Source organism: Klebsiella variicola, from assembly GCF_000828055.2.
Classification (GTDB): domain Bacteria; phylum Pseudomonadota; class Gammaproteobacteria; order Enterobacterales; family Enterobacteriaceae; genus Klebsiella; species Klebsiella variicola.
On the sequence record NZ_CP010523.2, the window covers coordinates 2618189 to 2674118 of the forward strand.

General features: G+C 57.7%; 55 protein-coding genes, 1 pseudogene and 1 riboswitch (2 of these 57 cut by a window edge). Of the genes and pseudogenes, 30 read left to right on the forward strand and 26 right to left on the reverse strand.

The features are described 5' to 3' along the window. The 3 genes in view from SP68_RS12315 to SP68_RS12325 are tightly spaced (at most 23 nt apart) and all read left to right on the forward strand, a layout consistent with a single transcriptional unit that may run on beyond the window. Positions 1–216 carry the 3' portion of a beta-glucoside-specific PTS transporter subunit IIABC gene (locus tag SP68_RS12315; protein WP_040975925.1) on the forward strand. 1653 nt of this gene lie to the left of the window's left edge, so 216 of the gene's 1869 nt are visible here — the last part of the coding sequence; its start codon lies off the left edge, out of view; it ends in the stop codon at positions 214–216. 4 nt (positions 217–220) lie between these two features. Beyond that, positions 221–1681, forward strand: coding sequence for a glycoside hydrolase family 1 protein (locus SP68_RS12320; protein WP_040968532.1), 1461 nt, complete (start codon positions 221–223; stop codon positions 1679–1681). A gap of 23 nt (positions 1682–1704) precedes the next feature. Beyond that, positions 1705–2538: a PRD domain-containing protein gene (locus tag SP68_RS12325; RefSeq protein WP_012541670.1), complete on the forward strand. Its 834-nt coding sequence runs from the start codon at positions 1705–1707 to the stop codon at positions 2536–2538. A 72-nt stretch (positions 2539–2610) separates the two neighbouring features. Here SP68_RS12325 and SP68_RS12330 read toward each other — a convergent pair whose 3' ends face one another. After that, on the reverse strand, positions 2611–3486 hold the full coding sequence (locus SP68_RS12330) for a LysR family transcriptional regulator (RefSeq protein WP_040968531.1): 876 nt from the start codon (positions 3484–3486) through the stop codon (positions 2611–2613). A gap of 129 nt (positions 3487–3615) precedes the next feature. Here SP68_RS12330 and gstA point away from each other — a divergent pair, with 129 nt between their 5' ends. Then, positions 3616–4230, forward strand: a complete 615-nt coding sequence (gene gstA / locus SP68_RS12335) for a glutathione transferase GstA (protein ID WP_040968530.1) — start codon at positions 3616–3618, stop codon at positions 4228–4230. Between the two features lie 48 nt (positions 4231–4278). Here the strand turns inward: gstA and SP68_RS12340 are convergent, their stop codons facing one another. The 6 genes and pseudogenes from SP68_RS12340 to SP68_RS28330 all read right to left on the reverse strand — a co-directional run. Next, the gene (locus SP68_RS12340; protein WP_040968529.1) at positions 4279–4593 is read right to left on the reverse strand and encodes a PTS sugar transporter subunit IIB; all 315 of its coding nucleotides are present in this window, start codon (positions 4591–4593) and stop codon (positions 4279–4281) included. A gap of 265 nt (positions 4594–4858) precedes the next feature. Then, entirely contained in the window at positions 4859–6133 is a 1275-nt protein-coding gene (gene fabF, locus SP68_RS12345; RefSeq protein WP_040968528.1) for a beta-ketoacyl-ACP synthase II, read from the reverse strand. A 19-nt stretch (positions 6134–6152) separates the two neighbouring features. Beyond that, positions 6153–7715, reverse strand: a complete 1563-nt coding sequence (locus tag SP68_RS12350; RefSeq protein ID WP_015958439.1) for a DHA2 family efflux MFS transporter permease subunit — start codon at positions 7713–7715, stop codon at positions 6153–6155. Next, positions 7712–8755 (reverse strand): HlyD family secretion protein, encoded by a 1044-nt coding sequence (locus SP68_RS12355; protein WP_004179962.1) that lies wholly within the window; start codon positions 8753–8755, stop codon positions 7712–7714. Before SP68_RS12355 ends, SP68_RS12350 begins: the two co-directional genes overlap by 4 nt. Continuing rightward, complete coding sequence (locus SP68_RS12360; protein WP_012541677.1) at positions 8739–9296, reverse strand: winged helix-turn-helix transcriptional regulator; 558 nt, start codon at positions 9294–9296, stop codon at positions 8739–8741. The genes SP68_RS12355 and SP68_RS12360 overlap by 17 nt, the downstream gene beginning before the upstream one ends. Next, a pseudogene (locus tag SP68_RS28330) lies at positions 9293–9412 on the reverse strand (hypothetical protein); the annotation flags it as partial. The pseudogene SP68_RS28330 and the gene SP68_RS12360, both read right to left, overlap by 4 nt. Positions 9413–9617: 205 nt before the next feature. Here SP68_RS28330 and asd point away from each other — a divergent pair. Further along, complete coding sequence (gene asd / locus SP68_RS12365) at positions 9618–10736, forward strand: aspartate-semialdehyde dehydrogenase (RefSeq protein ID WP_022064960.1); 1119 nt, start codon at positions 9618–9620, stop codon at positions 10734–10736. Positions 10737–10773: 37 nt separating this feature from the next. Here asd and SP68_RS12370 read toward each other — a convergent pair whose 3' ends face one another. The 5 genes from SP68_RS12370 to hpxW all read right to left on the reverse strand — a co-directional run bounded on the left by SP68_RS12370 (position 10774) and on the right by hpxW (position 14841). Beyond that, the gene (locus tag SP68_RS12370) at positions 10774–11196 is read right to left on the reverse strand and encodes a GNAT family N-acetyltransferase (protein ID WP_012541679.1); all 423 of its coding nucleotides are present in this window, start codon (positions 11194–11196) and stop codon (positions 10774–10776) included. A gap of 85 nt (positions 11197–11281) precedes the next feature. Next, positions 11282–11668, reverse strand: a complete 387-nt coding sequence (gene hpxZ / locus SP68_RS12375) for an oxalurate catabolism protein HpxZ (protein WP_002905421.1) — start codon at positions 11666–11668, stop codon at positions 11282–11284. Continuing rightward, the gene (locus tag SP68_RS12380) at positions 11665–13062 is read right to left on the reverse strand and encodes an AtzE family amidohydrolase (RefSeq protein ID WP_008804827.1); all 1398 of its coding nucleotides are present in this window, start codon (positions 13060–13062) and stop codon (positions 11665–11667) included. The genes hpxZ and SP68_RS12380 overlap by 4 nt, the downstream gene beginning before the upstream one ends. After that, positions 13059–13244 carry an oxalurate catabolism protein HpxX gene (gene hpxX, locus SP68_RS12385; RefSeq protein WP_040968527.1) on the reverse strand — a complete coding sequence of 62 codons (186 nt, stop codon included), beginning with the start codon at positions 13242–13244 and terminating at the stop codon, positions 13059–13061. The genes SP68_RS12380 and hpxX overlap by 4 nt, the downstream gene beginning before the upstream one ends. Positions 13245–13254: 10 nt before the next feature. Further along, on the reverse strand, positions 13255–14841 hold the full coding sequence (gene hpxW / locus SP68_RS12390; RefSeq protein ID WP_012541682.1) for an oxamate amidohydrolase: 1587 nt from the start codon (positions 14839–14841) through the stop codon (positions 13255–13257). A 179-nt stretch (positions 14842–15020) separates the two neighbouring features. Between hpxW and hpxU the strand changes: the two genes are divergently transcribed. The 7 genes from hpxU to hpxK all read left to right on the forward strand — a co-directional run bounded on the left by hpxU (position 15021) and on the right by hpxK (position 21422). Next, entirely contained in the window at positions 15021–15860 is an 840-nt protein-coding gene (hpxU, locus tag SP68_RS12395) for a MurR/RpiR family transcriptional regulator HpxU (protein ID WP_008804829.1), read from the forward strand. Positions 15861–16074: 214 nt separating this feature from the next. Further along, a complete protein-coding gene (locus SP68_RS12400) occupies positions 16075–16860 on the forward strand; it encodes a transporter substrate-binding domain-containing protein (RefSeq protein WP_004143665.1) in 786 nt (261 codons plus the stop codon). Between the two features lie 9 nt (positions 16861–16869). After that, positions 16870–17535: an amino acid ABC transporter permease gene (locus SP68_RS12405; RefSeq protein WP_004176117.1), complete on the forward strand. Its 666-nt coding sequence runs from the start codon at positions 16870–16872 to the stop codon at positions 17533–17535. Beyond that, positions 17535–18191, forward strand: a complete 657-nt coding sequence (locus tag SP68_RS12410) for an amino acid ABC transporter permease (RefSeq protein WP_040968526.1) — start codon at positions 17535–17537, stop codon at positions 18189–18191. The genes SP68_RS12405 and SP68_RS12410 overlap by 1 nt, the downstream gene beginning before the upstream one ends. Next, positions 18172–18909 carry an amino acid ABC transporter ATP-binding protein gene (locus SP68_RS12415; RefSeq protein WP_004179947.1) on the forward strand — a complete coding sequence of 246 codons (738 nt, stop codon included), beginning with the start codon at positions 18172–18174 and terminating at the stop codon, positions 18907–18909. The genes SP68_RS12410 and SP68_RS12415 overlap by 20 nt, the downstream gene beginning before the upstream one ends. A gap of 15 nt (positions 18910–18924) precedes the next feature. Beyond that, complete coding sequence (locus tag SP68_RS12420) at positions 18925–20166, forward strand: pyridoxal-phosphate-dependent aminotransferase family protein (RefSeq protein ID WP_008804831.1); 1242 nt, start codon at positions 18925–18927, stop codon at positions 20164–20166. Continuing rightward, positions 20163–21422, forward strand: coding sequence for an allantoate amidohydrolase (hpxK, locus tag SP68_RS12425; protein ID WP_040968525.1), 1260 nt, complete (start codon positions 20163–20165; stop codon positions 21420–21422). Before SP68_RS12420 ends, hpxK begins: the two co-directional genes overlap by 4 nt. A 32-nt stretch (positions 21423–21454) precedes the next feature. Here the strand turns inward: hpxK and SP68_RS12430 are convergent, their stop codons facing one another. Continuing rightward, complete coding sequence (locus tag SP68_RS12430; protein ID WP_040968524.1) at positions 21455–22432, reverse strand: NAD(P)H-dependent flavin oxidoreductase; 978 nt, start codon at positions 22430–22432, stop codon at positions 21455–21457. Between the two features lie 174 nt (positions 22433–22606). Between SP68_RS12430 and SP68_RS12435 the strand changes: the two genes are divergently transcribed. Both SP68_RS12435 and SP68_RS12440 read left to right on the forward strand, forming a co-directional pair. Next, positions 22607–23512, forward strand: coding sequence for a LysR family transcriptional regulator (locus tag SP68_RS12435; RefSeq protein ID WP_162493318.1), 906 nt, complete (start codon positions 22607–22609; stop codon positions 23510–23512). An 87-nt stretch (positions 23513–23599) separates the two neighbouring features. After that, entirely contained in the window at positions 23600–24088 is a 489-nt protein-coding gene (locus SP68_RS12440; RefSeq protein WP_025712450.1) for a hypothetical protein, read from the forward strand. A gap of 232 nt (positions 24089–24320) precedes the next feature. Here the strand turns inward: SP68_RS12440 and SP68_RS12445 are convergent, their stop codons facing one another. Beyond that, positions 24321–25421, reverse strand: coding sequence for an NADH:flavin oxidoreductase/NADH oxidase (locus SP68_RS12445; protein WP_012541688.1), 1101 nt, complete (start codon positions 25419–25421; stop codon positions 24321–24323). A 107-nt stretch (positions 25422–25528) separates the two neighbouring features. Beyond that, positions 25529–27136: an FAD-NAD(P)-binding protein gene (locus SP68_RS12450; protein WP_040968523.1), complete on the reverse strand. Its 1608-nt coding sequence runs from the start codon at positions 27134–27136 to the stop codon at positions 25529–25531. Between the two features lie 276 nt (positions 27137–27412). Between SP68_RS12450 and SP68_RS12455 the strand changes: the two genes are divergently transcribed. Beyond that, on the forward strand, positions 27413–28645 hold the full coding sequence (locus tag SP68_RS12455; protein WP_012541690.1) for an MFS transporter: 1233 nt from the start codon (positions 27413–27415) through the stop codon (positions 28643–28645). A 40-nt stretch (positions 28646–28685) separates the two neighbouring features. Here SP68_RS12455 and SP68_RS12460 read toward each other — a convergent pair whose 3' ends face one another. After that, positions 28686–29600 carry a DMT family transporter gene (locus SP68_RS12460; RefSeq protein ID WP_040968522.1) on the reverse strand — a complete coding sequence of 305 codons (915 nt, stop codon included), beginning with the start codon at positions 29598–29600 and terminating at the stop codon, positions 28686–28688. Between the two features lie 203 nt (positions 29601–29803). On the opposite strand from SP68_RS12460, the gene SP68_RS12465 reads away from it, so the two are divergent. Continuing rightward, a complete protein-coding gene (locus SP68_RS12465) occupies positions 29804–30904 on the forward strand; it encodes an iron-containing redox enzyme family protein (RefSeq protein WP_008804840.1) in 1101 nt (366 codons plus the stop codon). Here SP68_RS12465 and SP68_RS12470 read toward each other — a convergent pair. Next, a complete protein-coding gene (locus SP68_RS12470) occupies positions 30880–31458 on the reverse strand; it encodes a TetR/AcrR family transcriptional regulator (RefSeq protein ID WP_023340166.1) in 579 nt (192 codons plus the stop codon). The genes SP68_RS12465 and SP68_RS12470 overlap by 25 nt on opposite strands. A 337-nt stretch (positions 31459–31795) precedes the next feature. On the opposite strand from SP68_RS12470, the gene SP68_RS12475 reads away from it, so the two are divergent. Together SP68_RS12475 and SP68_RS12480 are read left to right on the forward strand one after the other, a co-directional pair. Continuing rightward, complete coding sequence (locus SP68_RS12475; protein ID WP_004891873.1) at positions 31796–31984, forward strand: hypothetical protein; 189 nt, start codon at positions 31796–31798, stop codon at positions 31982–31984. A 69-nt stretch (positions 31985–32053) separates the two neighbouring features. Beyond that, complete coding sequence (locus tag SP68_RS12480; RefSeq protein WP_162499966.1) at positions 32054–32632, forward strand: GNAT family N-acetyltransferase; 579 nt, start codon at positions 32054–32056, stop codon at positions 32630–32632. Positions 32633–32669: 37 nt separating this feature from the next. Here SP68_RS12480 and oxlT read toward each other — a convergent pair whose 3' ends face one another. Further along, the gene (gene oxlT / locus SP68_RS12485; RefSeq protein WP_023297642.1) at positions 32670–33968 is read right to left on the reverse strand and encodes an oxalate/formate MFS antiporter; all 1299 of its coding nucleotides are present in this window, start codon (positions 33966–33968) and stop codon (positions 32670–32672) included. A gap of 446 nt (positions 33969–34414) precedes the next feature. Beyond that, positions 34415–34513, forward strand: a riboswitch (guanidine-I (ykkC/yxkD leader). Positions 34514–34569: 56 nt separating this feature from the next. On the opposite strand from oxlT, the gene SP68_RS12490 reads away from it, so the two are divergent. The 7 genes from SP68_RS12490 (at position 34570) to atzF (ending at position 44185) form a co-directional block, all read left to right on the forward strand. After that, positions 34570–35628 (forward strand): putative urea ABC transporter substrate-binding protein, encoded by a 1059-nt coding sequence (locus SP68_RS12490; RefSeq protein ID WP_008804844.1) that lies wholly within the window; start codon positions 34570–34572, stop codon positions 35626–35628. 24 nt (positions 35629–35652) lie between these two features. Continuing rightward, on the forward strand, positions 35653–36468 hold the full coding sequence (locus tag SP68_RS12495) for an ABC transporter permease (protein ID WP_008804845.1): 816 nt from the start codon (positions 35653–35655) through the stop codon (positions 36466–36468). Beyond that, a complete protein-coding gene (locus SP68_RS12500; protein ID WP_040968521.1) occupies positions 36465–37241 on the forward strand; it encodes an ABC transporter ATP-binding protein in 777 nt (258 codons plus the stop codon). Before SP68_RS12495 ends, SP68_RS12500 begins: the two co-directional genes overlap by 4 nt. Before the next feature lie 4 nt (positions 37242–37245). After that, positions 37246–37974, forward strand: coding sequence for an urea amidolyase associated protein UAAP1 (locus SP68_RS12505; RefSeq protein WP_008804847.1), 729 nt, complete (start codon positions 37246–37248; stop codon positions 37972–37974). A 10-nt stretch (positions 37975–37984) separates the two neighbouring features. Then, positions 37985–38620 carry an urea amidolyase associated protein UAAP2 gene (locus tag SP68_RS12510; protein ID WP_008804848.1) on the forward strand — a complete coding sequence of 212 codons (636 nt, stop codon included), beginning with the start codon at positions 37985–37987 and terminating at the stop codon, positions 38618–38620. Positions 38621–38786: 166 nt separating this feature from the next. Next, positions 38787–42392: an urea carboxylase gene (uca, locus tag SP68_RS12515; RefSeq protein WP_040968520.1), complete on the forward strand. Its 3606-nt coding sequence runs from the start codon at positions 38787–38789 to the stop codon at positions 42390–42392. Beyond that, a complete protein-coding gene (gene atzF, locus SP68_RS12520) occupies positions 42389–44185 on the forward strand; it encodes an allophanate hydrolase (protein WP_040968519.1) in 1797 nt (598 codons plus the stop codon). The genes uca and atzF overlap by 4 nt, the downstream gene beginning before the upstream one ends. 42 nt (positions 44186–44227) lie before the next feature. On the opposite strand, the gene SP68_RS12525 is transcribed toward atzF, so the two are convergent. Together SP68_RS12525 and SP68_RS12530 are read right to left on the reverse strand one after the other, a co-directional pair. Next, the gene (locus tag SP68_RS12525) at positions 44228–44866 is read right to left on the reverse strand and encodes a hypothetical protein (RefSeq protein ID WP_032730404.1); all 639 of its coding nucleotides are present in this window, start codon (positions 44864–44866) and stop codon (positions 44228–44230) included. A 124-nt stretch (positions 44867–44990) separates the two neighbouring features. Continuing rightward, the gene (locus SP68_RS12530; RefSeq protein ID WP_040968518.1) at positions 44991–45656 is read right to left on the reverse strand and encodes an SDR family NAD(P)-dependent oxidoreductase; all 666 of its coding nucleotides are present in this window, start codon (positions 45654–45656) and stop codon (positions 44991–44993) included. Positions 45657–45760: 104 nt separating this feature from the next. On the opposite strand from SP68_RS12530, the gene SP68_RS12535 reads away from it, so the two are divergent. The 3 genes from SP68_RS12535 (at position 45761) to SP68_RS12545 (ending at position 48491) form a co-directional block, all read left to right on the forward strand. Continuing rightward, positions 45761–46681 carry a LysR family transcriptional regulator gene (locus tag SP68_RS12535; protein WP_040968517.1) on the forward strand — a complete coding sequence of 307 codons (921 nt, stop codon included), beginning with the start codon at positions 45761–45763 and terminating at the stop codon, positions 46679–46681. 202 nt (positions 46682–46883) lie between these two features. Continuing rightward, a complete protein-coding gene (locus SP68_RS12540; protein WP_022065807.1) occupies positions 46884–47675 on the forward strand; it encodes an HAD-IIB family hydrolase in 792 nt (263 codons plus the stop codon). A gap of 195 nt (positions 47676–47870) precedes the next feature. Beyond that, positions 47871–48491: a LysE family translocator gene (locus tag SP68_RS12545; protein ID WP_040968516.1), complete on the forward strand. Its 621-nt coding sequence runs from the start codon at positions 47871–47873 to the stop codon at positions 48489–48491. Positions 48492–48549: 58 nt separating this feature from the next. Here SP68_RS12545 and SP68_RS12550 read toward each other — a convergent pair whose 3' ends face one another. The 6 genes from SP68_RS12550 to SP68_RS12575 all read right to left on the reverse strand — a co-directional run bounded on the left by SP68_RS12550 (position 48550) and on the right by SP68_RS12575 (position 54691). Next, entirely contained in the window at positions 48550–49170 is a 621-nt protein-coding gene (locus SP68_RS12550; RefSeq protein WP_040968515.1) for a helix-turn-helix transcriptional regulator, read from the reverse strand. Positions 49171–49297: 127 nt separating this feature from the next. Next, on the reverse strand, positions 49298–49810 hold the full coding sequence (locus SP68_RS12555) for a fimbrial protein (protein WP_040968514.1): 513 nt from the start codon (positions 49808–49810) through the stop codon (positions 49298–49300). A gap of 10 nt (positions 49811–49820) precedes the next feature. Then, the gene (locus SP68_RS12560; RefSeq protein ID WP_040968513.1) at positions 49821–50828 is read right to left on the reverse strand and encodes a fimbrial protein; all 1008 of its coding nucleotides are present in this window, start codon (positions 50826–50828) and stop codon (positions 49821–49823) included. Positions 50829–50862: 34 nt separating this feature from the next. Then, on the reverse strand, positions 50863–53397 hold the full coding sequence (locus SP68_RS12565; protein WP_077269398.1) for a fimbria/pilus outer membrane usher protein: 2535 nt from the start codon (positions 53395–53397) through the stop codon (positions 50863–50865). Positions 53398–53425: 28 nt separating this feature from the next. Further along, positions 53426–54103 carry a fimbrial biogenesis chaperone gene (locus tag SP68_RS12570; RefSeq protein WP_012968212.1) on the reverse strand — a complete coding sequence of 226 codons (678 nt, stop codon included), beginning with the start codon at positions 54101–54103 and terminating at the stop codon, positions 53426–53428. A 57-nt stretch (positions 54104–54160) separates the two neighbouring features. Beyond that, positions 54161–54691 (reverse strand): fimbrial protein, encoded by a 531-nt coding sequence (locus SP68_RS12575; RefSeq protein ID WP_008804859.1) that lies wholly within the window; start codon positions 54689–54691, stop codon positions 54161–54163. A 442-nt stretch (positions 54692–55133) separates the two neighbouring features. Between SP68_RS12575 and SP68_RS12580 the strand changes: the two genes are divergently transcribed. Together SP68_RS12580 and SP68_RS12585 are read left to right on the forward strand one after the other, a co-directional pair. After that, complete coding sequence (locus SP68_RS12580; RefSeq protein WP_022065813.1) at positions 55134–55793, forward strand: winged helix-turn-helix transcriptional regulator; 660 nt, start codon at positions 55134–55136, stop codon at positions 55791–55793. 66 nt (positions 55794–55859) lie between these two features. Then, positions 55860–55930 carry the beginning of a helix-turn-helix domain-containing protein gene (locus SP68_RS12585; protein ID WP_022065814.1) on the forward strand. Its footprint extends 559 nt past the window's final position, so the window shows 71 of its 630 coding nt (coding positions 1–71); it begins with the start codon at positions 55860–55862; the stop codon falls past the right edge of the window.

Below are 55930 nucleotides of genomic sequence, written 5' to 3' on the forward strand. Positions count from 1 at the left end.
AACGGTCAAGGCTTTCACCCGAAAATTACAGATGGCCAACACGTTAAAGCGGGTGAACTATTAATCGAATTTGATATTGATGAAATAACTAAAGCGGGTTATGACCCAGTTGTAATAATGGTTATTACCAATAGCGATCGTTTTATGATGAAGCCGTCGAACGATCATACCAATACACTCCAGCAGTTTAATATTTTTTCATTAAAAGAGGCTTAATATTATGTCGAAATCTATTCTTCCCAAGAATTTTTTATGGGGTGCAGCCATTGCAGCCAATCAGGCAGAGGGTGCATGGAACATTGACGGCAAAGGGCCTTCTGTTGCAGATGCAGTTGCCTATAAGGCGCATCTGAGCACGAGCGATTATGCCGGCCATATGGCCGTATCTGATCAAAACGTGAGTGATGCGCTTGAGGGGAAGAATGATCAAAATTACCCTAAACGCAGAGGCATCGATTTTTATCATCGTTACAAAGAAGACTTAGCGCTTTTTGCCGAAATGGGTATAAAAGTCCTGCGCGTATCAATCGCGTGGTCACGAATCTTCCCAACAGGTGAAGATGAGCAACCGAATGAAAAAGGATTACAGTTCTATGAAAATATGTTCACTGAAATGCGCAGACTTGGCATTGAACCATTGGTTACGCTCTCACATTATGAAATGCCATTAGCATTGAGTGAGAAATATAATGGCTGGGTCCACCGAAATGTTGTTGATGCGTTTGTACGCTATTCAAATGTGTGCTTTGACCGTTACAAGAATTTGGTACGTTACTGGTTGACATTCAACGAAATTGATAGCATTCATCGGCATCCTTTTACGACAGCGGGTGTCCGCGAAGAGAAAAGTCTACCGGGAGAAAGCACGCAGGATATTTATCAGGCGTTGCATCATCAGTTTGTTGCTTCGGCCTTAGCGACAAGAGACTGCCACGAAAAGATACCTGGCAGCCAGGTCGGATGTATGCTTACTAAGTTAACAACGTACCCACTGACCTGTCATCCTGCTGACGTGGAAGCCACTCTGAAAAAAAATCTCGAAAACTATTTTTATTCAGATGTTCAGATTAAAGGCGAATATCCACCATTAATTAAGCGGGACCTGGAGCTGCGGAATATCAAGATAAAAATGCAGCCGGATGATTTGGAAACGTTACGTCGCTATACTGTAGATTTCCTTTCATTCAGTTATTATATGTCCATCACGGAATCTGTTCAGTCCGATGCAGAGCGCACGGCAGGAAATACTATCATGGGTGTAAAAAACCCTCATCTACCGGCTTCTGAATGGGGATGGCAAATAGATCCTGTAGGGCTTAAAATTTCGCTACTGGAGCTTTACGATCGATATCAAATCCCTTTATTTATTGTTGAAAACGGGTTTGGGGCAAAAGATACAGTGGTTGATGGGAAGATTCATGACGATTACCGTATTAATTATTTCCGTGCGCATTTTGAGCAGATGATTGAAGCTGTCAAAGAAGGTGTCGATTTAATAGGGTATACGAGTTGGGGAACAATTGATATTATTAGTGCTGGCACGTCGCAAATGACCAAACGCTATGGTTTTATTTATGTAGATCAAGATGACGAGGGGAACGGTTCTTTGAATCGGTTACGCAAAGACTCCTTCTATTGGTATCGCAAGGTTATAGCGACGAACGGGACTGATTTAAGTTAATCATTGCTACCGCGGGAACTGAGATGAAAGTTAAAAAGTCCTTAAATAACAGCATGCTGCTTGCTGAGAATGACGGAAAAGAGATGATACTCTTTGGCAAAGGTATCGGTTTTAACACCAAGCCAGGGACAATTATCGACTTGCAAAGTGTCGAACAGGTCTTTATGCCTTTGGATACCCTCAAGTCGCGACATTATCTGTCACTAACGGACACAATTCCCGCGGATTTCTTTGAGATCACTCATGAAATTGTTAAGATGGCTCAAGCTCATTACAGCGAAAAGCTTAATTCAGTTTTACTATTCACCCTCGCGGAACACTTGCATTTTGCTGTTGAACGCTGTAAGACAAATACGAACATTGCGAATAAACTGACCTGGGAAATAAAGCGTTACTATCAGAAAGAGTATAGCATTGGCGAGCTGGCAAGAGATTTGGTATCAGCTAAGTTTGCGGTGAGTCTTCCTGATGACGAGGCTGTACACATTGCTTTTCATATTATCAATGCAACTTTTCAATTTGATGAGACTAACGCACATAAGCAAGTAGAGTTAGTTAACAGAATTGCTGAAATTGTTCGTTATAAACTCAATCAAAATATTGATGTGAATTCAATTCACTATGCCAGATTTATTACGCATTTAAGATATTTCGCTGAAAGGGTATTAAATAATAGCCTTGCAACAGAAGAAACTGACGACTTCTATAATGAGTTAATTCGTTTCCATCCAAAAGCGATGGTGGTTGCTGAGGTGATTCGTGACTTTATAAAAAGCAATTACGCCATTGCTATTCCTAATGATGAACTTACCTGGTTAGGTATACATATCAGTAAACTCAGTAAATATTCAAAGTGAAATTTTAGTTTGGGAACAGGAGATAGGTCAGAGATTGATGCCATGGCGATAAGATGATTCACGCTTGAGCGCTCATCTTCGTTTACGTAGCGCATTAAGCAGCGCCTGTGTGGCATCAGAAGACGTTCCGGATGGCGAACAAACCAGTCCAAACTCACGATGAATAGCCGGCGTCACTGGCACCACGCACAGGTTGCGTAAGGTCTCCGGCAGGGCGGATTCCGGTACCAGCGCGACGCCCATCTCTTCGCCGACCAGTTTACAGGCGCTTATCCAGTCGCGAACCGTCACGCGGATATCAGAGAGTTGCAACCCGGCCTTTTCCATCAGGCTTTTGCCATTCACGACACAGCCGCCCGTCGCCAGAATAAAGGGCTGGTCCGCCAGCGCCTTTAGCGTTATGCCATCAGCTTTCGCATGCTGTGCCAACCGATGGCTGGCGGGCAGGACCGCGACCCATGCATCCTGTCCTAGTACCACCTCTGCACGTCCGGGAACGGGATTCATGACCACCCCAAGTTCAACGGTGTCTGCGGCAAGCCACGCTTCGACTTCTTCGTCAGAGCCTTCCAGCACAACAACGTCAATACCCGGATGCAGGCGCTTAACGTCGCGCAGCAGGCCGGGCAACAAGGTAGACGTTACGGAGGGAAAACTGGCCAGCCGAATGCGCCCGCGGGTGACGTTCCGGCCCCGATCAGCCAGTTCGCGGATGGCGTTCAGCTGCGAAAGCATGTTTCTGGCATGTTCCACCACCTGCTCACCCAGGGCGGTAATCCCGATGTATCGTCGCTCACGGGTAAATACCGGAAAGCCCAGAGAAGCCTCCAGCTGGGCAATGGCCTGGCTGGCGCCGGACTGGGTCATGCCTATCTCCTCGGCAGCACGTGAGATATTGCCGGCATCCGCCACGGCTACCAGCAGGCGCCAGTGTAAAAGATTCATCATGATTATCAGTAGCTCAGCTAATAGTTCTTTTCTATATCATTAATTTTACAGTGCGATCGGCGTTAAATACAGTGTGCTGAGGATCGTGCAGGACGTTGTCCGACGGCTTTACACATTAACGGAGACGAGATGAAACTTTATTACGCGCCAGATACCTGTTCATTATCACCGCACATCGTGCTGCGCGAGCTGAACCTTGAATTTGAACTGGTGAGAGTCAACAACAGAAGCAAGATCACCGCTGATGGTCGCGACTTCCTCACCATTAACCCGAAAGGGTATGTTGCTGCGCTTGAGCTGGATGATGGGCAGATCCTCACCGAAGGGCCGGCGATGGTGCAGTACCTCGCCGATCGTAAACCCGAATACGGCCTGGCGCCACGCGCGGGCAGTTGGGAAAGGGTGCGCCTGCAGGAATGGCTTAACTTTATCACCAGTGAAATACACGCGGGTTCGGCGCCGATGTTTAACTCCGCGCTGGCGGAAGATGTCAAAACGATTTTTCGAGACAAGCTATTCCGACGCTTCGATTTTCTGCAGACGACGCTCAGCGAAAAAACCTATCTGACTGGCCCGTCCTTTAGCGTGGCGGATGCCTACCTCTTCACGGTGCTGGGATGGTGCAAATTCTTCGCGATCCCACTGGATCGCTGGCCAGCGCTATCGTCGTATATGGAAATAATAAATGCCCGTCCTGCTGTACAGGCGGCATTACGGGCTGAAGCGTCTCAACAGGGCAGGTAGAAGGCGACATGAGTAGAGAAGGCCGCACAAGAGAGGCGGCCTTTGGCGTCAGATTGCCAGTTCAGGCATCTGCGCCATCACAAACGCGAAAACTTTTTCCGCGTCGAGTGAGGCATAGGGCAGACTTTCAATCACCGCAATAGAAAGAGCGTCGCCAACAATCCCTCTTATCTCCGCGACCTTATACTGAATATGCGGCGCAATGAGAAATCCGTCGAAAGCGGGCGCCACGCTGGCAAAATTTTCCAGGCCCACTGCGCTGACAATGAGAGGATGGCCCTTTTTTTCCGCCAGTAACTGTATCTTTTTGGCGAGAGAATTGGCAGTGTTGCCAAACAAACAACATATCAGAAGCTTTTTCATGGTTTTACCTCCTGAGAATTAGTCACAGGATATGACTCGCCATGCGCATAAAATGAGCGCCACCTCATAATTGCGTGAAGAATTCATCATGATGATGCTGACCTTTCTGGCAAAGATGACCGATAGCGAAGATCTTGATAAAGGTCACTGCCACGCCGTGGCGGCGCTTCGTCGTCTGCTGTGGCAGAAGAGGGAGATCAGTGACTGAGTAGGGTGTCCGGGTGGAAATTCCCCGCCGGCCAGTGCCGGCGGGGGGAGTTGACGATTATTCCCAGCGTTTCAGCAGCAGGCTGGCGTTAACGCCGCCAAAGCCAAAACCGTTCGACAGCGCATAACGCATTTTCTGCGGGCGGGCCTGCAGCGCCACCAGATTGAGACCTGCCGCCTCTTCATCGGGGTGATGCAGGTTCAGCGTCGGCGGCACCACCTGATCGCGCAGGGCCTGAATGGTGAAGATGGCCTCGATCCCGCCGGCCGCGCCTAACAGATGGCCGGTGGCGGATTTCGTCGAGGTAATGGCGACCGGATGGGCGCCAAACAGCGTTTTAATCGCCGCCAGCTCACCTTTATCACCTACCTGCGTTGAGGTGGCGTGGGCGTTGATATGGTCAATCTCGTCGACGGTCACCCCGGCCTGGCGAATAGCGGTCTCCATGGCCCGACGTGCGCCGTTCCCGTCTTCCGGGCCAGCGGTCAGGTGATAAGCATCTGCGCTGGTGCCGTAGCCCACCAGCTCGGCCAGCGGCGTGGCGCCGCGCGCCAGCGCGTGCTCCAGAGATTCGATCACGATAAGCCCCGCGCCTTCTCCCATCACAAAACCATCGCGGTCACGGTCAAAGGGGCGGGAAGCGGCTTCCGGCTGGTCGCTGGAGGCGCTGGACAGCGCCCTTGCTGCGGCAAACCCGGCAAGGCTAACGCGATGAATCGCCGCTTCCGCGCCGCCGCAGAGGGCGATATCCGCCTCGCCGCTGCGGATCATCCGCGCCGCATCGCCAATGGCCTGGGCGCCAGCCGCACAGGCGGTGACCGGCGCGCCGATGGGCCCCCGGAAACCGTGGGCGATAGACACATGCCCGGCGGCCAGGTTGGCCAGAAAAGAGGGGATGGTGAACGGCGAGAGGCGACGCGGCCCGCGTTCATCGGTGGTATGTACCGCATTGGCGATCTCGCTGAACCCGCCGATCCCGGTGGCGATCACCGTGGCGGTGCGTTCCTGTTCGGCCTCGGATGCTGGCGACCAACCGGCCTGGGTCAGCGCTTCGCGGGCGGCGACCAGCGCAAACTCAATAAAGCGATCCATCTTTTTGCGCTCTTTCGCCGGGATGGTCGCCAGCGGGTCGAAGCCGTGCAGCGGATCGCTGTCAATGGACGGCACCTGGCCGGCCACTTTGCAGGGAATATCCGCGACCAGCTGCTCGCTGAGCCGGGTGATCCCTGACTTTCCTGCCAGCAGCGACTGCCAGACGTGCTGTACACCGCAGCCCAGCGGGCTGACAATCCCCATCCCGGTGACGACAATGCGTTTAACGGAAACGCCCATAATTAACTCTCCTGTAGTATCAGTGTGCCGGCGGCTTTTTCATCAAGGGAACCAGCAGCGCGGCAAGCAAAAAACCCATCATGATGAGGTAGAAAGCATCGGAAAATGCCTGGGTTCGCGCCTCCCGCAGCGCCAGCGCGGAAAGATTTTTCAGCGCCGCCGTCTGCGCGGCATCCGGCGAGATCCCCTGGACGGTGAAGTTTGCCGCGCTGCGCTGAACAAAATCGCTCATTGCCAGGTTGGCGTTATTCAGATGGTCCGCCAGGCGGCTGTAGTGCAAATTGGTTCTGTCGTTAAGCACCGTGCCGCACAGGGCGATGCCGATGGCGCCCCCGAGGTTGCGCATCAGATTAAACAGCCCGGAGGCCAGCTTGAGGCGCGCGGGCGGCAGGCTGCCCAGCGTCAGGGTCACCGTTGGCGCGACGGCAAACTGCTGCGCCAGTCCACGAAAGGCCTGCGGGAGCAGCAGCTGATCCGCCCCCCAGTCGTGGGTGATCGGAACAAAGCTGTACATCGACACCGCAAAGCCGATCAGCCCGGCCATCAGCAGCCAGCGCAGGTCGACGCGGTTGGCGAGCCACGAATAAAACGGAATAGACATGACCTGGAACAGACCGGTGGAAAATACCGCCAGGCCGATCTCCAGCGCACTGAAACCGCGCACGCTCCCCAGATACAGCGGGGTTAAATAGATGGTGGCGAAGATGCCGACGCCGGCCATAAACGAGAAATAGCAGCCGAGGCTGAAGGTTCGATCCTGCAGGGCGCGGAGATCCATCACCGGCTGCGGATGGCGCAGGGTGCGGATAACAAAGGCCACGCCGCAGAGCAGGGCGACCCAGGCGGTGGTCGTCAGGGTCGCGTCATCAAACCAGCCCCAGCGCGGACCTTCTTCGAGGGTATATTCCAGGCAGCCGAGGGACAAGGCCAGCAGCAGAATACTGAGATAGTCGGCGCCGCGCAGCAGAGTGGGGTCGGCGCTGTCTACTTTTACCAGCAGCGGCACTGCCACCGCGATGTAAATCCCCGGAACCACGTTGATAAAGAACAGCCAGTGCCAGTTGTAGTTTTCGGTGATCCAGCCGCCCACCGTTGGACCCAGCGTAGGGGCGAGGGAGGCCAGGCCGCCGATCGTCGCCGCGGCAATAACCCGCTGTTTGCCCTGGAAAAAGGCGAAAGCGGTGGTGAACACCAGGGGGATCATCGACCCGCCCGCCAGTCCCTGCAGGGCGCGGAAGGCGATCATACTCTGGATGTTCCACGCCCAGCCGCACAGCAGGCTCATCAGCGTGAAGCCCGCCGCGGAAGCGGCAAACAGCCAGCGGGTCGACATGACCCGGGCCAGCCAGCCGGAAAGCGGGATAATAATGATCTCGGCGATCAGGTAGCTGGTTTGTACCCAGACGGTTTCATCGTCGCCCGCCGACAGGCCGCCGCCAATATCCCGCAGCGAGGCGGAGACGATCTGGATGTCGATAAGGGCAATAAACATCCCCACGCACATGCTGGCGAAGGCGAAGATCTTCTTCGCCGTCGGCATCGACAGACCCTGCGGGGCGGACAGCGCCTGAACGGTGCTCATCGAGGGCTCTTTTCGTTCACGGTGACGATCACCGACAGTCCCGGGCGCAGGACGTCAAGCTTTGCCCCGTCACCTTCCAGCGCAATGCGGACCGGCACCCGCTGCACGATTTTAGTGAAATTCCCGGTCGCGTTCTCCGCCGGCAGAATGCTGAAGCGTGAGCCGGTCGCCGGCGCCAGGCTGGCGACATGACCCTTAAAGGTATGGTTCGGCAGCACATCGGCGACGATGGTCACCGGCTGACCGGCACGCATATGCGCCAGCTGGTTTTCCTTGAAGTTGGCGTCAATCCACAGGCCGTGCGCGGGTACCAGGGAGAGCAGCTGCGTACCGCTGCTGACGAAGGAGCCGGACCACGCGCGGCGGTTGCCAATCACCCCATCGAACGGTGCGCGAATGTCGGTATAGCTGAGGTTCAGCCTGGCCATCTCGAGGTTAGCCTGGGCCTGCGCCAGGGCAGCCAGGATTTGCTGCTGGCGAGCATCCAGCACCGCCAGCTGACGTTCGGCCACGGTTTTATCCGCTTTGGCCTTCTCCTGCTCGGCGTGCGCCCGGCGATAATCGGCGGAGGCGTTATCGCGGATCTGTGCGGAAATCGCGCTCGACGCGGCCAGGGCGTTATAGCGTCGGTTGTCGTTAGCCAGTTTTTCGGTTGCCGCCGTGGCGGCGAGTAACGAGGCCGCAGAGCCGGCAATGGTCGCCTGCTGAAGCTGGCGGGTAGCCTGAATATCGGCCAGCGCGGCCTGCTGCGCCGCCACTTCTCCGGCGGCTTTCGCGAGGGCGGCGCGATAATCGCGGTCGTCAATGCGGATCAACAGGTCACCTTTTTTCACCGCCATATTGTCCTGCACCGCCAGCTGCTGGATATAGCCGGAGACTTTGCTGGAGATGGCGCTAATGTCGCCGCCGACATAGGCATCATCGGTGGTCTGCATAAAGCGCCCGGTATGCCACCAGTAAGCGCCGTAGCTCGCTGCCGCCAGGGCGGCAGCGCCCAGGGCCGCCAGGACAAGAATATTTTTCTTACTGGTCGGATTCATTGCTGGCATCTCTGTAAGGTTCAGGCTGGAATTTTTGCCCGCTATCGCCTTCGCGTTTGCGCAGCAGATATTCATGACGATATTTCATCAGCGGCGAGGCGGCGGGGCCCGGCACCATGGCGTATTTACCCGGAATAATCTCTTCCCCGGTCGCTTTATCCACCATGACTGGCTCCACCCGTCGCTGGGTGGCGGTTTCCACCAGCTGCATCTGACGGCCTTCGGGGGCGAAGTGGCGGTTACCCCATTCCGCCAGCGCCAGCAGCACCATGCGAAAATCGCGGCCGCGTTGCGTAAGGTGGTATTCGTAGCGCGGCGGGGTGCTGCTGTAGCACACCTTCTCCAGCAGCCCGTCGTCGACCAGCGCCTTCAGGCGGCGCGACAGAATATTGGGCGCGACGTTGCTGCTTTTCTGGAACTCGTCAAAGCGGGTAAAGCCCGCGAAGGCGTCACGCAGGATCATGATGCTCCAGCTGTCGCCGATGCGGCCAAGGCTGCGGGCGATGGGGCAGGGAGCGTGGCAAAGCGGTTCATTTTTCATGGGCTGTCCAGTAACCAGGTGGCTTTTGCCAGCAAATTGACATAGTCACTATCAAAATGCAAGTTACTCTTCACGGTACCCAGGGGAGAAGCCGCTCCCGTTTCGCTACGTCGTTTCTCCTTTGAATGCCGAAAAGAGGGACAGTCGCCGCCACCTTATTCCTGCTTTGCCGTAATAAGAGATAAAAATCGCTGATGGCGGATGAAACATTTTAATAATGATAGAAATCGATGTGGTGGGTAATGACCTTTATTAAGGGATGCGATATAAAGTACGGCGAAATGCAAATTAACATTCTCATAACTTATAAAGGTTAAATAAATGAAGCAGGTGGGTATTGTTGGCTGGCGGGGAATGGTAGGCTCTGTATTACTGCAAAGAATGATCGAAGAAAATGATTTCGACGATATTTCAGCGCATTTTTTTAGTACCTCAAGTGCGGGCGGTGTGGGCCCGGTTATTAATGGTAAAAGCGACATCCTTAAAGATGCGAATTCCCTTAGCGCCCTCGCCGAAATGGATATCATCATCACCTGTCAGGGCGGGGAATATACCAAAGCCATCTATCCAGCGTTAATTAACCATGGCTGGCAAGGTTACTGGATTGACGCCGCTTCGGCGCTGCGGATGGATGAAAAAGCCTGCATTATTCTCGACCCGGTCAACCGCGATAATATCGATCGTGCCGTGAAAGCAGGAGTGAAACTGTTTGTTGGCGGCAACTGCTCCATTACGCTGAGCCTGATGGGGCTGGCCGGGCTGATCAAGGCTGACCTGATCGAATGGATGAGCGTGATGACCTATCAGTCTGCCTCCGGAGCGGGCGCCAAACAGGTGCGGGAATTAATCGCGCAAAGCGCTTATATCAGTCAGCATTTATCTGCAGATGAACTGACGGCATCAGGTTCCGTGCTGCCTTTAGTCAATAAAGTGAGTGAGTTGATTAATAGCGCGGGTATGCCGGTGGAGAATTTTGGCGTCCCGTTGATGGGCAGCATCATTCCCTGGATCGACAGCGATTTAGGCGATGGAAATAGCCGCGAAGAATGGAAGGGCGAGGCGGAAACCAATAAAATTCTTGGCCTTGCGCCCGGCACCATTCCGGTCAATGGCTTATGCATTCGGGTCGGCGTGATCCGCTGCCACAGCGCTGCCATTACCCTTAAACTTAAACGTGAGGTCAGCGAAGCGGAATTCGCTGAGTTAGTCACCCATTCCCATCCATGGGTAAACTATGTCCGCAATAATAAGCAAGAGAGTGTCAGTCAATTGACCCCGGCTGCTACTAGTGGTTCGCTGCAGGTAGGAATTGGCCGCTACAAGAAAATGTCGTTAAATAATGAACCCGTCTACTCGGTGTTAACGGTTGGCGATCAGCTACTGTGGGGTGCGGCGGAACCCCTGCGCCGCATGTTAAATATCCTGCTGGGCAAAATATAGTTACGGTCATCCGGGGAAAGCCCTCGCGCGCAGGCGGTTAAGACAAATGTTTAACGAAGCGTTTGCGGACCTCCTTGTAGCCGTTATTTTCATAAAATTGATGCGCTCTGATTCTTTTTTCACTGCTTGAAAGTTCGATCTGAGCGCATTGTTTATCGCGGGCGAGGCGCTCTGCGGCATGGAGAAGTTGCTGGCCTATCCCTGATCCACGTGACGATTCCTCGATGACCAGCGCGGAAATTAATGCCCATAAACGGTTCTCATGTACCGGTAAAATAAAATTGATAACGATTACGCCACACACGGCGTTTTCTGTTTCCGCCACCAGCGCACTCATCATACTCTGCGGGGCAGTGATGCGTTGTTCTATGATCGCCGTCTCCGTCTGATAGCCCAGTTGCAGAAATAGCGTTTTCAGCGAGGGGATATCTTTTGATTCAGCCGCTCTGATGAACACCATGATCTTCGACTCCAAATAGCGTGTTACCGGACCGGAAGCGGGCCGGTGGATACCTTATTCTCCGGTCCGCTCCCGTATACGCCACTCAGTCCATCAGACTGACCTGGGCGGCGACAATGCGCCAGCCGTAGGGGAAGCGTACCCAGGTCTGCTGCTGGCGGCCCAGGCGGGCGCTGCCTTCGCGGGTGAACTCGGTGCTGCACACCGCCATATCCGCGCCAAAGGTAGTAATGGTGGTATGGCGCAGATCGCGGGCCAGACCGGCGGCGGGGCGGGCGGCGCGAAAGGCGCGGATCGCCTCGATGCCATACAGATTTTCGCCGGCTCCCAGCCGTACGGTGCGCGGGTCGTGCCAGAACAGCGCATCCAGCGCCTCGATGTTATTGCTGACCAGCGCCTCTTCATACTGATAAAACGCCGCCGTCACCTCGGCGAGGATCGCCGGGCGGTCTACATTATCCAGATTGATCATGCTGCACTCTCCGCCACTCGGGCATCGGTAATGCCCATCGCTTCCAGCGCCCGCGCGGCGCGAAGACAGGCTTGTTCGTTAAACGGCGCGGCAATCAGCTGCAGGCCAATCGGCTTACCGCTGGCGGTACGCAGGGGCACGGTCACCACCGGCAGACCGAGGAAGGAGATCGGCTGCGTTAGCATTCCCATGCTGGCGCGCACCGGCAGCGGCTGGCCGTTAATTACCATCTCCTCCGCGCCTATCGGCGTGGCGCTGCATGGGGTGGCGGGGGCGATCAGCACGTCGGCCTGGCTGAACAGGGATTTCATTGCCTGGCGAGCATGACGGCGAAAACGCTGAGCCTGCAGATACCATGCGGAGGGGATCATCGCTCCGGCAAGCAGCCGCTCGCGGGAGTGAGGTTCAAAACGCTCTGGCGAGTGGCGAAGATCCGTCAGGTACTGATTGCCGCCTTCGCTGGCGCTGATGATAAAGGCCGCCGAGCGGGCCAGCGCGGCATCCGCGAACTGCAGCTCGCTGTCGGCGCCCAGCGCGTGGGCGACCCGATCCACGGCCGCCCGGGCGTCGTCATCGCACCAGGTGGTGAAATAGCCGCCCAGCCGCGCGCAGCGCAGCCCCTCCAGTCCGCGCTCCAGCAGATTGCCGGTGCGCTCGCTGGCTTTATCAGCCTGAAAGTCATCGGCCGGGTCGCGCCCCTGCAGAGCGTCATACACCGCGGCGAGGTCGGCCACCCGGCGGGCAAAAGGACCAATATGATCCAGACTGGCGACAAACGGATGGCTGCCAGAGCGCGAAAGGCGACCGAAAGTGGGTTTCAGGCCAAAGATCCCGCACAGCGACGCGGGGACGCGGATCGAGCCGTTGGTGTCGCTGCCGAGGCTGAAATGGACCAGCCCGGCCGCCACCGCCGCGGCCGAACCGCCGGACGATCCGCCGGCGATCCGCGACAGATCGTGCGGATTGCGCGTCGCGCCATAGTGGCTGTTTTCAGTGGTAAAGCCGTAGGCGTAGGCGTCCATATTGAGCATCCCGCTGAGCAGGGCGCCGGCGCTGTGCAGCTGGCGCACCGCCCAGCTGTCGCTGGTCGCCGGCGGCCGGTCGCTCAGCAGTTCCGCCCCGGCGAGGGTGGTATGCCCGGCGACATCAAACAGATTTTTCACTGCGTAAGGAATCCCTGCCAGCGGCGGCAGGGGGCGCTTTTCCCGGCGCAGGGCGTCAATGCTGTCGGCCTCCGCCAGCATGCGCTGGGCGGTGACCTCGGTCCAGGCGTTGATCTGCGGATTCGCGCGGGCGATGTCGTCCAACGTCTGGCGGGCGATCTCCCGGGCGCTCAGTTCGCCCTCGTGCAGCGCACGCTGGATCTCGGCGATGGTGAAGTGATGAAGAGTCATGCTTTATACACCCCCGCAATCTCCTCGCGCGGCCCGAGGGGATACTCCATCAGCGGCTGCGCCATGGCGGCGATGCGGGCAAACTGGCGCTCCAGCTCTTCACGACGGGGTGCATCCAGCTCCAGGTGCAACAGGTGAGTCATCTGCGTCAGATACTCGCTCCAGTCTGGCTGTGTGGTCATGGTCTGCTCCTTAGTATCCGGCGGCGGCGCCGTTGCTGCGTGGATCGGTCGCCCCTTCAAGCAGGCCGTTGGGATGGCGGACAATGGCGCCGGCGTGGCCCATCGCTTCGCTGAAATCAGCCAGCACTTCCACTTCGTGCCCCAGCTCGCGCAGTCGCGCGATACAGGCGGGGGCAAAGCGTCCCTCCAGCTTCAGTGAATCGGAGGACTGGCCCCAGGTGCGGCCCAGCAGCCAGCGCGGACGGGAGATGCTCTCCTGCAGCGGCACCCCCTGCAGGATATAGCGGGTAAACAGCGCCGCCTGAGTTTGCGGCTGACCGTCGCCGCCCATCGAGCCATAGACCATCACCCGGCCATCGTTCAGGCGGGCGGCGGCAGGGTTGAGGGTATGGAATGGCTGTTTGCCAGGGGCCAGCGCCAGGAGATGCTGCGGATCGAGGCTGAAGGCCGCCCCGCGGTTTTGCCAGACGATCCCGGTGTCCGGGAGCACCACGCCGCTGCCGAACTCGTGATAGATACTCTGAATAAATGACACTGCCAGTCCGCTGTTATCCACGACGCCCATCCAGACGGTATCGCCCGGGCCTTTGCCGCGGCCCCAGGGGGAAGCGCTGGCGTCGTCGATGCTGTCGGCCAGCGGCTGCAGGGCTTCCGGGGTGAGCAACTGCTGTACATCCACATCCAGATGGCGTGGATCGGTGATATGCGCATCGCGCAGGGCAAATGCCCGCTTGGTGGCTTCGACAATACGGTGCACTGTTTGCGCGTCGTCGGCATCGGCCATGTTCAGGCGGTCGGTGATGCCAAGGATCGCCAGCGACACCAGTCCCTGCGTCGGCGGCGCAAGATTCCACAGCGTGCCCTGCTGGTGCTGGAGCGTCAGCGGCGCCGGACGCCGGGCGCGGTGGGCCTGCAGGTCGCCGAGGGTGATCGGCATCCCCAGCGCGGCCATACCCTGCGCGAGACGCTCGGCCAGCGGCCCGCGATAGAAACTGTCGAGACCGTCGCTGGCCAGCATGCGCAGGGTACCGGCGAGGGCGGGCTGGCGAAAGCGGCTGCCGGGCCGCGGGGCCTCGCCCGATACCAGCCAGGTTTCGCTGAAGCCCGGCTGATGGCGCAACTCTTCCAGTTTGCTGGCGGTGGCGTGGGCTTGCGAGGCGGTGACCGGAATACCGTCTTCGGCATAGCCGATCGCATCGGCCAGCAGGCGGGCCACCGGCAGCGCGCGGCCGGTTAAGTCCCGTGAAATACGCAGCGCCTCGTCCCAGCCGCTGACGGTGCCGGCGACGGTCAGCGCGGCCTGCGGTCCCCGGTGGGGAATATGCTGCTGTCCGGCGTAGGCCTCGAGGGTCGCCAGCGATCCGGCCGCCCCGCTGGCGTCAATGGCGATGGGGTCTCCCTCAGGCGGTACGATCAGCCAGAAGCCATCGCCGCCGAGGCCATTCATATGGGGATAGACGACGGCGATGGCCGCCGCGGCAGCCACCATCGCTTCAATGGCGCTGCCACCCTCGCGCAGGATCGCCAGCGCGCTCTGACTGGCGAGGTGATGGGGGGCCACCGCCATGCCGTGGGTCGAAACGTTGCTACTGTGCATAAATTATCCTTTCTGAACGAATCACCCGCAGAACACTGCAAAAGCTGTTCCATCTCTGAACGTTTCGTTTCATTGATAAAAACAATGACCAGAATTTTCCCACTGGCACGCTATGTGTAAGGCATAGCAGATACAGTATGATGAGGGATGGATGATGAAACGAAAGTTACAGGGGCGCTATGCAACAACTCGATGAACGACTGAAAGGGCAATACGCCTCGCTGTCGCCGCAGGAGCAGCGGGTGGCGGATTTCATCTTTGACCACTTTGATGACCTGATAAGCTACAACAGCGCCGAGCTGGCGCAGCTGAGCGGCGTGTCGAAAGCCACCGTCAGCCGGCTGTTCAAGCGCCTCGGTTACGACAAATATAAGGATATGCGCGATGAACTGCGCACCCTGCGCCAGAGCGGGATGCCGCTCACCGACCAGCGCGACGCGGTGCAGGGTAACACGCTGCTGGCGCGCCATTATAAGCAGGAGATGGCGAATCTCACCCAGTGGGTCAACGCCCTCGACGCCCGCCAGTTCGCCGAGGCGCTGACGGCGATGGTGGCCGCGCGCCGCATTGTGGTGGTGGGCATGCGTAACGCCTATCCGGCGGCGCTGCACTTGCGCCAGCAGCTGCTGCAGGCCCGCGGCCAGGTGCTGGTGCTGCCCCAGCCGGGTCAGAGTCTCAGCGAAGAGCTGGTCGATCTGACCGCCGATGATCTGGTGGTAATGATGGCGTTTCGCCGTCGGCCGCGAATAGTACGCCCGCTGCTGCAGCAGCTGCAGCGCGACGGGGTGCCGGTCCTGTTAATGTGCGAGCCGCAGGCCCACAGCCTGTTTCCGCTCTCCCGCTGGCAGCTCTGCGCGCCGCTGGACAGCGTCTCCGCCTACGACAGCTATGCCTCGGTCAACAGCCTGATTAATCTGCTGGCCAATGCCTTTCTCCATGAAACGCTCGACAGCGGTCGTCCGCGCATCCACGATATCGCCACGCTTTATCAGCAACTGGACGAGCTGGAACAACGCTAATGGGGCGCCAGCGTGGTGCTGTGCATTATTATGGTGCAAGAAAAACCACGTGATGGCGCCGCCGCTCGCTGAACACTTTCCCGTTAACGCTTGTCCTTTCTCACTTTTTGTTTTAATTCCTCGCCAACTCTCGCCTCGTCTGTATCTGGCACATTAGTTGCAAAAACAGATTCAAAGAATCTTTTGTTTCATGCTAACGTAACGGGTAAACATCATGAAGAAACTGTTGATCGCACTGGCCGGGGCCGCTTGTCTCCTTTCGTCTGTTTCTGCCGCGCAGGCTGACCAGCTCCAGGATATTGAAAAACGCGGCGTCATTCGTATTGCCGTGCCTCAGGATTTTCCGCCGTTCGGCTCGGTGGGCACCGACCTGCAGCCGCAGGGGTATGACATCGATATGGCGCGCTATCTGGCGAAATCGATGAAGCTCAAGCTGCAGCTGGTCCCGGTGACCAGCGCCAACCGCGTGCCGTATCTGCAGACCGATAAGGTGGACCTGGTGATCTCCAGCCTCGGCAAGAACGCCGAGCGCGAGAAGGTGATCGACTTCAGCCGCGCCTACGCGCCGTTCTTCCTCGGCGTGTTTGGCCCGAAAGGGGCGGAACTGAAGGACGCGGCCGCGCTGAGCGGCAAAAGCATCGGTGTGACCCGCGGGGCAGTGGAAGATATGGTACTGACCAGCGTGGCGCCGCAGGCAGCGCAGATTAAGCGCTACGAGGATAATAACACTACGCTGTCGGCTTACCTGTCCGGTCAGGTGCAGTATGTCGCGACCGGCAATCTGGTGGTGGCGGCCATCTCCCGGCAGAACGCCGACAAAGCGCCGGTGCCGAGCTTTATGCTGAAGGACTCGCCGTGCTTTATCGGTCTGAAAAAGAACGAACCGGCGCTGAAGGCGAAAGTGGATACCCTCATCGAGCAGGGCATTAAGGACGGCACCCTCAACGGTCTGTCTGAGAAGTGGCTGAAAGCGCCACTGCCTGCCAGCCTCGGCGCGTAAGGTCTGGGGATGACGGAGCAACTTCATTTCTCTGAGCTCTGGCCGCACTGGCCGGAGCTGCTGGCCGGCCTGTGGGTGACGGTGCAGTTGACGGTGCTGGCGACGATCGGCGGACTGGCGATCGGCATCCTCGGGGCGGCGATCCGCAGCGGGCGCCCGGGAATGCTCAGCCGGGTATGGGGCGGATATGTGGAAATCATCCGCAACACGCCGTTTGTGGTGCAACTCTTTTTTATCGTCTTTGGTTTACCGAACCTTGGACTGAAGATGACCGCCGGTGAAGCGGCGCTGCTGGCGATGGTGGTTAACCTCGGCGCCTATAGCACCGAGATCGTCCGCGCCGGTATTCAGGTGACGCCGAAGGGCCAGTGGGAAGCCGGTCGCGTGCTCGGGCTTAGCAGGACGCAAACCTTCGTTCGCGTCGTATTGCCCCCGGCGCTGCAGCGGATTTACCCGGCGCTGGTCAGCCAGTGCATCATCGTGATGCTCGGCTCGTCAGTGGTGTCGCAGGTCTCCTATGAGGAGCTGACCTTCGCCGCCAACCTGATCCAGTCGCGGACATTTTTGAGCTTTGAGGTCTATCTGGTGACCACCGGGATCTACTTAGCGTTATCGATAGCGATGCGCCAGCTGCTGATGGCGGCGGGGCGTAAATGGCTGGGGGTACAGGCCTGATGACCACTTTTACTGACTGGGACATTATCCGCAACCTGCTGCTGGCCGGTCGCTGGACGGTGCTGCTGTCGCTGGTCGCGTTCACCGGCGGGGCGCTGGTGACCTTACCGTTACTGCTGCTGCGTCTCACCGGCGGACGCCAGGTGAAACGGCTCATCCGCGGCTACATCGAGCTGTTTCAGGGGACGCCGCTGCTGATGCAGCTGTTTCTGGCATTCTTTGGCGTGGCGCTGTTCGGCATTGACGTCTCGGCGTGGACCGCCGCCTCGGTCGCTCTGACGCTCTACACCAGCGCCTTTTTGCTGGATATCTGGTTCGGCAGCATTCGCGCGCTGCCGAAAGGCCAGTGGGAGGCCTCGCGGTGTCTCGGGCTGAGCTTCGGCCAGACCTTGTACCGCGTGGTGGCGCCGCAGGCGCTGCGCATTGCCATCGCGCCGACGGTGGGCTTTTCCGTACAGGTGATCAAAGGCACGGCGCTGGCATCGATTATCGGCTTTGTGGAGCTGACCAAGGCCGGGACGATGCTGACCAACGTCACTTATCAGCCGTTTAAAGTGTTTGCCCTGGTGGCGCTGGGCTATTTCATTCTGTGCTATCCGCTGTCCCGCTACAGCCGCTATCTGGAGAACAAATTCAATGCCTCTCATCACCATTAATCAGATGCAGAAGTACTACGGCGACAACCATGTGTTGAAGGGCGTCGATCTGGATATCGACATGGGGGAAGTGATCTCGATCATCGGCCGCAGCGGCTCGGGTAAAAGCACCCTGCTGCGCTGTATCAATGGTCTGGAGGGCTACCAGGAGGGCAGTATCAAGCTCGGGGGCATGACCATCACCGACCGCGATTCACAGGCCCGGGAGATCAGCCGCTCTATCGGCATGGTGTTCCAGAATTTTAACCTGTTCCCGCACATGACGGCGCTGGAGAACGTCATGCTGGCCCCGCGGCGGGTGCTGAAGAAGTCCCAGGCCGAATGCCGGGAGCTGGCGCAGCGGATGCTGGAGAAGGTCGGTCTTGGCGACCGTCTGGATTACTATCCGGCCAATCTCTCCGGCGGCCAACAGCAGCGCGTGGCCATTGCCCGGGCGCTGGCCATGTCGCCGAAAGTTTTACTCTGTGACGAAATCACCTCGGCACTCGACCCGGAACTGGTGGGTGAAGTGCTGAAGGTGCTGGAGCAACTGGCGGCGGAAGGTATGACGCTGATCCTCGTCACCCATGAAATGAATTTTGCCCGCGAAGTGGGCGACCGCGTGGTGTTTATGCATCAGGGACGCGTCTGGGAGCAGGGCGACAGCAAAACGCTGTTCGCCAGCCCGCAGACCAGCGAACTGAAACAGTTTATCTCCTCGGTGCGCGGTCTTAACTAACGTAAGGAATGGCAGATGGATATCACTCAGTTTTCGCAAATTAACCCGCCGCAGCGCCTGCTGATGGGGCCGGGGCCGATCAATGCCGACCCGCGCGTGCTGCGCGCCATGTCGAGCCAGCTGGTTGGCCAGTACGATCCGGCGATGACCCACTACATGAATGAAGTCATGGCGCTCTACCGCGGTGTGTTTCGCACCGAAAATCGCTGGACGATGCTGGTCGACGGCACCTCGCGCGCCGGGATCGAAGCGATTCTGGTGTCGGCGATCCGTCCGGGTGACAAAGTGTTGGTGCCGGTGTTCGGCCGGTTTGGACATCTGCTGTGCGAGATCGCGCGTCGTTGCCGGGCAGAGGTGCACACCATCGAGGTGCCGTGGGGCGAGGTCTTTACGCCGGATCAGGTTGAGGACGCGATCAAGCGCGTGCGCCCGCGCCTGCTGCTCACCGTGCAGGGCGATACTTCCACCACCATGCTGCAGCCGCTGGCGGAGCTGGGGGAGATTTGCCGTCGTCACGAAGTGCTGTTCTATACCGACGCCACCGCGTCGCTCGGCGGTAACCCGCTGGAAACCGACGCCTGGCAGCTGGACGCCGTGTCCGCCGGGATGCAGAAGTGCCTGGGCGGTCCTTCCGGCACCTCGCCCATCACCCTCAGCCCGCGGATGGAAGAGGTCATCCGCCGCCGTCGTTGCATTGAGCAGGGGATCCGCACCGACGCCCACCACGATGGCGTCGACGAGATGATCTACTCCAACTATTTCGATCTCGGCATGGTAATGGATTACTGGGGGCCGGAGCGCCTTAACCACCATACCGAAGCGACCTCGGCGCTGTTCGCCGCCCGGGAGTGCGCGCGCCTGATCCTCCAGGAGGGACTCGACAACGGCATCGCCCGCCACAAACTGCACGGCGATGCGCTGCTGAAGGGCATCCAGGCGATGGGGCTCGAGACCTTTGGCGACCTGCGGCACAAAATGAATAACGTGCTAGGGGTGGTGATCCCCAACGGGGTCAACGGCGATCAGGTACGCAAACTGATGCTGGAAGATTTCGGCATTGAAATTGGCACCTCGTTTGGTCCGCTGCACGGTAAAGTCTGGCGCATTGGCACCATGGGCTATAACGCGCGTAAAGACTGCGTGATGCAGACGCTCAGCGCGCTGGAAGCGGTCCTGAACTACCTCAAGTTCACCACCACTCAGGGCGCGGCGATGCAGGCGGCCTGGGATCACTACCGCACCGAGGCCACCCTATGAGTGATACCGCCCGCCAGCAGGCGGAGAGAGAAGCGGCTGCCAGCCGGGTGATGGCGCGTGCCGATCGGCTGGCCACCCTTAGCGAAACCGCCGATGCCCTGACCCGGGTCTATCTGTCGCCCGAGCATCAGCAGGCCAACCAGTTGGTGGGCCAGTGGATGCAGGCTGCCGGCATGATGGTGTGGCAGGACAGCGTCGGCAACATCTGCGGACGCTATGAAGGACAACAGGAGGGGGCGCCGGCGGTGCTGCTGGGCTCTCATCTTGACACCGTGCGCAACGCCGGGCGCTACGACGGCATGCTCGGCGTGCTGGCGGCGATTGAGGTGGTCCAGCGTCTGCACCAGCAGGGGCGACGGCTGGCAAAGGCAATCGAGATCGTCGGCTTTGGCGATGAAGAGGGCACCCGCTTTGGCATCACCCTGCTCGGCAGCCGCGGCGTCACCGGCACCTGGCCTGAAAGCTGGCTGTCACAGTGCGATACCGACGGCGTGAGCGTCGCCCAGGCGCTGGTGAATGCCGGACTCGATCCGGCGCGGATCGGCCACGCGGCCCGTCACCCGCGGGATATCGCCGCCTATCTGGAACTGCATATCGAGCAGGGGCCGTGCCTGGAGCAGGCGGGGCTGGCGCTCGGCGTGGTGGAGGCGATTAACGGCGCCAGACGGCTGAACTGCCGCTTTACCGGCGAAGCTGGCCATGCCGGCACGGTGCCGATGCTCCACCGCAAGGATGCCCTCGCCGCGGCGGCGGAATGGATGGTGCAGGTGGAAAACCTGACCCGGCAGCGCGGCGGTAACCTGGTGGCGACGGTCGGCACCCTGCGCTGTGCGCCGGGCGCGGTGAACGTGATACCGGGCGAGGTGCAGTTGACGCTGGATATTCGCGGCCCGCAGGATGCGCCGCTGACGGCGCTGCTGGATGAGCTGCTGGGCGAGGCGCAGGCCATTGCCGGGCGTCGCCAGCTGCGTTTCGCCGCCGAGGAGTATTATCGCATCGCCGCCACCGCCTGCGACAGTCACCTGCAGGCGGTGCTGAGCGAGGCGGTGATGGCGGTGCAGGGGCGTTCGCTGACGCTGCCGAGCGGCGCAGGGCATGACGCCATCGCCATCGCCGAGCGCTGGCCATCGGCCATGCTGTTTGTGCGTTGCCTGGGGGGCGTCAGCCATCACCCGGCGGAGTCGGTCACTGCCGCCGACGTCGGGCTGGCTATCGACGCTTTCTCCCGGGCGGTAGAGAAGGTGGCCGACGCCTGATCGCGCCGGTTGCCGTGCCCCGGCTGGCGGCTTCACACCGCCAGCTGGTTGACCACCTCGGCGACGGAGGTGATGGCATGGATGTTGCCGATCCCCACGCCCACCGAGATATACCCCTCATCAGTATTCCCCTCCAGCATGCCCAGCCGCATCCCGCGCAGACCGCCCATCGCCTGGGCCAGCTCGGCTTTTGAGGCGCCGGCACGATCCATGGCCACCAGTGTGTCGCTCAGTTTGCCGGGCAGCGCGCGGTAGTAGTCCGGCAGGGTACGGAACAGGCGCAGATCCAGACCGTTGGCGGCCACAATTTTCGCTTTCACCGAGTCGGGAACCCGGCTTTCGATGGTGCTGATAAATACCGAGCCGGCGAAAACCCCTTCCGCACCGAGGGCGTGGACGGCGCGCGCGCCCCGGGCGTCGGTGATCCCCCCGGCGGCCATCACCGGAACCCGCTGTACCGCGTCAACGATCAGCGGGACGATGGTGAAGGTCCCGAGGGCGGTACCCGGCAGCGTGCCGCCTTCGTCAAAGCCGGTGGCGACAATAATATCCGCGCCGGCCTGCTCCGCGCGGCGGCTGTTCTCCGGGGTCGGGTTGATGTCACGATAGATAATGGTGATCCCGGCGGCTTTCAGTTCGTCGAACAGCGCCGGTTTTAACGAACCATCGCCGTAGCCGGTGTAGACCACCACCTTGACGCCTTCCTCTTTGATCACCGGCAGGATCGCCGGCGTCCAGATATCGTTTTCCGCCGTCGGGATCAGGTTGACGCCAAAGGGTTTCTCGGTCAGCTGTTTGGTTTTGCGGATCTCTTCGCGCATTTTCTTGGCGGTGGCCTCCGGGGTGGAGACGGCGGTTGCCGCCGTCAGTCCAGCGTTCGGGCCCAGCACGCCAAGCCCACCGGCGTTACCGACGGCCGCCACCAGACGCGCATCGGTCAGCCAGGAGAGCGGTCCCTGGACCACCGGTTTTTCAATACCCAGAATACGGGCGACGCGGTTAGGTTGCATGATATTTTTCCTTGTATGTTAATAAGTTATAAATTTTTTCGCCCCAGCGATGCGGCAATGAGGGCAGTGTAGGCGTCTTTATTGTTTTAAAAAATGAGCAAAAACTTTCATCACTATTATTAAATTAGTAATAATGTGAACTAATGAAGAGGTGGGAGGCGGGCCATCATGCAAATGAATCTGTTTGAAAATATTAAAATTTTTATTGAAATCGTCGATGCCGGTAGCTTTGCCCAGGCGGCGGAAAATTTGCAGATCCACCGACCGGCGGTGACCAAAGCGCTGCAGCAGCTGGAGCAGGAGAGCGGGGTCCGGCTGCTGCAGCGCACCACCCGGCGTCTGTATCTTACGCCGGAGGGGGAAGAGTTTTATCGCCGCAGCAAACCGTTGCTCTCCCAGGCCGACGATCTGCTGGAGTCGTTCGCGCCGGACCGACCGATCCGCGGTCAGCTGCGCGTTGATATGCCGATCGCCTTTGCCCGGCTGCTGGTGATCCCGCATCTGCCGGATTTTTATCAGGCTCATCCGGAGGTGGAGATTGTCCTCAGCAGCTCCGACGTACGCCGGGATATGCTGCGCGATGGTCTGGATTGCCTGCTGCGGGTGGGGGATCTTGAGGATGGCGACTATGTGGCGCGTTCGCTGGGGGAGGTGGCGTTAACCACCTGCGCCAGTCCGGGCTATCTGGCGCGCTATGGGGCGCCCGCGACGCTGGAGGACCTGCAGTCGCATCTGGCGGTGAACTGGGTGAACAGCAGCAGCCGGCAGATTATGCCCTGGCGATTCCAGACCCCGGAGGGCATCAGGCAGATCGCCATTCCCGGTAAACTGGTGCTGGACAACTCTGAAGTCTTTACTGCCGCCGGGCTGGCGGGGCTGGGGATGCTGCAGGGGATGCGTTTCTTTTTGCAACCTTATATCGACAGCGGGCAACTGGTGGAAATTTTGCCGGACTTTCCGGCGCCGCGTCGACCGTTGTCGCTACTCTATCCGCACCGGCATCTGTCGCATAAGGTGCGGGTCTTTGCCGACTGGCTGCAGGGGCTGGTAGCGACCCTGGATCGATCGGTGTCGGCTTGACTCTGCCGACTGAGCGATTATATATAAAATGTGAATGCTATTAAGCAATGAATCACAAAGCTGGATAACGACTTAACCTGTAAGGGAATGCTGATGAAACTCTGGAATAAAACACTACTTGCTTCCGCTCTGTGTCTGACCCTGTTTGGCTGCGACGATGCGTCGAAAGTGGATAACAAACTGGATAAGGCCAAAGATAATGCGGAGCAGATGAAGGATGCCGCGGCGGACAAAGCGCAGGCGATTAAACAGGATGCGGATAAGCAAATCGATACGCTGAAAAGCCAGGCTGACGCCGAGGCCGACCGCCTGAAGGATCAGGCCAGCGCCATCAAGGCGGAGGCGGACAAGAAAGCGGATGCCATCGCCCAGCAGGCGAAAGCCCAGGCCGATGCCGTGAAGCAGAACGCAAAGCAGGAAAGTGACCGCATAGTCAAAGAGGCGGGTCAAATCAAAGACAATGCCATCGGCGACGCCAATCAGCTCTCGGCGGAGGCGGCGAGCAAAACCAAGGCCATCCAGGACAGTATCGCGGCGGACAAACAGAACACCACGCCACCGCCCGCCCAGCAGTAACCTGCGCTGTTTGCCTGACCCGCGCCAGGAAATATAGGGAGCGGAGCCTGATAGATTGCCCGGCGGCGCTGCGCTTGCGCGGGCCTACGCAGGGAGCGGGTTGGCTGCGCAATGACCGGGTATCATCCTTTTGTAGGCCGGGCAAGGCGCCGCCGCCGCCCGGCACGTGGACCGCCATAACATCCTGCTCAGGGGTATCTTACGATACCCCTTTTTTATGCGCGCTGCGGGTTCAACGGTTTGGCAGCAGGGTGCCTTTCAGGCCGTGTGGCTCGGAGCGCAGGTACTGCGAAGGGACGCGAACCTGGGCGCCGAGGCTGGCCGCAGCGTGCCACGGCCAGTGCGGATCGTAGAGTACCGCGCGGGCGAGGGCGATCAGGTCGGCATCGCCATCCTCCAGCGCCGCTTCCGCCTGCTGCGGATCGGTGATCAGCCCCACGCCAATCACCGGGATGGCAACCTGCTGGCGAATGTCGTGGGCGAATGGCAACTGATAACCCGGTCCGACGGTGATCGACTGCTGCGGCGACAATCCGCCGCTGGAGACGTGAATATAGTCGCTGCCCAGCGCTTCCAGTTGCTGGCTAAACTGAATGGACTGCTCGCAGTCCCAGCCGCCTTCGACCCAGTCGGTAGCCGACAGCCTGACGCCCACCGCCATGGTGTTGCCCACCGCCTCGCGGATCGCGTTAAACACTTCCAGCGGATAGCGCAGACGGTTTTCCAGAGAACCGCCGTACTCATCACGGCGCTGATTGCTGAGCGGCGAGAGAAACTGGTGCAGCAGATAGCCGTGGGCGGCGTGCAGTTCAATCAGCTCAAAGCCCAGACGCTGGGCGCGCAACGCGCTGGCGACAAACGCCGCTTTGATGCGCGCCATATCGGCAAGGCTCAGCTCGGCGGGGGCGCGGTCGCCATCGTGAAACGCCACGGCGGAGGGGGCAACGGTTTGCCAGCCACCCTCATTAAGGGCCAGCTGATGACCACCCTGCCACGGGGCCGCGCAGGAGGCTTTGCGTCCGGCGTGCCCCAGCTGGATCCCCAGGCGGATCGGCGACCAGGCCCGAATATCCTCTACCACCGCGCGCAGCGCGTTTTCGGTTTCATCATCCCACAAACCCAGATCCCCCGGCGAGATACGTCCCGCTGGCTCTACCGCCGTGGCTTCCAGAATTAACAGGCCAGCGCCGGAGAAAGCCAGCTGACCAAGATGGATCCGGTGCCAGGAGGTGGCTTTACCCTCGTCGGCAGAGTACTGACACATGGGGGCAATAACGATGCGGTTATCCAGCGCCAGCTGACCAATACGCGTCGCGCTAAAAAGATGGCTCATGAGTACCTCGTAAAAGTTAGACAGGATCTTGCATGGGGGCAAACAGTCACTGTTTATAGCACGCCTGTTTGCCCTCCTTTATTCGGATATTGCGTTTAAGCAGCCCGCTATTCGATAAACCACAGGCGGCGCCGGCGGCCCGTTGCCTGCTGCGACACGGCACGGGCCATCGCGCTGCCAATTTCGGCGCTGGCCGTCAGCCCCTGCACAAAGGGACGATCGTGCATCAGCCAGGGAAGGGCGCCGAAAGCGACCCGGCCGCGCAGCGTCTCGGGCGCCTGCAGCGTGTAGTCATCGCCGACGTCCGGAATGTCGTCGCCGCAGGCCAGCAGCTGCTGGCGCAGCGATGGGAAGGGCAGATCCCGGGTTTTCAATGCTTGTTGCCCGCGGGCATCGATAAACACATCGAATTCACAGCGCTGCTGATGATGGACAATCAGCGTTCGGTGAGACTCGCGCTGCAGGTCATAATCCTCGCCGAGCGCCACAATACGCAGAATACCGGCCTGGTGCAGGGCCAGCAGCCGGCGAATGGATTCCGGCGGGATGGCGGCATAGTTATCGATAAACACCCGGGCGAGCCCGCGCCGGAAGCGGCGGCTGTCCTCGTCGTTGAGTTCCGGCACCACGCTTTCAATCGCCTCGTGCAGGCGGAGAATGGCATAGCGCCAGGGCACCGTGTGGTGTTCGCGCTTATTGCGCTCCACCTCCTGCAGATTGCGTTGCGCCCACTGGAACGGGTCATGGGTGAGACGGTCGGCAAACCAGGCCTCGGCGATGCTGTCAGGCGTTAGCTGGCGCAGCCCCGTCGCCTCGCACCAGGCTGGGGCGGCATATTCCAGCTCCTGCACGACCAGCTCGAATACCCGATCCAGTAGCCCGTCACTGCCCTGCGCGACGGCAGCCTCAAGGGCGGCAGGGGTGGCAATCTCCAGCGGCTCCCATGGGATCGGACAGTAAAAATCGGCTTCCGGGAGCACCCCATTGCGCGACAGCAGGGTGATCTCCAGCGCCTCGCTGCCAGGATGGAGGGTAAAATGGGTCGTTTTGTCGTTCTCAGTATGGAAAACACCATGCTGGGCCACCACGGCGATGGCGGCATCAATGGCGCTTAAAGAGGTCCCGAGGATCCCGACCCGACAGGGCGCGATCCGGGCGTCCATCAGTCCGGTCCACGGACTGGGGAAATACTGTCGACTGGCGCGCTCTTCCTCAGGCCACAGATGGCCGGTGGCAATCGCCACCAGGTCGACGATAACCGGCGCTGCCGCGCTATCAGTGTGGATAGCGATCCCGGTGGGCTGGACGGCAATATCCGTCACTTCACAGGATTCACAAACGCTAACGATGAAGCCGGCGTCCCGGGCCCGCTCTGTGAGATACAGAAAACGGTCGCGATAGTACTCGCCGAGGATCACTCGCGGCAGGAACTGGCGCTCATGCAGCGTGTGCCGCTCGAGGCCGCGCGCCGCCAGCCAGGCGTCGCTGTGCTGCTGCAGCCATTGCAGATAGGTCAGGTCGATAGGGGGGATCTCAATGCTGGCGATGTTGGCCAGCATTTGCGCCGCCGTATTATCGTCACTGTAGGGCATACCCACCCCGGCCTGCGCCTCTTTTTCAAACAGGGTGATCGCCAGCGGCTCACCACGCTTCACCAGTTCATAGAACGTGTAAATCCCCGTCGGCCCCACGCCGACGATGGCAACTCTCTTCATGATTCTCTCCCTTCCTGTGGGCGGATGCGGCATGGACAGCGGTTCATTGACGCCAGCCTGTCTTTAATTCTGGTCGAAAATTGCCGATCCGGTGGGCCGTTACACGCAATTTGAAACAAATTAGCAGGCTAATAAACTTGCCGACGGCCGGAAAAAGGGTGTAATTAACAAAAGAGCAACTTTCTATACAAACAATTTACATAAGCGGTGACACCAGCTTGCTCTGCCGGGCGCCGCGCAAGCTCCCGGCAACCCCGTCGGGATAGGGATGACAAGATGCATGGCTGGACTTCACGACAGCGCAACGCGGCGATTGCCAGTTTTTTAAGCTGGACGCTCGATGCTTTCGATTTCTTTCTGTTGGTCTTTTTACTGAGCGATATCGCCCACTCGTTTCACGTCGACCTTGAAGAGGTCACTCTGGCGATTCTGCTTACCCTGGCCGTGCGGCCGATAGGCGCGCTGATTTTCGGCAGGGCAGCGGAAAAGTATGGCCGCAAACCCATTCTGATGCTGAATATCGTCTTCTTCTCCGCCTTTGAGCTGCTCTCCGCCGCCGCGCCGTCGTTGCTGCTGTTTTTTCTGCTGCGGGTGCTGTATGGCGTGGCGATGGGCGGGATCTGGGGCGTGGCCTCGTCGCTGGCGATGGAGACGATCCCCGACCGCTCGCGCGGTCTGATGTCCGGTCTGTTCCAGGCGGGATATCCCTTCGGCTATTTGCTGGCGGCCGTCGCCTACGGCCTGCTGTTTGAACAACTCGGCTGGCGCGGGATGTTTGTGATTGGCGCCGCGCCGGTGCTGCTGCTGCCGTTTATCTATTTCTGCGTCGAGGAGTCTCCGGTTTGGCTGGCGGCCCGGCAAAGTAAAGCGAGCACGGCGCTGCTACCGGTACTGCGTAGTCACTGGAAACTGTGCCTGTACCTGGTGGTGCTGATGGCGGCCTTTAACTTTTTCTCCCACGGGACGCAGGATCTCTACCCGGTCTTTTTGAAAGTCCAGCACGGCTTCGAGCCTAAAACGGTCAGCATCATCGCGGTCTGCTACAACATCGCCTCGATTATGGGTGGAGTGTTCTTCGGTTCGCTGTCGGAGAAGATTGGCCGACGCAAAGCGATTATGATCGCCGCCCTGCTGGCGCTGCCGGTCATTCCACTGTGGGCTTTCGCCAGCGGCTCGCTGGCACTGGGGGCGGGGGCGTTTCTGATGCAGTTTATGGTGCAGGGGGCCTGGGGAGTGATCCCCACCTGGCTCAATGAACTGGTCCCGGCCAACACCCGGGCGGTGCTGCCTGGCTTCGTCTATCAGCTGGGTAATCTGCTGGCTTCGGTGAATGCCACTCTCCAGGCGTCAATCGCCCAGCATCATGGGCATAACTACGGTCTGGCGATGGCCCTGGTGGCCGGTACGGTGGCGATTGTCATTACCGTCCTGACCTTCTTTGGTCGCGAGGGACGGGTGATCCAGCCCGCAGGAGCGGGACATCGCCAGCCGCTCTCCACCAGCCGTTAACTTCTGCTGCCGGGCGTCGTCAGGCGCCCGGCAGCGTACGTTAGCCGCGCAGACGAATTGCCGCCGCCTGGCGTTTCTCCAGCGAGCAGATCCCAATCCCCACAATGATAAACAGGGCGCTGAACAGATGCCAGGCATGCGGCTGGGTATGCAGGAAGAGGATGCTCAACACCCCGCCGGAGAGCGGGATGATATGGGTGTAAATTTCTCCCCGGGTGGCGCCAATCGCGGCGATACCTTTGTTCCAGAACAGATAGGCCAGCCACGACGGGAAAATCACCAGATACGCCAGGCCGCTGAGGAAAAACGGCTCGCGCCAGGCGGCCCAGTCCTGCGCCGGGTGGCGCATCAGCCAGAAGATGACGATGGGCAGCAGGATCAGGGCGCCGAGCAGCGAGCTGACGGCGACAAAGCCATTCGCCGGGATCCGGCGGTCCTTCAGACGTAATAGCGAGCAGTAGAGCGCCCAGCTCAGCGCCGACCCCATGGCCCACAGATCGCCGACGGAAAAGGTATGCAGCGAGGTGGCATGCAGTGGGTTCCCCTGGAATAACAGGATCATCACGCCAAGGGTGCTGAAGATGACCCCCAGCCAGTTGCGGGCCGATACCGGGTCACGAAAAATCAGCCGGTTAATCAGCAGCACCATGCTTGGCGTGGCGGACATATAGATGGCGGCGTTGAGGGCGGAGGTGGTTTGCAGGCCAATATAGAGCGTGAGCGGGAAGCTGACCTGGCCACAGAGCGTTAGCACCAGCACCGCCGGCGCGTTTTCCCGCAGCAGGTGGCGGCTGGCGGCGATCTGCCGGCGGTAGAGCAGGCCCAGCAGCAGCGCCGTCAACGCCCATCGCGCTTCGGTCATCAGGATCGGATCCACGCCCTGAACCAGCACGTGACCGACCACGTAATTTCCCCCCCAGAACAGGGCGGCCAGCGTCAGTAACAGATAGGGCATGCTGATTCCTTGCGTCGCTTATCACTGTACTAGATGGTAACTTTAATAATTTTATAATATCAATATTTTTATAGTGGTCTTTTCTGTTATTTATTAAAAGTATTTATTTTACAATATGATATTTGTTATTCCTAAATTTTCGTTGCCGCGTTGCGAACGGTACTATACCGTATATTTGCCATGCATTTAACAGGGACAAATCCATGCGTAACACAGAAAATGGGGTCATTGGTAGTGACCAGACCGCGGTGATGGCCAGGCTGACACTGGATGAGTTAATTGACCAGCTTCTGCACAGCAACGCGCTGTCGCTGAAGCTGACGGCCAACCCGCTGGTGGCCGACAGAGCCTGGCATCTGACTGAGAATACCTGCATCCGCGCCTTCTCCGCTGATGATCCACAGGCCAAAAAGCGGGCTCACCATGCGCTGTTCATCCTCTATCAGTCCTGGCTTGCCGACCCGCTCTCGCCAGCGGCAGCCAATCAGTTTCATCCGCTACTCTCCGGGATCAGAAACTACATTGAGTCTGAGTGGCTGCGGGCGGAAAGCAAACGTTTCCACCGCCAGAGACCGGTGCTTAACGCCGGCAATATCGTCGACGAACTGCGCGCCTTATGCCAGCAGCACCCGGCGTCTCATCATCCGCTGTTCGATTTCCTTGCCAGCGAGGCCTCCGCGGCGCAGATCGACTATTTCTTCAAAAGCGACAGCGCGCTGAATCTGCTGTTCTTCGATCTTGTGGCGATGGGGCTGGTCGGTTCGCTGCCGGAAACCCGCGCCGAGATTGCGCAAAATCTGTGGGATGAGATAGGTCAGGGCAGCACTGAGATCACCCACGTCAATCTGTATAAGGATTTACTGAAGCGGCGGAATATCGCGTTGCCGGACAATCATTTTGCCCATTTGTACGAGTGGCAGGGTCTGGCCGGGTATAACGCCTTTATGCTGGGCGGCGTAAACCGTCAGCATTATTACAAATCGCTGGGGGTCATGGCGATGACCGAGCTGCTCGACCCACCGCAGTATGAAAAGCTGGTGGCGGGCTGCCGGCGGATTGGGCTTTCCGATCGCGACGTACATTACTATGCCGAACATATCACCGTCGATATCGGTCATGCGGACGGCTGGCTGAACAATGTGATTGTGCCGATTGGCAAAAAACATCCGGCGGCGATGGAGGAGGTCTACTTTGGCGCCGCGCTGCGCCTGCAAACCTGCAACGATTACTATGATTGCCTGCTGGCGGCCCTGCAGTCGCTGGACGGCAGCGCATCATCTCACAGCGTACCGCCTTCTGAGTAAATAAGCGCTTTGGCTGCGCTCCAGGCGGTGATCCCCGGTGGGATCTCCCGGCATTCGGCGGACTCGGCCTGCTGAGCGGCGATGGCGCCATCGATGAGCATCACCATCATCATGGCCACCCGCTCGGCAGGTTCCGGTTTTAACACCTGCAGGAGGATATCGCGGAAGAACTGCCAGAGGAGCGACTTGAATCGGGAGCACTGCTCCCGGATCGCCGGCGATGACGCGCCATATTCAAACAGTGCGCGGGTAAACATGCAGCCGTGGAATGTGTCGCAGGTAAACCAGCGATGGTAGTAGTCGAACACGGCAAACAGCTTCTCCCGCGCGCTGGCTTTATCCGCCGTGATCTGCGCCAAATCCTGCATAAATTCGCTCTCTTTCTGCTTGAGGATAGCCAGAATGAGCGCCTCTTTATCGGCGTAATAGCGGTAAAAGGTCATTTTGGAGATGCCGGCATGTTCAGCAATCCGCTCGATGCTGGGCGACTGATATCCTTCGCGATTAAACAGCGCGCTGGCGTGGCGGAGAATGTCCGCTTGTTTTGGCTTCATGCGTTTTCCTGTCGAATGTTCGCTGTCACGACTGCCGGTGACACGGCCGTCCTGCGACAGCGGTGCATTATGCCGGATCTTGCCGCCAGACGGGCAAAAAAGTAAATCAGCCGCGGTTTATGCGGCGTCGGTTCCCTCAATAAAACAAGATTGCGTAGACTTGCACAAGTCATGTCCTAATGTTTCCGAACCGGCGTATTATTCGGACCTTTATACACATAAGCTGTGAATGATGTACTTTCTGATAGCCATTATTTCTGAAGTCTGAGACGGTTACAGCAGGACAGGCATCGAATGAGGGTATTACAGACATCATTACCAGGATGATCCGATAACTATGATGAATTTTATTAAAAGATTGCTGCGAAGAATATTCAGGTCGTTAATTTCATATTATGGCCCAGCTGTATTGACCATCCTCTTCGCCGTGGCGCAAGGGCTCTTTTTTCCAAAGACGCCTCTCTGGCTTGTTCCCCTGTTTTTCGTATTTGTTATTGTAATGTTTTATCGGTTTGTGAAATTTTAATATCGAAATTTAACTTTATATTAAATTGACAAGGAAGTGCGATGGCTGGGTTGAGGCTAGCAGGTTAAGATGGCCCCGCGATTGCCTGTCTCATTAAGAAGAAGAGAAGAGATGATGTTACCCCTGACCACGCCCCGGCTGCTGCTGCGCCGGTTCAGAACGGAAGATCTGCCGTCTTTCAGCCATTATCGCAACCTGCCGGAGGTGGCCCGCTTTCAGAGCTGGACCCACTACAGCATGACAGAGGCGACAGCCTTCTATGAACAACAACGTTCGCTGGCCTTTGCTGAGGATGAGAGCTGGTTCCAGCTTGCCGTAGAGATCCAGGCCAACGGTGCGCTGGCGGGGGATGTGGGGATCCACTTTTTCGATCAGGGCAGACAGGCCGAGCTGGGGATGACCTTTTCCCCGGTGTATCAGCATCAGGGGTATGCCCGGGAAGCCATGCGGGCGGTGATGGCCTTACTCTTTGAACAGTTAGCCCATCACCGGCTGATGGCGGTGGTTGATACCCGCAATTCCGGCGCGATCAAACTCCTGGAAGGGCTGGGCTTTCGTCGCGAGGCGCATTACCGGCAGAATATCTTTTTTAAAGGCGAGTGGGGCGATGAGTACCTGTACGCGCTGCTGCGCAGCGAATATCAGTGAAGTGACGGGCGAGCCGTCACTTCTGTCAGCGCTGCAGTTAGCTGTGCTGGCGGATAAAGCGCGCGCGCCACGGTTTTAGCACCCACAGCGCGAGGGCGGCGGTGACAAAATCAAGGCCAATCGCGCAGCTGAAGACTACATGCCAGCCGTGGGTGTACTGATAGAGCAGTGCCGCCAGCGGGCCGCCGAAGATTGACCCGATGCCCTGAGAAATATACAGCCAGCCATAGTTGGTGGCGGCATGCTCGCTGCCGAACGTATCGGTGAGTGTCGACGGGAAGAGAGAGAAGATCTCCCCCCAGCCAAAGAACACCACCCCGGAGAGCAGGACAAACAGCAGCGGATCTTCCCGGCACGCCAGCCAGAGCATCATCGCCACGCCTTCCAGCGCAAAGGCGATAAACATGGTTTGCTCGCGGCCGAAGCGGTCGGAAATAAAGCCAAACAGCGGCCGGGTTAAGCCGTTAGTAAAGCGGTCTATCGTTAACGCCAGCGGCAGCGCCGCCATGCCAAACACCACCGCCTGGCTAATGCCGAAATCCTCGGCGAACACCGCCATCTGCGAAGTGACCATCAGCCCGGAAGTCGACATCATCGCCATCATGGCGAACATCAGCCAGAACAGCGGCTGGCGCAGCATTTCCCGGGAAGTAAACGATCTGCTGCTCTGCGCCACCGTCTGACTGACGGGCTGGGAGACAGCGGGCGGCGGCAGCTTCAGCCCCTGACTGGCGAGGAAGCCGACGAGGGCGAAAAGGATCCCGAAAGTCGTCATCGTGTGTTCAAGGCCGTTAGTGGTCAGCGACAGGGAGATGGGGAAGGTAGTTATGATGGCCCCCATCCCGTAGCCCGCCGCCACCGAGCCGGCGGCAAATCCCCGCTGCTGTGGGAACCATTTGACCATCAGGCCGACAACGCCGATGTAGACGATCCCGGTCCCGAGGCCGCCCATGCAGCCATAAACCAGCCAGAGCGTTGCCAGGCCATTCACCTGCGCGGAAAGCACCCAGCTCATTCCCGCCATCACCGTGCCAATAGCGATCAGCCGCCGTGGGCCAAATTTTTCCACTAATCGCCCCTGAAAAGGGGAAAAGAAGGTCTGCAGGATGATCAGCAGGGAGAAGGTGACCTGCAACTCTGGCAAACCCACGCCCAGCTTGGCGGCCAGAGGTTTTGTCAGCAGCGTCCAGACATATTGCGGACTGGAAATGGCGGCCATACAGATCAAACCCAGCACCAGCTGGCGCCATTTGCCATATTTCGGGGTAACCAACGGTTCACTGAGTGTCGTCATGTTGTTCTCCGTTTTCAGTAAGCAGGCTTCCGTGAAACGCATCCACCCTGGATGCCTCACGGAAAGGGGAAGGTGGCGACCGCAGAGTGACGACGTGTTGTGGCCATACGGCATACGATCTTGTCCACATCGCGGTATACAAGCGCACAGCATTAAACGTGCCATATAAAATAATCATTTATATTCAGCAGGTTAATGTAATTAGGTGGTGACTAACGGGATGCGACATGGTGAAGGAGCGGCACTGAGGCGGTGCAAATGGGTCATCGCGGTGCGTGGGAAATGTTCGTGGCAAATCCACAGAATGTCGGCGCATGCGCTCTGCGTTTTCCTGCACCAAAGCCATGCAATGCCCCAACATCACTCCCCATTTTTGGGAATCGATGCGTCCGCTGGCGGCGAAACGCGGCTGTGAGCGGCCTCTGGCTCCTGGCATGGCGCTTGCAAGAACATCGGCAGAAAGCAGCGCAACAGACAATTCAGATCACACAATAGCTGGCTAGGGTTCCGGTTCACCGCGGTGAACGTCTGGTCCGAGAGCTGGCGACCTCGGCGAGGTTACACGGCGGGATAAAAGCCCGGGAGACAGCAGCACCGCTGGGTGTCGCGCTGCTCCGTTTCTCATGCTAACCAGAGGTCCACCATGAAAACATCGCCGCTCCTCCGCTCACTTGTCCTGTCGCTGACGCTGCTGACCAGCGTCCCGTCGTTTGCCGCCGTCAAAAAAGAGTTCAACGTCTGCTGGACCATTTACGCCGGCTGGATGCCCTGGGGAACCATCAGTAACGAAAAGATCATTGATAAATGGGCCAGCAAATACGGCATCAAGATCAATATCGTCCAGCTCAACGATTACATCGAATCCATCAACCAGTACACCGCCGGGCAGTTTGACGGCTGCACGATGACCAACATGGACGCGTTGACGATCCCGGCGGCGGGCGGTGTCGACAGCACAGCGCTGATCACCGGCAGCTACTCCGACGGTAACGACGGGGTGGTCCTGAAAGGGGCGGATAAAAAGCTCAGCGACCTGAAAGGGATGTCGGTGTATCTCCCGGAGCTGTCGGTATCCCACTATCTGCTGGTGCGCGGCCTGGAAAAAGCCGGGCTGCAGGAAAAAGACGTCAAGGTGGTGAATACCTCCGATGCCGATATCGTCTCGGCCTTCGGCACCAGCGGCGTGCGGGCGGCGGTGGCCTGGAATCCACAGCTGTCGGTTATCAAAAAGACCCCACAAACCAGCGAAGTGTTTAGCTCCTCGCAGGTGCCGGGCGAGCTTATCGACATGATGGTGGTGAATACCCAGACCCTGAAAGATAACCCCGCGCTGGGCAAAGCCCTGACCGGCGCCTGGTTTGAAATGATGGCCAAAATGAAGGCCGGGGATAGCCAGGCGTTGAGCGCCATGGCCGCCGACTCCGGCACCGATCTTGCCGGCTACCAGGCACAGCTGAAAACAACCCATCTGTTCTGGACGCCTGCCGACACCCTGGCGTTTATCTCCTCGCCGGATCTGGCGAAAACGATGCAGCGAGTGGCGCAGTTCTCGTTCGATAAAGGCCTGCTGGGTGAAGGGGCGCAGAGCGCGGACTTTATCGGTATGACCTTCCCGGGAAATGTCACCCTCGGCGATGCCGCCAACCGCAAACTGCGCTTTGACGACAGCTACCTGAAGCTGGCCGCCGCGGGCCAGCTGTAATGATTATCGCCGGGAGACCACGCCATGCGCCACATTAACCGTTATCCCCAAAAGGGGATGCGCCTGACGCTGATGCTGCTGCCTTTTGTCGTGCTGATCGCCGCCTGGTTTATTGGATCGGCGGTGCGGCTGGAAGCCAATCCGCAGGACAAGTTGCTGCCAGGCCTGTCGCAGATGGTGGCAGCCATTGACCGGATGGCGTTCACCCCGGACAAACGCAGCGGTGAGTATCTGCTGTGGGCCGATACGCTGATCAGCCTGAGCCGTCTGTTGACGGGCCTGGCCGTCTCGTCGCTGATCGGCCTCGGTATCGGCATCGCCGCCGGCGTCTTCCCAATGTACCGCGCGGCGCTGTCGCCGCTGATGACGGTGGTGTCAATGATCCCGCCGCTGGCGATCCTGCCGGTGCTGTTTATCGTCTTCGGCCTCGATGAGCTGTCGAAAGTGATGCTGATCGTCATCGGCATTACGCCAATGCTGGCGCGCGACCTGGAGCAGCGGGCGAAGGAGATCCCGGCGGAGCTGTTTATTAAGGCGCAGACCCTCGGCGCCAATAGCTGGACCCTGGTGCTGCGGGTAGTGCTTCCCCAGCTGCTGTCGCGGCTGATCACCTCTCTGCGCCTGCTGCTGGGCTCAGCATGGCTGTTCTTGATCTCCGCCGAGGCCATCTCCGCTACCGCCGGGCTGGGGTACCGCATTTTCCTGGTGCGGCGCTATATGGCGATGGACGTGATTATTCCCTATGTCATCTGGATCACCTTGCTGGCATGGCTGATGGATCTGGCGCTGCGCCAGCTGCACAAAGCCTGTTTCCCGTGGGCGGAAGGAGGCCGGGGATGAGTTTTATCGACATCAAAAACATCTGGCAGGAGTACGGCGACCACGTGGTGCTGGAGCGCATCAATCTGCAGGTGAAAGAGGGCGAGTTTTGCTCGATGGTCGGCGCGTCCGGTTGTGGTAAATCGACCTTTTTACGCCTGCTGCTCGGTCAGGAAAAACCGACCCGTGGCGACATCCTGCTCGATGGCCAGCCGCTGGTGGCGGAGCCGGATCGCAGCCGCGGCGTGGTCTTCCAGCGCTATTCGGTGTTTCCGCATCTCAACGTGCTGGATAACGTCGCCATCGGCCTGGAGCTGCCGGCGTCCCCGTTGCTGGGGCGCCTGTTTGGCGGCAGAAAACACGAGGCCCGGCAACAGGCCCAGCACATGCTGGAGAAAGTGGGGCTGGGGCACGCTCTGGATAAATATCCGGCGCAGTTGTCCGGGGGGATGCAACAGCGGCTGGCCATCGCCCAGGCGTTCGTGATGCAGCCGCGGGTGCTGCTGCTCGATGAGCCCTTCGGCGCGCTGGATCCCGGCATTCGCAAAGATATGCATGCGCTGCTGCTCCAGCTGTGGAGCGAAACGCGCATGACGGTGTTTATGGTCACCCACGACCTGGCCGAAGGCTTCAACCTGGGCACCCGGCTGCTGGTGTTCGACAAAGTGCGCATCGATCCGCAGGCGCCTAACGCCTGGGGAGCGCGCATTACCTACGATATCCCGCTCAATGAGGCGCGGATGGCACAGCTGGCGACCGGTAGTGACACCAACGTTTACGCATTAAGGAGATAAATTGATGACCGTACTTTTTCACGCTACTCCCAGCCTGCGCGAAGAGCGGCTTCCCGGCGGGGCGCATACCTCGCTGATTTTGCGCAAAGGGCAGATCCTGCGCCTGACTGATATCGACGGCGGGGCGAACGTCAGCATGATGATGCTCAACCCCCATGAGAAAAGTGAGCGTCTGAACCTGCCGGATACCCTCAAGGGCCAGCATACTGCGCGCCTGACCGCCGGACACTGTTTCTACTCCGACATGGGCCGGGTGCTGGCCGGGATCGTCGCCGACAGCTGCGGCTGGCACGACCCGTTCGGCGGGGTCCTTAACGCCGAAGAGACACACGACAAATATGGCGCCGGACGCTACCAGGAATTACGTAATGGCTTCTACCGCAACGGCGTCGATAACCTGCTGGTGGAGATGGGCAAATGGGATCTCGGCCTGGAAGATCTGCTGATGGTGGTCAACTTCTTCAGCAAAGTCACCGTCGATGACGAGGGCCGTTTCCAGTTTGTTGCCGGCAACAGTCGCGCCGGGGATTACGTTGAGCTGTTTGCCCCGATGGACGTCCTGCTGGTGCTCACCGCGCTGCCGCATCCCCAGGATCCGGCCACAGAATATGCCCCCCGTCCGGTGCAGTTGAGCTGGTATCAGGCCGACGATGAGGACGCGGCCATCCAGGCGCTCCTGACTCGCGATGAGAATCAGCGCGCGTTCCGTAATACCCAACTTTTTGCCCTGTAAGGAGGCGTTCATGACCGTTATCACCAGTAACCGACGCCCGGAAGAGGCCGTCTATCGCCATGTGATCCCGGCCGGGGAACCCTGGCTGTTTGAGGTTAAAAAAGGGCAAACCCTGCGCCTGCTTGATCTCGAAGGCAATCAGGCGATTGATACCCTGTTTTACAACGCCGACAACCCGCGCGAGCGCTACGATGCGCAGCGCACGCTGCGTCGCCAGGGGAACGCTTACCTGACCGCCGGCAGCGTGCTCTATTCCAACCTCGGCCATCCGCTGATGACCATCGTGGCCGATACCTGCGGGCGGCACGATACCCTCGGCGGCGCTTGCGCCCAGGAGAGCAACACCGTGCGCTACGCCCTCGACAAGCGCTATATGCACAGCTGCCGGGACAATTTTCTCTGCGCCTGTCTGCACGATGGCCGCCTGCATAAGCGCGATATCGGCGCCAACATTAACTTCTTTATGAACGTGCCGGTGACGCCGGAGGGCGGTCTGACCTTTGCGGACGGCATCTCGGCGGCAGGAAAATACGTTGAACTGCGCGCGGAGTGTAACGCCATGGTGCTGATCTCCAACTGTCCGCAGCTCAACAATCCCTGCAATGGCTGGAACCCGACCCCCGCCGAGGTGCTGGTATGGAACTGACCCGCTGGCAGCGCTGGCGTTTGCTGGCCTTTCGGCTGTTCGCCGTTCGCGCCGACCGCCTGAATCACACGCCGACGCGCCACGTTTAAGCGCCGGTTCCCCCGGGGACGACCTCAGGGAAAGACGAATTGTTGCGGGACGACCCGCTACGCTGTGAGTTCCGCTTATGTTTGATACCTTACTGATTGCCAACCGCGGGGCGATAGCCTGCCGCATTTTACGTACCCTGCGCGCCATGCAGGTGAAGGGGGTTGCCGTTTACGCCGAAGCCGACCTGAGCAGTCTGCACGTCCGCGAAGCGGATGAAGCGCTCAGCCTTGGCGAGGGCCCGGCAGCGCAAACTTATCTGGTGGTAGAGAAGATCATTGCCGCCGCGCTGCAGAGCGGCGCCCGCGCTATCCATCCCGGCTACGGCTTTCTGTCGGAAAACGCCGCCTTCGCCGAAGCCTGTGAGGCGGCGGGACTGGCGTTTGTTGGCCCGACCCCGCAACAGCTGCGTACCTTTGGCCTGAAACATACCGCTCGCGCGCTGGCGAAAGCGGAGGGCGTGCCGCTGCTGGAAGGCAGTGAACTGCTGGCCGACAGCGAGGAAGCCTGCCGGGCGGCCGAGGCGGTGGGCTACCCGGTGATGCTCAAGAGTACGGCGGGCGGCGGGGGAATTGGCATGCGCGTCTGCCGCGACGCCCGCGAACTGAGCGAGGCGTTTGCCACGGTGCAGCGACTGGGGCAAAACAACTTCAGCGACGCCGGGGTGTTTCTCGAAAAATATATCGAACGCGCCCGTCACCTGGAGGTGCAGATCTTCGGCGACGGTGAGGGGGAGGTTATCGCCCTCGGCGTGCGCGACTGCTCGCTGCAGCGGCGTAACCAGAAAGTGATTGAAGAGACCCCGGCGCCGAATCTGCCGGAAGGGATGGCGCAGGCGCTGTGTAGCGCGGCCATTGCTCTCGGGAAAGCGGTGAACTACCGAAGCGCCGGGACGGTGGAGTTTGTCTACGACAGCGCGGCGCAGCGCTTCTATTTCCTTGAGGTCAATACCCGCCTGCAGGTGGAGCACGGCGTGACGGAGCAGGTGTGGGGCGTGGATCTGGTACGCTGGATGATCGCCCTGGCCGCAGGGGATTTACCGCCGCTGAGCGAGCTGGCCGCCGGGCTACAGCCCCGGGGCCATGCCATTCAGGCGCGAATTTACGCCGAAGATCCTGGCCGCCAGTTTCAGCCTTCGCCTGGACTGTTAACCGACGTCTGGTTTCCGCCGGCGGACGGCGCCACGCTGCGCATCGACCGCTGGGTGGAAGCCGGATGTGAAGTGCCGCCGTTTTTCGACCCCTTGCTGGCGAAAGCTATCGTCTGGCGCCCCAGCCGCGATGAGGCAATCGCCGGCCTGGCGCAGGCCCTGGCGGAGACCCGCCTGTATGGCGTCGAAACCAACCGCTTATACCTGCAGCAGATCCTCGGCTTTGCACCGTTTACCGCCGGAGAACCCTGGACCCGCTGCCTGGAGCAATTGCGCTACCGGGCCGATACCGTGGAGGTTCTGAGCGCCGGCACCCAGACCAGCGTCCAGGACTATCCGGGACGTCTGGGGTACTGGGCGGTGGGCGTCCCGCCTTCGGGCCCGATGGATGACCGGGCGCTGCGCCTGGGCAACCGTCTGCTGGGCAATGCCGAGGGCGACGCCGCGCTGGAGATCACCCTTAGCGGACCCACCCTGAAATTTAATACCGCCGTACAGGCGGTGATCTGCGGCGCGCCGCTCACCGTCACGCTCGATGGCGCCGGGCAGGACATGAACTGCGTATTCACTATTCCGGCGGGAGCGACCCTCAGGCTGGGGGCAATAAACGGACCAGGCGTCAGAAGCTATCTCTGCCTGCGCGGCGGTATTCAGGTGCCGGACTACCTGGGCAGTAAAAGCACCTTTACCCTCGGCCAGTTTGGCGGCCACGGCGGACGGGCGCTACGCGCTGGCGACGTGCTGCATCTTGCGCCTTTGGCTGAGACAGGGGAAGGCGCGGCGCTTCCCGCAGGGCTGCGCACCGCGCTGACGGACGTCCGTACGCTGCGGGTGATTTATGGTCCCCACGGCGCGCCGGAGTTCTTTGCCCCGGCGTATATGGCGACCTTTTTTGCCACCGACTGGGAAGTGCATTTTAACTCCAGCCGCACCGGCGTGCGCCTGATCGGGCCTAAGCCGGTCTGGACCCGTGACAGCGGCGGCGAAGCCGGGCTGCACCCGTCGAATATTCATGACAACCCCTATGCCGTGGGGGCCGTGGATTTTACCGGCGATATGCCGGTGATCCTCGGGCCGGACGGCCCAAGCCTCGGAGGCTTCGTCTGCCCGGTCACGGTTATCGAAGCCGATCTCTGGCAACTGGGCCAGCTTAAGGCGGGGGATAAAGTGCGCTTTGTGGCGGTGGACGTCCCCACCGCCCGGCGGCTGGCGGCAGGTCGTCGCGCGGAGCTGGCGACCCTGCAGGCGCAGGACGTTGCCTGGCAGCCTGCGCCGCTCACCTCGCCGGTGGTGATGACCTGCGGTGACGCCGACAAACGCCTGGTGGCGCGCCTCTCCGGTGATACCCATCTGCTGCTGGAGGCCGGTGAGGCGGAGCTGGATCTGGTGCTGCGCTTTCGCATCCATGCCCTGATGCAGGCCCTTGAAGGGCAAGCCCGGGAAGGGATCATCGATATCACGCCGGGGATCCGCTCGCTGCAGCTGCATTTCCAGCCGGAAACGCTGGCGCTGGAGACCCTGCTGGCGTGGGTCAGCGGGGAGTGGGCCACGGTCTGCATGAGCGATGATCTGCAGGTTCCAACGCGGGTCGTGCATCTCCCGCTCTCCTGGGACGATCCGGCCTGCCGCAAGGCGATCGACAAATATATGACCACCGTCCGCCCGGACGCCCCGTGGTGCCCAAGCAACCTCGAGTTTATTCGCCGGATAAACGATCTGCCGGATGAGCAGGCCGTATGGAACACGGTGTTTGACGCCAGCTATCTGGTGATGGGCCTCGGCGATGTCTATCTCGGCGCGCCGGTGGCCACGCCCCTTGATCCGCGCCATCGGCTGGTCACCACCAAGTACAACCCGGCGCGAACCTGGACGGCGGAAAACTCGGTGGGCATCGGCGGGGCGTATCTGTGCGTCTACGGCATGGAAGGCCCGGGCGGCTATCAGTTTGTCGGCCGCACTCTGCAGATGTGGAATCGCTATCACGAGGTGGCCGATTTTGCCGGCAAGCCGTGGCTGCTGCGCTTTTTCGATCAGCTGCGTTTCTATCCGGTTTCGGCCGATGAACTGCTGGAGATTCGCCGCGATTTCCCGCTCGGTCGCTATCCGCTGCGCATCGAACACAGCACGCTGCGGCTGGCGGAATACCAGCAATTTCTCGCTCGCGAGACGCAGAGCATTGACGCGTTTCGCGACCATCAGCAGCGGGCGTTTAACGCCGAACGCGATCGCTGGATCGCCAGCGGCCAGGCCCATTTCGACAGCCAGGAGAGCGCCGCAGAAGAAGCGGGCGATGCGCCGCTGCAGCCGGGCGAGCAGGGGGTGGAAAGCCCGGTATCCGGTAATCTGTGGCAGGTACAGACCGCGGTGGGCCGCCAGGTACGCGCCGGTGATGTGCTGGTGGTGCTTGAGTCGATGAAAATGGAGATCCCGCTGCTGGCGCCGTGCGATGGCAGGGTTCAGCAGGTCAATGTGCAGCCAGGCAGCGCGGTGCGTGCCGGGCAACGGGTGGCAGTGATTATTGAGGAGAAGGCATGATGCAGCAGACGTTTGATTTACGCCTGGCGACCCTGGCGGCGAACTATCGTAACGGCAACACCACGCCGCGGGCGCTGTTGGCGGCGATCCGCCAGCGGGCGGAAACGCTGAATCCCGAATTTAATCTGTTTATCCATCTCCTGAGCGAAGCGGAGCAGGCGCCGTTTCTCGCGGCGCTGGAAGGCCATTCGCCAGAGACGCTTCCGCTGTACGGCGTGCCGTTCGCGATCAAAGACAATATTGACCTTGCGGAGATCGTCACGACCGCTGCCTGCCCGGCGTTTGCATACCGGCCGACGCAAAGCGCGACCATTGTCGCGCAGCTGATTGCGCTGGGAGCCGTGCCGGTGGGCAAAACCAATCTCGACCAGTTTGCCACCGGCCTGAACGGAACCCGTTCGCCGTACGGACGTTGCCGCAACGCGTACCACCCGGCTTACCCCTCCGGTGGCTCCAGCGCCGGCTCCACGCTGGCGGTAGCCCTGGGTGTCGCCAGCTTCGCGCTGGGGACCGACACCGCCGGCAGCGGTCGCGTTCCGGCCGGGCTGAATAACCTGGTGGGGCTGAAAGCGACGAAAGGGGTGATCTCCACCGCCGGGGTCGTCCCTGCCTGTCGCACGCTGGACTGTGTGACCTTTTTCAGCGCTACCGCCGACGAGGCCAGCCAACTGCTGGCGCTGGTTGCCCGGACCGATCCGCAGGATAGCTACAGCCGCCGCAATCCCCAGTGGAACAGCCGGCAGGCCTTTGGCAGGCCGTCCGCCGGGTTTCGCTTTGGCGTTCCGCAGACGCTGAACTTCCTCGGTTGCCGCGCCAGCGAAGCGCTGTTCGCCCAGGCCGTGCAGCGGCTGACGGCGCTCGGCGGCGTGCCGGTAGCGATCGATTTCGCGCCATTTCTGGCCGCCGCCCGCCTGCTGTATGACGGACCGTGGGTTGCTGAACGCTATGCGGTGGCCGGGCCGCTGATTGAGCAGCAGCCGGATGCCGTGCTGCCGGTGATTCGCGACGTGCTGGCGAAAGCGCCTGCTATCGACGCGACGGCGACCTTTAAGGCGATGTATCAGCTGCAGGGGTATAAAGCGCAGTGCGATGCCATCCTTGATACGCTGGACTGCGTGCTGACGCCAACCTTTCCGCGCCCGGTGACGCTCGACGAGCTGGCGGCGGAGCCGATCGCCCGCAACGCCGATCTGGGCTACTACACCAACTTTATGAACCTGCTGGACTATGCGGCGGTGAGTGTGCCGTGCGGGTTTATGCCTGACGGATTGCCCTCCGGCGTCACGCTGTTTGGCCGGGCGTTTACCGATCAGTATTTGCTGAGCCTGGCCGACGCCTTCCAGCGCGCGGAGCGGCTGCCGCTGGCAGGCGGCGCGCGGCTGGAGAGCCCGCCGCCTGCGCATTCCGCAGGCCATGACCGGATGGCACTGGCGGTATGCGGTGCGCATCTGGCCGGTCTGCCCTTAAACGGTCAATTGCTGGCGCGGGGCGGTCGGTTGCTGCAGGCGACCCACAGCGCGCCACGCTATCGTTTGTACGCGCTCGCGGATGGCAAGCGCCCGGCGATGGTGCGTGACGAGCGCGACGGCGCGGCGATAGCGGTGGAAGTCTGGGAGATACCCAGCGCCGAGGTGGGGTCGCTGCTGGCCGCTATTCCCGCGCCGCTGGGGCTGGGACAGGTTGAGCTGGCCGACGGCCGATGGGTGACGGGCTTTATTTGCGAAGCCGCCGGGCTGGGGGAGGCCACGGAAATCACTGCCTGGGGCGGCTGGCGTCAGTGGCTTACCAGGTAAACGGAACATCCTCTGCGGTAGCTCCGCAGAGGGAACCCTCGCTTATAACGGGCTGTTCTCATCGAGCAGGGTGACGCTCCAGACGCGGGCGTGCGTGTCATCGATGCGATAGTAGCTTTTCACGCTTGCCGTACCGCCGATGGCGTAGCCCACCAGAGCGACAATGTTGAGCTGATGCCCTTGCTTATCGGTAAACGCATAATACTCATCCAGCACATAACCGCTGGCGCTGGCCGCTGATTCCAGACGATCGTCCCTGGCTTTCAGGTCCGGGGTATAGTCGGCGATGGTTTTCCCCACATAGTTTTTGGCGACGTCCTGGTTTTCGTCATCGCTGACGATAAACGCCGCGCTGGCAGGAAAGTGCTGAACCACCTCAGCCAGGGTTGGTTTCGGCGCAGCAGAGGGGAATAACGTATGATCGATGGTGTAGGCCTGTAGCCAGCAGGAGAATAACGCCGCTTCCGCCGCACGGCCATCCGGGTCGGAAAGCCCGGGCAGCGCATCGACGGTCTCTCCCGCTTTACGCAGCGCAATGAAATCGGCACAGGAAGAGACCCGTGCCTGATTCTGATCGCTCAACACCAGCGTCAGGGGAGACTGGTTAATCTCAAGCTCGCCCGCCGCCAGCACCGGCGTGCTCAACAATAACGTCACCGCCATACCGATAAAATATTTCATCACATAGCCTCCATGAATATCGTCGTATCCTGATCCGAGGTGACAGGGAAAGCAAGCGATGGATGACGTTTCTTCCGCACGTCCGGGCGATGGCTCCCGGACGCCTGGCGACGGCCGGGGAGGGTTACTGATGGTGTGGGACGGGATAAAACGCTTCCGCTGTCCATTGCGCGGATGGCTGGCGGTATTGCTGCCAGAACAGATCGGCAATCTCCCGGGCTTCGGCGGAACCCGGCGTGACGTAGGCCCCCACCGTCACGATGGAAAGATGAATATTTTGCGCTTTCAATACCGGGAAAAGGCCATGCGTCAGGTTAAGCAGCCCGGCTTTGCCGATGCTCAACGTCAGATACTCCGGGTGGGGCTGAGTGGCAAACATCCCGCCAGTCAGCAGGATCGCGCCTTCTCCACGCGCGGCCATCCGCGGAGTGACCGCTTTGATGGCCGCATATACCGCGCCAATATTGGTGGTGAGATCCTGAATGAAGCCTGCCACCGACTGGGTATCAAGATTACCGTCATGCATGGCCGCGGCGTTGAAATGCAGCACATCCACACCGCCGGTTTCCACCTCTACCTCACGAATGAGTTCCGCGATACTGGTGATATCGCTGGCGTCCGCCACACGGCCTTCCGCGGCAAATCCAGCCGCTCTCAACTGGTCGGCCTGCGCCGCCACATTGCTTTTATTGCGAGAAGACAGTATTACCCGGAATCCCTCACCGGCAAATCGTGAGGCCGTCGCCATTCCCATCCCAGGACCGGACCCAATACTCAAAAACGTTTTCATAGGCTGCTCTCACTGTAGGTTGAAGAGCCGCTATGTTAATAGACCAACAGATCGCTGATAATCAGCCTTATTTGCAAATGATTAATGTGCAGGGTGCAGGAATCATGTTCGATGATTTTGATGAGCTGATGGCGTTTGTCTGTGTGGCTGAGGCAGGGAGTTTTATCGGGGCCAGCCTCAGGCTGGAGCGGGATGCATCGGTGATTTCCCGCCGGGTCAGCCACCTTGAGAAAAAACTGGGTGTCCGGTTGCTGGTGCGTACCACCCGTAGCGTAACGCTGACTGAAGCCGGAACCTGGTTTTTGCAGCGCGCCCGCACGGCGCTGGATGAGCTCAGCGCCGCCAGCCGGGAAGTAGGAGACTTTGCTGCCACCCCGCAGGGAACGTTGCGGGTCTCACTGCCGGTGACCTTTGGCCGGGAGCTGATTGCCCCGATGTTTCCTGATTTCCTGCAGGCGTATCCGGATATTCGTCTTGATGCCCATTTTCTCGATCGACGGGTCGATATTGTCGCGGAGGGGTTTGATGCGGTGATCCGCCTGGGAAACGTGCGGGACAGTACCTTAACCGGGCGCGAGCTTGGGGCATTTCGCAGCCAGTTGATTGCTTCGCCGGCCTATCTGCAACGCTACGGTGAACCGACTCATCCTGAGCAACTGGCTGCCCATCGGTGTCTCGGCTTTACCCACCATCCGGACTGGCCCTACTGGATCCTCGAGAATGGTCGGGAGCATATCCAGGTGACGCCAGCTGGCCCCCTCACCACCAATATCAGTGAAGCGCTGCTGACGGCGGTCATTCGCGCAACCGGGATCGCACTGCTGCCGGGATGGATGGTTAATCAGGCGGTACAGTGCGGGGAACTGGTCCGCGTGCTGCCCGACTGGCGCAGCGCGGCGCGGGTTAGCGTTTATACCCTGATGCCGCCCGGCACGCTGGTTCCCGCCAAGACCCGGGTATTTATCGACGCGGTATGCCAGCAGCTGGCGTCATCCCCGCTGTGGCAGGACGAGTTGAAGCGATAAGCGGGGGGCCAATGGCACGGGGAAGCGCAAGGCTTCGAAGTAGTACGGAACAATAAATTTATCTTCGGTCCGATAATGCCCTGGCGAACTGTCTTCGCTCAGTGATGAGGTCAAATTTATCGAATTAATAAAGAATATCAAATGCCAATTCGATATTAACGTTTATCAATAAAGTCATTAATATCACCAGCATGGGGGAGTTATGAATTTAATTGATAACGTTAAGAATGAAGAGCTACAGAATATTCGTTTTGTTTTAACTGATATGGATGAAACGCTGACTTATAAGGGCAGGCTGCAGGCCCGAACCTATCAGAGTCTGGAAATGCTACAACAGGCTGGCATCAAGGTTATTCCAGTAACGGCGGCCTCTGCCGGGTGGGCCGACCAGATGGCAAGAATGTGGCCAGTTGATGGGGTCATCGCTGAAAATGGAGGATTATTTCTTACCAGAAATAACATCGAACATGGTATTAATAGGTACTTCTGGCATGAAGACAAATATCTTCTCAATCGAGAAAAAATCAGCCACATTCTTCTCAAAATTCGCCAGAAATACCCCTGGGTTGAAGTGTCTGACGATCAGGATTTTCGCCTGACGAGTATTGCTTTCAAACTTCCCAGAAATCATGAGCAGACCAGACAGCTCATTGACGAATTAGCGGAAAATAAATGCAGTTATACCATTAATAATCTATGGGTACTGGGGTGGTTAGGGGGGTATGACAAACTCGTCATGAGCAGAAAGGTGTTAAAGCATTTTTACGCATTGGAAGAATCAGATGAACAGGCATCGGTTTTCTACAGTGGTGATTCGCTCAATGATGCCCCCATGTTCAGCTACTACAGCAAAACGTTGGGGATGAACACGATTAATGACATAGCGCAAGTTATACCATCCTTGCCGCGCTGGATAAGTCAATTTCCAGGTGGTGAAGGGTTTGTTGATGGCGCTAACAGAATTTTAAATGCTAAAAGGGCAAGCATCCGTTAAGTTGCCTTCTCCGCTCTGGCAGATGGCAACCGGATCCATTGGTGGCAACAGATCCGGTTGTTGTATGCGTTGGATAGAGAGCCTCATAGGGGACTTCCCGTTATCCAGGCGGACGCCATCCATGTTGAATGGCTCATCATTCTTGTTGCAAAAATGTGAACGCTTCAGTAGCCTTGTCTCTTTCGGAGACAGGAAATGCTCGTCACTGATTCACTTCTTGCTTACACCCTCGCTGCCACACTGCTTACCCTGACGCCAGGTCTTGATACTGCTCTTATCCTCCGCACGGCGACCGCTGAAGGGGGACGCAAAGCCTTACATGCCGCGTTAGGCATTGATCTTGGATGCTTTATCTGGGGCGCGCTGGTGGCCTTTGGTTTAGGTGCGCTACTGGCGGTTTCTGAGTTGGCTTATACCTTATTGAAATGGTGCGGAGCAGGATACCTTTGCTGGCTGGGCATCCAGTTGCTCCTGCGACCACGCCAGCAATTTAACACCCACCCGGCCGAATCAGATTCCACGAGTAACTGGTTCCTGCGTGGGATGCTGGGGAATGTGCTTAACCCCAAAATGGGCGTCTTCTACGTTTCGTTTTTGCCCCAGTTTATCCCCGCCGGGCATTCACCCGTCAGCTGGACCTTTCTCCTGGTCACCATCCATGTATTGATTGGGACGCTGTGGTCATTAACGCTGATTACCGCCACTCGCTATGCCGCCGGCATCCTGAAAAAACCAGCCGTGGTGAAATGGATGGACCGGACAACCGGCTGCATGTTTCTGCTATTTGCCGCGAAGCTGGCCATGAGCCGCCGGTAGTCACGCAGGGGCGTATGCCCCTGTATCAGTTGTTTTTATCACCTTTGCTATCATTGAGTTATATATTTATAAAGCCACCTGGCCAGGCGCAATTTTTGGTCAGTTTATTGAGCAGGAGCATTAGCTCATAATCGTTGCGTAAGTTAAATTTTCTCATGACCATATATTTATGCGCATAGACCGTTTTCTCACTAATCATGAGTTCGTCTGCAATTTGCTGGACCGACATCCCCTCATATAAACAGGTCATGATGCGGATCTGCTGTGGAGACAGCCTGGTGGGCTGGCAATCACAACAGGACATGGATGACTGTCGCGTATTTGTCTGCTGTAGCCGGTGCCAGGCACCGTGCAATGCTGTACGTAACCGCGTGACGGAATCCCGACGAGAAATAAAGATAATATCCTGAAAACAAGAAGGTAAAGCCGTAACACGCATATCATCATCAACAACGCCAATCACAATCCCTTTTTTTCGCTCCTGCAGTTCAGGACAGCAAATAAAACACTCTCCTGGACATAATGCCAGCACAATAACGTCCGCTACCTTCACACTTTCCGACGTAAAGTTAAAATTGAAATCAACTTTGGTATTGTGTTGGGAAAAGAAATCACTAAATAAAAAGGTCAGTCCACGCTGAAAGAGGGTATCCGGCTCTTTTATTACAATATTAACCATTTACCATACCGAAACATAATAGCTCTCCTGAATGTGGGTAATAGATGCAGTATGTACTATCACCCGGTTAGTTCCCTGAAAAGGAAAACGACTAGCGCGCATAGGATCCTCTATAGCCAGCGGCCAGTCAGTTGTACTGCATTGTCAAAACGACGACGGCGCGAATGGAACCTGGTGTCGGTCTTCCTGCCACAGAAGTGACCATCGCTTTCATCGGCATCTTCGCCGTTCTGTCTGCGGCAATATTTTGGGTGATGCTGGATCCACTGCCCATTAACACACCCGTAGTGGCATCAGACATAGCAATCGCCACGCGGGTAGCCGTGCCGCTGTTTTGGTAATAATTCATGCCCGCTTCCGGGTCAGGCGTTCCGCTAAAACGGGTCGTCACACTCAGCGTACCCGGCGGACAGCTGGTAAATAGCAGGTTAAAAGAAACCGGATCGGACGAAGATCCAGGTGTGAACATATTTGTTGCCTGGATATTACCAAGATCGATATTCATATTTGAATTTCCACCGTTAAAAACGCAGGGTGCTGCGATAATACGGCCTGTGACTTTAATATCTACATTATCTGCCGACAGCGCAGGTAATGCTGTTGCGCATGCCATCAGCAAGACTGGTATATTCATTTTCATTTGACAGTCCTTATTGATAGGTAAGGCTCAGCGTTGCGGACGCGTTTGCGATGCCGGTGGTTACCGTTGTATTGGTCTGATAATAGCGTGCTGTTAATGGGAACATCTCCTGGCCACCCGTGGTTCTCTTCAAAACCAGATTATTGCCAAGGGTGAGGGGAGTATTGTTATAAACCAGCTGCACGCCAACCCCACGGGCGACGCCTGCGCTGCCCTGACCGGTTAATGCCAGCACGGTATTATCGCTGACGTCGGGATTTTGTGGCCCGGTGAGCATGACGTTAATATTGGCTCCGGCATCGCAGTCCAGAATGAGATTCTGCGTCTTCTGCGCATTAGCGGGCGTTGTGCCTACCGCAGAGCCGAATTCACTAACCAAGATGTCCCCCAGTTCAAATAAAATATTCGACGTTTTTACCGCACATGCCACCTGGGTGATCGTTCCAGCTCCCGCATTGACGGGAATTTCAGGCGCCATTTCTCCACCTCGGTTTTGCATGGTATAGGCGACAAACGATGCCAGTTGCCCCGTCACCGAACCAGATGTAATATCGCCGATCTTCCAGAATTGTATAATTGGCTGGAAATCATTGATATCCAGATCCCCAGCGTTTGATGACCAACTGAATGTTGCATAATTATCCCCACCAATATAACTCGTGCTGGAATAAGTCGTCTGGCCTGCTTTGGTGTTTTTATAAAAACCCAAAGAAATCCCCACGCCAGGCAAGTTCGTTTTATATACACGCCGGGAACCATACGTTGCGAAATAGGGAAGGGCACCACTTTTCATCCCTGCACTTGACCCTTCGTTTGCGGTTGCGAGGCAGGTATATGCATGCGCTAAGGTACCATATATCTCATTGCTGATCGCTTGCCCAACGGGTGCGTCACGCTGCACAATAATATTGCCATAATCCACTGAATAGGGAGAGCCAATATAACTATAGTCACAGCAGAAGCCACTTAATGGAAACAACAAAGCCAGCATTAATAATGCAGATCGGAAAAGTCGCATATCTATGCACCTGATTTTAAAATTCAGTTCAACGTTAACGGCAAACAGCATTATCGATAATCACATCGTTATTCAGCTTCGTCATGTTAATCGAGTAATGCACCCTGCAGGTGTTTGCGGATTGATTTCCCCATTTCACGGTCAGGTTGACCTGGGGATCCAGGCCCGTCAAATACACCTGACCGCTTTCGCCAACGATAAAGCTGCTGTGTTCTGCACCTTCAATGCTGGCAATTGCACCAAACGGTACCGACTGGCCGTTTTGCTGGGTCAAGCTCATCAACATGCGAACGCCTACGCTTGCCAGATAGTTCGCCCTGACAATCGCGCCACGCGTCGGGACCACGGTTTTGACCGTTTGTTCTAACTCAACGTTAGCCGGCAATGTTTCAGTGATTAATGACACATCATTTTTGCGATAAGGCATTAAGTTAGAGGCAAGCGTGTATCCGCGATAATCGGTTGTCGCGCCGGTCATATTCTGGATTCCTACACCGGCAGCCCCGGGGGCAGCAATCAGCACGTTGGTTTCACCCAGTGGCTGAGAGAACGTCACGCCATTGGCATGCGCAACCACGCCTCCCTGAATCCCATAATTCAGACGGTCGGTATTTTTGTCATAGCTGTACCCGGCCGTCAGTTCGCCATAGGTGCCTCGATAATCACCATTTATATTGCCGGTATAGGCCACGTCGTGAGTGCCGTAACCCTGTTGAATATTCCAGTTAAGCGCATTATTCGGCATCGCAACGCCATTCAACCCAACGCTGTGTGTCGTACCGTTATGCTTGCTGGCATTCATGCCATAGTTTGCCCATGTCTGCGGCAAGAGTTTTTCCAGCGGGATGCTGATATTTAGTGCCTGCATCTGGTTTTTACCGTCGCTCTGGTGAGCGCTGTACGATCCCGTACTACCATTCCTGCTCAGGGTCCATGTCAGACCGTAACTGATACTGTGCCAGTAGTTGTGATACCCAACGCTCCAGGATTCCATCGCCTTACCTGAATTCCAGTAATCTTCATGCGAGGCGTTCAGCATCAACGATCCCAGATTATCTCCCAACCCCTGGCTCAACGTCAGCTCCGCACGGTTTCGGCGTCTATCCTGGAGCGCATTACTGTCACCATAAGAATCAAGGACCTCCTGCATGTCATAGTAGCCGCTGGTCGAATAGCGGTAGCCGGCAATCGCAAAGTTAGTGCCTGTTGAAGCAAAGTTTTTACTGTATCGAGCCCGCCAGGATTGACCGTTGGATTTCGGCATATTGTACGGCGTGGACCAGCCCTGGGTGATGTCGCTGGAGATAGCGCCAAAGCCACCCATGTTTTTACCCACGCCCGCGGCAAGCGACTGATATTTACTCGACTCCTGCAATCCACCGTAAAACGTGAACCCGTAGGGCAAGCCGAGAATAACGCTCATCTGGCCAAAGGGTGTCTTATCCACGCTGCCGTTGTACGAACGATATTGGCCGCCCGTTAACGCATATTTTATTCGGCCTTCACGCTGTAATACGGGAAGTGAGGCAAATGGCACGCTAAAGTGCTGCTCACTACCATCAGCCTCTTTAATCGTGACATCAAGATCGCCGGCGCCGCCGGTAGGATACATGTCCGTAATTTCAAACGCGCCCGGCGCCACAAAGCTCTGGTAAATCTGATAGCCATTCTGGCGGATGATCACCTGGGCATTGGTCCGGGCGATACCACGCACCACAGGGGCATAGCCCTTAAGGGAGTCGGGCAGCATGTCATCATCGGAAGCAAGTTGTCCTCCCCGGAAAGGCATACTGTCGAAAACATCTGCCGGGGCAGAACTGTCACCCAGTGTGAGCTGCGACTTTAACGGGATTATCGTACGTTGTGCATAGGTATAAACCGTGTCCCAGGCATCGTGGCCCTGTGAATCTCGCGACCAGGTGGTGTAATTTCTTAACCTCCAGGGGCCGATGTTTACTCCCGGACGCAGGTTGGCATACTGGCTATCACTGTTGCTGCTGTTGTTATTTTTGGCCCAGTTATTCGCCCCACTCAGACTGTAGTTAAGCAGGGCGGCGTTAATCCCTTCATCCCAGCGATCCGGTGGCACCGATCCACGAGCTTGCGCTGAGATTGCCGCTTGCGGAATGCTCAATACCAGACGCTGCATGGCAAACTGGAAATCTGTACTGGCCTGAGGAATGGCGGACAGGTTCGCACAGGAGGTTTCTCCCTTTAACGCAGGAAAAAGTCCAGTCTTGACTCCCCAGCTTGCTAATTGCTCAATGGATAAACAGGGGACTAATTTTTCATCACCGCCAGGTTCTTTCAGCAAAACAAACATGATATCGCGAGTATCGACTAACTGATCGTCCAGGACGACATCAACATGATAATTCCCGGGGGCTTGCGCACCAGATTCAAAACCTGAAAGATCGACTCTTTCTGTCCCTGGATTATCCAGTTCAACCAGCTCTGGGTTAAAAAAATCGCGACTATAGCTATTTTGTGTATTACCGAAGAGCGCGATGGTTATCAACAATGCCAACCGTGGAGATCGTACTTTTATATATTCCATTGCCATCATCATAAATCCCACTCAGTGTCTTTTCGCCAGCCTACAGACTGGCTTTGTGTTCTGCCCCGGGACTGCCATAGTCATTGATAATTTTGAATGTCACTGGCCCGCCCGTAACGCCGGAGGGTAAATCAAACATCGCCGTACTGCCGGGTAATACATAACTGACATCAGGCACTCTTTTACCTGCAAGCGAGATTTCATTAAAATTCATGACATGCTGAGTCGGATTGTTTACCTGTATTTTATTCCCTACGCGTTGCCAGCGTAATTTATCTGCCTGTTCTTCAGGGGCGGCGCCTTTCATCGTCGCCGGCCGGTAGATGAGTTTAATTCGGGTTTTAATGGCAATTTGCAGCGTATTGTCAACTTGAGATGCGGAGGGTATAGCTTTTATATTAAGCCAAAACAGACTCTCTTTATCCTGAGGTAATGTGCCGGTGGCAACAATGCGCTCGACGTTTTGTTGCCCATTATTCAGTCGATATAACGGTGGGGTAATAATAAAAGGTGCCTTCCCGACCCCATCACCCGGCGTTTCAATCCATGACTGGATAAGATAGGGGGTGTTATCCGGGTTGTTTATGCTAATAGAAGCTTCTTTTTTATTACCATCAAAAATGACGCGCGTGCCACCAATAACGACACCCGCCTGAGCAAAAGATAAGCCAATACTCATTATCGTGGTGGTGAGCAAGATACTGCGAAGAACATTCATTTTAGACCTCTAAAACATGGGGCCGTATCGACCCCATCAGGTTTTCTGAACAGAAAATCAGTTATATACAATGGAGAAGTTAGCAACGGAGTTGGCCGTACCCGGCGTTACTGATGCCGTGGTGGAGATATATTGCGCATAGAATTTCAGCGTATTGTCCTGGGTGCTGCTAAGCACGTAGTTATAGCTGTTCTCACCGTGCAAAGGCAGATCGACTTTATCGGCAGTCATCAGGTTAATCGCCACCCCTGACGCCGCACTGGAGGCTGAGGTATCAATAGCCAGCAGGTTAGGGTTGGTCAGATCGGGGGTGCCATCAAAGCGTACTTTTGTTGAAGTCACCGTGGTTGGACAGTTTTTAAGCACAATATTAAAATCTTTTGCAGCCGCTTTTGTGCCACTGTTCGGAAATTCACTTTTATAAAAATTACCGAGGTTAACCTGCTGGTTTTGCGATGCCACGTCGACTTCACAGGCAGTATCCAGAATGTTCCCAACGAAATTTACGGTGCCAGCGGCAGCAAAAGCGTGAGATGTTGACAGCGCTGCAGTTGCGGTCAATGCAACTAAAATAAGACTTTTTTTCATTACTCTGTTTCCTTATTAACTTTGTATACCACTCGTATTCAGGCAATAGGGTGCCGAGGAGTGTATACACTCTTTATATACCGGTGCCTTTATTTTACTGTGCAGCATGGCAGCCATAATTCATTACGGTAAAACCCTGAACTGTTCTGCTGACTGGCTAAAATTTATCTAATCATTTTCTTAAACTCAATTATTTTCTGGGTCTACCTGTAGACTTTCATTTAACGAATATTCAACATTTATTGCTTATTTATTGGCATTGTTAATGCTCAGTCTATTTTTAGACCGACACCTCATGGATTAAAAAATCAATAACTTAGAGAGCGTCTTTGGGCGGGTCTACTTTTAGACTGCAACTCAATATTCCGTGGATTCTTAATTTTTAAGATAATTCTTCAGGACGATACAAAAAGCGATCACAGTTGAGGAATTGAGGCTGCTTATGAACACGCGCTTAACCCCCCCGGAAAACCATGACAAATCACTTGCTCTGGAATTAAAACCATTCCGGCACATTGAGGCATTGATAAAACATGTGTTGCCAGCAGCAGAAAGAGTCGTGATCGGCAGAGGTGACGTCGTGCATTATTATAAAGATGATATCCGGCAGTGCTTTTTGCTATTGCAAGGTAGCGTTGCGCTGCACCGTCGCGGCGATGGCATTGTTTTAAATTCTGAATCAGCACCGTTTATTCTGGGCGTCAGTAGTCAGTTTTCCTCAGAGCATCTTTATGTGAGAGCGCTGGAGACGTCAGAGATCGCCCGTGTGCCACTGGATTGTTTTAATCACATCGTGGCACAACTGGATCTGTGGGAGCATTTTTCGAAACTCCTCATTTACACGGCCTCCCGGGTGTATGAGCATTGCGCACAAATCTCCCAGATGTCAGCTTATGACATCATCCGCTTTCAGCTTGTTGAACTCATGCAAGAGCCGGATGCGATACGGCAAAAAATTACGGCTGCAGCCTATATTAAGAGCCGAACCTATCTTTCACGGAGCGGGATTATGCGAATTTTGGCCGAGCTACGAACCGGGAAGTACATCACCATGGAACGGGGTATACTGCTTGATATCAACCACTTGCCTCGAAAATACTGACGATGAGGATACCCGCGACTGGAAGCCACGCTATAATCAGACAGGTCAATATTAAGGTTATCGGTTATGTCCTCTTCAGAAAGATCTCACAAAGGTTCACCCTACGCGCAAGAGCTGATTACTCACTTACAGCCGTA

What these genes read in the sequence shown, in the direction of transcription:
- SP68_RS12320 (WP_040968532.1), top strand. Translation starts at nt 221, where the DNA reads ATGTCGAAATCTATTCTTCCCAAGAATTTTTTATGGGGTGCAGCCATT.
- SP68_RS12325 (WP_012541670.1), top strand. Translation starts at nt 1,705, where the DNA reads ATGAAAGTTAAAAAGTCCTTAAATAACAGCATGCTGCTTGCTGAGAAT.
- SP68_RS12330 (WP_040968531.1), bottom strand. Translation starts at nt 3,486, where the DNA reads ATGATGAATCTTTTACACTGGCGCCTGCTGGTAGCCGTGGCGGATGCC.
- gstA (WP_040968530.1), top strand. Translation starts at nt 3,616, where the DNA reads ATGAAACTTTATTACGCGCCAGATACCTGTTCATTATCACCGCACATC.
- SP68_RS12340 (WP_040968529.1), bottom strand. Translation starts at nt 4,593, where the DNA reads ATGAAAAAGCTTCTGATATGTTGTTTGTTTGGCAACACTGCCAATTCT.
- fabF (WP_040968528.1), bottom strand. Translation starts at nt 6,133, where the DNA reads ATGGGCGTTTCCGTTAAACGCATTGTCGTCACCGGGATGGGGATTGTC.
- SP68_RS12350 (WP_015958439.1), bottom strand. Translation starts at nt 7,715, where the DNA reads ATGAGCACCGTTCAGGCGCTGTCCGCCCCGCAGGGTCTGTCGATGCCG.
- SP68_RS12355 (WP_004179962.1), bottom strand. Translation starts at nt 8,755, where the DNA reads ATGAATCCGACCAGTAAGAAAAATATTCTTGTCCTGGCGGCCCTGGGC.
- SP68_RS12360 (WP_012541677.1), bottom strand. Translation starts at nt 9,296, where the DNA reads ATGAAAAATGAACCGCTTTGCCACGCTCCCTGCCCCATCGCCCGCAGC.
- asd (WP_022064960.1), top strand. Translation starts at nt 9,618, where the DNA reads ATGAAGCAGGTGGGTATTGTTGGCTGGCGGGGAATGGTAGGCTCTGTA.
- SP68_RS12370 (WP_012541679.1), bottom strand. Translation starts at nt 11,196, where the DNA reads ATGGTGTTCATCAGAGCGGCTGAATCAAAAGATATCCCCTCGCTGAAA.
- hpxZ (WP_002905421.1), bottom strand. Translation starts at nt 11,668, where the DNA reads ATGATCAATCTGGATAATGTAGACCGCCCGGCGATCCTCGCCGAGGTG.
- SP68_RS12380 (WP_008804827.1), bottom strand. Translation starts at nt 13,062, where the DNA reads ATGACTCTTCATCACTTCACCATCGCCGAGATCCAGCGTGCGCTGCAC.
- hpxX (WP_040968527.1), bottom strand. Translation starts at nt 13,244, where the DNA reads ATGACCACACAGCCAGACTGGAGCGAGTATCTGACGCAGATGACTCAC.
- hpxW (WP_012541682.1), bottom strand. Translation starts at nt 14,841, where the DNA reads ATGCACAGTAGCAACGTTTCGACCCACGGCATGGCGGTGGCCCCCCAT.
- hpxU (WP_008804829.1), top strand. Translation starts at nt 15,021, where the DNA reads ATGCAACAACTCGATGAACGACTGAAAGGGCAATACGCCTCGCTGTCG.
- SP68_RS12400 (WP_004143665.1), top strand. Translation starts at nt 16,075, where the DNA reads ATGAAGAAACTGTTGATCGCACTGGCCGGGGCCGCTTGTCTCCTTTCG.
- SP68_RS12405 (WP_004176117.1), top strand. Translation starts at nt 16,870, where the DNA reads ATGACGGAGCAACTTCATTTCTCTGAGCTCTGGCCGCACTGGCCGGAG.
- SP68_RS12410 (WP_040968526.1), top strand. Translation starts at nt 17,535, where the DNA reads ATGACCACTTTTACTGACTGGGACATTATCCGCAACCTGCTGCTGGCC.
- SP68_RS12415 (WP_004179947.1), top strand. Translation starts at nt 18,172, where the DNA reads ATGCCTCTCATCACCATTAATCAGATGCAGAAGTACTACGGCGACAAC.
- SP68_RS12420 (WP_008804831.1), top strand. Translation starts at nt 18,925, where the DNA reads ATGGATATCACTCAGTTTTCGCAAATTAACCCGCCGCAGCGCCTGCTG.
- hpxK (WP_040968525.1), top strand. Translation starts at nt 20,163, where the DNA reads ATGAGTGATACCGCCCGCCAGCAGGCGGAGAGAGAAGCGGCTGCCAGC.
- SP68_RS12430 (WP_040968524.1), bottom strand. Translation starts at nt 22,432, where the DNA reads ATGCAACCTAACCGCGTCGCCCGTATTCTGGGTATTGAAAAACCGGTG.
- SP68_RS12435 (WP_162493318.1), top strand. Translation starts at nt 22,607, where the DNA reads ATGAATCTGTTTGAAAATATTAAAATTTTTATTGAAATCGTCGATGCC.
- SP68_RS12440 (WP_025712450.1), top strand. Translation starts at nt 23,600, where the DNA reads ATGCTGATGAAACTCTGGAATAAAACACTACTTGCTTCCGCTCTGTGT.
- SP68_RS12445 (WP_012541688.1), bottom strand. Translation starts at nt 25,421, where the DNA reads ATGAGCCATCTTTTTAGCGCGACGCGTATTGGTCAGCTGGCGCTGGAT.
- SP68_RS12450 (WP_040968523.1), bottom strand. Translation starts at nt 27,136, where the DNA reads ATGAAGAGAGTTGCCATCGTCGGCGTGGGGCCGACGGGGATTTACACG.
- SP68_RS12455 (WP_012541690.1), top strand. Translation starts at nt 27,413, where the DNA reads ATGCATGGCTGGACTTCACGACAGCGCAACGCGGCGATTGCCAGTTTT.
- SP68_RS12460 (WP_040968522.1), bottom strand. Translation starts at nt 29,600, where the DNA reads ATGCCCTATCTGTTACTGACGCTGGCCGCCCTGTTCTGGGGGGGAAAT.
- SP68_RS12465 (WP_008804840.1), top strand. Translation starts at nt 29,804, where the DNA reads ATGCGTAACACAGAAAATGGGGTCATTGGTAGTGACCAGACCGCGGTG.
- SP68_RS12470 (WP_023340166.1), bottom strand. Translation starts at nt 31,458, where the DNA reads ATGAAGCCAAAACAAGCGGACATTCTCCGCCACGCCAGCGCGCTGTTT.
- SP68_RS12475 (WP_004891873.1), top strand. Translation starts at nt 31,796, where the DNA reads ATGATGAATTTTATTAAAAGATTGCTGCGAAGAATATTCAGGTCGTTA.
- SP68_RS12480 (WP_162499966.1), top strand. Translation starts at nt 32,054, where the DNA reads ATGGCCCCGCGATTGCCTGTCTCATTAAGAAGAAGAGAAGAGATGATG.
- oxlT (WP_023297642.1), bottom strand. Translation starts at nt 33,968, where the DNA reads ATGCGTTTCACGGAAGCCTGCTTACTGAAAACGGAGAACAACATGACG.
- SP68_RS12490 (WP_008804844.1), top strand. Translation starts at nt 34,570, where the DNA reads ATGAAAACATCGCCGCTCCTCCGCTCACTTGTCCTGTCGCTGACGCTG.
- SP68_RS12495 (WP_008804845.1), top strand. Translation starts at nt 35,653, where the DNA reads ATGCGCCACATTAACCGTTATCCCCAAAAGGGGATGCGCCTGACGCTG.
- SP68_RS12500 (WP_040968521.1), top strand. Translation starts at nt 36,465, where the DNA reads ATGAGTTTTATCGACATCAAAAACATCTGGCAGGAGTACGGCGACCAC.
- SP68_RS12505 (WP_008804847.1), top strand. Translation starts at nt 37,246, where the DNA reads ATGACCGTACTTTTTCACGCTACTCCCAGCCTGCGCGAAGAGCGGCTT.
- SP68_RS12510 (WP_008804848.1), top strand. Translation starts at nt 37,985, where the DNA reads ATGACCGTTATCACCAGTAACCGACGCCCGGAAGAGGCCGTCTATCGC.
- uca (WP_040968520.1), top strand. Translation starts at nt 38,787, where the DNA reads ATGTTTGATACCTTACTGATTGCCAACCGCGGGGCGATAGCCTGCCGC.
- atzF (WP_040968519.1), top strand. Translation starts at nt 42,389, where the DNA reads ATGATGCAGCAGACGTTTGATTTACGCCTGGCGACCCTGGCGGCGAAC.
- SP68_RS12525 (WP_032730404.1), bottom strand. Translation starts at nt 44,866, where the DNA reads ATGAAATATTTTATCGGTATGGCGGTGACGTTATTGTTGAGCACGCCG.
- SP68_RS12530 (WP_040968518.1), bottom strand. Translation starts at nt 45,656, where the DNA reads ATGAAAACGTTTTTGAGTATTGGGTCCGGTCCTGGGATGGGAATGGCG.
- SP68_RS12535 (WP_040968517.1), top strand. Translation starts at nt 45,761, where the DNA reads ATGTTCGATGATTTTGATGAGCTGATGGCGTTTGTCTGTGTGGCTGAG.
- SP68_RS12540 (WP_022065807.1), top strand. Translation starts at nt 46,884, where the DNA reads ATGAATTTAATTGATAACGTTAAGAATGAAGAGCTACAGAATATTCGT.
- SP68_RS12545 (WP_040968516.1), top strand. Translation starts at nt 47,871, where the DNA reads ATGCTCGTCACTGATTCACTTCTTGCTTACACCCTCGCTGCCACACTG.
- SP68_RS12550 (WP_040968515.1), bottom strand. Translation starts at nt 49,170, where the DNA reads ATGGTTAATATTGTAATAAAAGAGCCGGATACCCTCTTTCAGCGTGGA.
- SP68_RS12555 (WP_040968514.1), bottom strand. Translation starts at nt 49,810, where the DNA reads ATGAAAATGAATATACCAGTCTTGCTGATGGCATGCGCAACAGCATTA.
- SP68_RS12560 (WP_040968513.1), bottom strand. Translation starts at nt 50,828, where the DNA reads ATGCGACTTTTCCGATCTGCATTATTAATGCTGGCTTTGTTGTTTCCA.
- SP68_RS12565 (WP_077269398.1), bottom strand. Translation starts at nt 53,397, where the DNA reads ATGATGATGGCAATGGAATATATAAAAGTACGATCTCCACGGTTGGCA.
- SP68_RS12570 (WP_012968212.1), bottom strand. Translation starts at nt 54,103, where the DNA reads ATGAATGTTCTTCGCAGTATCTTGCTCACCACCACGATAATGAGTATT.
- SP68_RS12575 (WP_008804859.1), bottom strand. Translation starts at nt 54,691, where the DNA reads ATGAAAAAAAGTCTTATTTTAGTTGCATTGACCGCAACTGCAGCGCTG.
- SP68_RS12580 (WP_022065813.1), top strand. Translation starts at nt 55,134, where the DNA reads ATGAACACGCGCTTAACCCCCCCGGAAAACCATGACAAATCACTTGCT.